Here is a 48,828-nt window from a genome sequence, read left to right as displayed (position 1 = left end):
GCGGGAATAGCTCAGTTGGTAGAGCACGACCTTGCCAAGGTCGGGGTCGCGAGTTCGAGTCTCGTTTCCCGCTCCAATCTCTCTTCGAAGTCTTCATAATCCCTCTGAATTGCCCCTCACATCGCGCTGCGATGCTTTGTCGTATCTGGCGTTTACTCAGCGTGTCTCTACCACCTCCTGTCAACAGGAAGGGGATGTGGGCTCATGGTGCGGATTATACGAGGCAAGCGGTTGTGACAGGTGGTGGGGGGCGAGAATTGCGGGCAAAAAAGAGGAGGGGCCTTGGCTCCTCCTGCATGATTCACTGGCGCGGGCTTAGACCAGAGTAACGTTTTCAGCCTGAGGGCCTTTTTTGCCCTGGGTCACAGTGAACTGGACTTTTTGACCTTCAGCCAGGGTTTTGAAACCGGTGCTCTGGATGGAGGAGAAGTGAACGAATACGTCCGGACCCTGGGATTGTTCAATAAAGCCAAAACCCTTGGTTTCGTTGAACCATTTTACCTGGCCGGTGCGAATGTCAGACATGTGCTAAATCCTATCAATAACAAAATGAAACTAAGCCCGTGCTGGGCTGCATTTGCCTTGCAAGCAGGGGTTGGCTCATGACTGACCACGTCTCTTTGTCCCAGTAGCACGTAGAACAATCCCTGTCTAAAGCACAAACGATTGTACGTTAGCGCCGATCCTTGTCAATTTGACCCCTTTCGTTTTTTGAACAAGCTAAAAATATTGTGAAGTCAGTAGCTTATTTGAAGAGATTTGACTGAAAAAAACGGGAGGCCAGCGCCTCCCGTTTTTGTTATTCCTTGAGGGCGAACCCTTCGCCCTGCCGGTCGTAGCGGTAAACCGCCTGACCGTAGGAGCGGATCTCCACCCGCTGGATGCGGCGGGTGTCGTCCACCAGGATGAAGATAGAGCGGCCCGATTGCAGGCGGGTCAGGGGGCGATCCGGCCCCTCGATGGCGATCAGGCGGCTCAGCTCGGCACCCGGCAACTCGAATTTACGCCAGATGGAGTAGAGGGTCTCACCCGCCTGCACATCGTGTTGCAGCCAGGTGCCGTTAACCTTCTCTTCGACCGGCTTGGCTGCCGCGGGCGCACTGCCTGCCGCGCCATTACCGACAGTTAGAGCTTGAGCAGGTACGGCCAGCGGCACTTCCAGCGAGCCGGAAGGGGCTGCTTTGGGAGCGGATGGTGCCGGCTCCCAGGCCAGCACCAGCAACCAGAGCGGGATCAGGATCAGCAGACCTATGGTGTTTTTGCGGGGCAGCGGGCTGGACAGCTTGAATTTGCCTGCTTTGGCATCCTGGCGACGTTGGCCGAGGTTGCTCATCCCTTGGCCAAAACGTTGGCGCAGGGACAGGGTCGCGGCATTGATGCGATGGAGCAGGGATCCTTGTGATTCGTCTTGGCGACGCTGCTGGGCTCGTCTGTTATGGCCTCGTGGGCGACGGTCCGGGGTGGGCACGGCATTTACCTCTCACTACATTGCCTGCCATCAGGCAAATTCGTCGCCTATGGTAAACGGACTCGCCCCCGAGGGGGAGAGTCCTGATGCGGAAAATTATCAGCTGAGACGAAATTGACCCAATAATTGCTGCAATTTGTCGGCCGCCTGACGCAATGCCTGACTTGCTTTGGCCGTTTCGGTCGCATCCTGAGCAATGTCGTTGGCCAGTGCGTTGGTTTTTGACAGGTTGCCGGAGACGGTTTCTGAGACCGAGCTCTGCTCTTCGGCGGCGGAGGCGATCTGATAGGTCATGTCGTTGATGGTGGAGATGGCCTGGTAGATGCTGCCGAGCGCCTCTTCCGCCAGATCCGCTTCGCTCACCGCCTGATGGGTCAGCTGCTGGCTCTGGGTGATGGCGTTGACTGCATTGGTGGAGCTGAGGCGGATCTTCTCTATCAACTCCTGGGTGTTCTGTACCGCCTGCTGGGTATTGCCCGCCAGTTTGCGCACCTCATCGGCGACTACCGCAAAGCCGCGGCCCTGTTCGCCAGCCCGGGCAGCCTCGATGGCGGCGTTGAGAGCTAGCAGGTTGGTCTGGTCGGCAATCCCCTGAATGACGGTGAGGATGCTGGTGATCTGGGCGCTGTCGTGGGCCAGCCCTTCCACCACTTCGGCCCCTTTACCTGCTTCTGCTGCGACCTTGTGCATCGACTGGATCACCTGCTGGAAGCGCTCCTTGCCCTGATCGGCAGCGCTTTGTGCCTGTTTGGCCGAGTCGGCGGTGTTGTTGGCGTGGGTGGCGACCTCCTGACTGACGTAGGACATCTCCTGCACCGCGGTCAGCATCTGCTCCATCTCCGCTTGATGGTGCTGCAGGTTGTTGTCGGTCTGACCAGCGATGCGATCGGTATCACCGGCGTAGCGGTTCACCTCGCTGGCAGTCTTGAGCACATCCCCGAGCAGCCCTTGCAGCTTGTCGATAAAGCGGTTGATCCCCTTGGCGAGATCCCCCAGCTCATCCACCGAGCGGGTCGTGAGGCGTTTGGTGAGATCCCCTTCACCATCGGCGATGTCATCCACCAGGCTGACCATCTGACGGATGGGGCCAGTGATGCTGCGGGCAATCACCAGCATGGTGGCCAGCGCCAGCACCAGTACGATAACGGCGCCCACCAATTGCTGGGTCATGGCTGCCTGGTTCATGTCGCTCAGCTGGCTTTCCAGTTGATCGGCGCCCGCCAGTACCACCTTGTAGGGCAGGGTGACGATGATGGCCCAGTTGCGGCTCATTCCCGACACCATGATGGGGACGGAAATACGGAATGACTCGTCCAGCTCCTGACGCTGAATTTCCGGTTTCAGGTACTGCTGCCACTGGTCGCCCAGCACCTTACTTGCGCTGCTACCGAGCAGGCTGGCATCACCGCTGGTGCCGGTGATGACACCGGCGGCGCTGACGATCAGGGTTTCGCCCTTGCCGTCATAGATGTTGCTGTTGAGGGACTGTGCCTGACGGCTGATGGAGTCCACCGCCAGATCCAGCGCGGCGATCCCCTTGAACTGACCATTCACCATGATGGGGGTGGTGATGGTGCTCACCAGCACCTGCTGACCGTTGATATCCACCTTGAAGGGATCGATGAGGCAAGAGCGTCCTTCCCGCTTCGGGCAGGCGTAGTAGTCGTTGGCGGGATTGCCGAATTCGTCCGGGTCGGTTTTTTCGATGGAGAGCAGCAGATCGGTGCCGATTTGATCCTTGTCGCGATAGAAGTAGGGCACGAAGCGCCCCTTGTCATCACTGCCCAGCGCACTCTGGCCAGCAAAGCTGGCATCCTGACCGTCGAAACCGTTGGGCTCGAAGCCGGCAAAGGCGCCATAGAGCTGGGGCTCCAACGCCAATTGTGCCTTGAGCAGGTCGGTGGCCTGCTGGCGATCCAGCGGCAGTTTGCCTTGCTGTTGCAGGGCGAGGGTGCTGGCCATCTGCTGGGTGTAAGAGAGCCCTTTTTGCAGCAGCTGGGTGATGGTGGCCGCCTCGGCGCGGGCATTGGCGCTGACCTTCTGCCATGCCTCCTGCTGCAGCGCTTCACGGCTGGAGCTGATGGTGAGTTGTTGGGTCTGTTGGCCGGAGTATTGGTTGAGCAGGATCAGGATGACCAGGGCTGCGGTCATGGCGATCCCGGCCATCACTAGAATGCGATTCTGGATAGAACGGAACTGCATCGTCTCTTCCTTGTTCGTGAGAAGTGTGGTGAGCGTTGTTTGGGTATCGACCGGAGGAGGCAGCTCTCCAGCATTGTGCATAGCAAATCGGAAACGGGGCTTCGGTTTTGCGATCCTCTTCAAATATCGGGCTACAGATGCAAATGGCGACAGATTTAATCCCCTACTTTAGCCCGCAATGGCGTCATGGTTTTCCCATCCGTGATTGTCGGTGCTAAAATGCGACGGTGTTTTCTAACGAATTGGCCCAAGGCCCTCTACACAAGGCTTAAAGATGAAAGTCAAAACCCGTTTTGCTCCCAGCCCGACCGGCTTTTTGCATGTCGGCGGTGCCCGTACCGCACTCTATTCCTGGTTGTTTGCAAAGAACCAGGGCGGTGAGTTCGTGCTGCGTATTGAGGATACCGACCTGGAACGTTCCACTCAGGAGGCGATCGACGCCATCATTGAGGGCATGGAATGGCTGGAGCTGAACTGGGATGAGGGCCCCTACTACCAGACCAAGCGCTTCGATCGCTACAACGGTCTGATCGACGAGATGCTGGCTGATGGCCGCGCCTACAAGTGCTACTGCTCCAAAGAACGTCTGGAAGCGCTGCGCGAAGGCCAGATGGCCAACGGCGAGAAGCCCCGTTATGACGGCAAGTGCCGCGACCACGCCCACGATCACCCGGCCGATGCGCCGCACGTGATTCGCTTCCGCAACCCGACCGAAGGTTCCGTGGTGTTCGATGACCACGTCCGTGGCCGCATCGAGTTTGCCAACACCGAGCTGGATGACCTGATCATCCGCCGTACCGACGGCGCGCCGACCTACAACTTCTGCGTAGTGGTCGATGACTGGGATATGGAGATCACCCACGTAGTGCGTGGTGAAGATCACATCAACAACACCCCGCGCCAGATCAACATCTACAAGGCGCTGAACGCGCCGGTGCCGGAGTTTGCCCACGTATCCATGATCCTGGGTGACGACGGCGCCAAGCTCTCCAAGCGCCACGGTGCTGTCTCCGTGATGCAGTACCGCGATGACGGCTACCTGCCGGAAGCGCTGCTGAACTATCTGGTGCGTCTGGGCTGGTCCCACGGCGATCAGGAGATCTTCACCCTCGACGAGATGATCAAGCTGTTCAGTCTGGATGCTATCTCCAAGTCCGCCTCAGCTTTTAACACCGACAAGCTGCTGTGGCTGAACAACCACTACATGCGCAGCCTGGATCCGGCTTATGTTGCCAAGCATCTGGCATGGCACATGGAAAACCAGAAGATCGACACCAGCAATGGCCCGGCTCTGGCCGACGTGGTGACCCTGCTGGCCGAGCGCTGCAACACCCTGGTCGAGATGGCCGTCCAGAGCCGCTATCTGTTCGAAGATTTTGAGGCGATCGACGAAGCGGCAGCCAAGAAGCACCTGCGTGGCGTCGCTGCCGAGCCGCTGGCTCTGGCCAAGACCAAGCTGGCTGCACTGGATAGCTGGACCACCGAAGCGCTGCACGAGCTGATAGAAGCGACCGCCGCCGAACTGGGTCAGGGTATGGGCAAGGTTGGTATGCCGCTGCGCGTAGCCGTCACCGGTCTGGGTCAGTCTCCTGCTATCGACGCGGTAATGGCGTTGGTAGGTAAAGAGCGTGTTCTCGCTCGTATCGACCGCGCACTGGCTTACATCGAAGCCCGCATGGCTGCCGAGTAAGTGCTGCCGATGTGGCAGGCGAGGGGATAACCCCGCTCTGCCACAGCTGAATAGCAAAAATCCGAAGCCACAGGTTTCGGATTTTTTTATGGCCAGCGCACAGGTTGATAGCTACGCCGGAATAAAAAAATGCCAGTCAGCTGACTGGCATTTTTGTTGGCAGAAGCCGGAGTTAGTGGCTGTCGACCCAAACGAACTTGAGGACGAACAGCAGGGCCACCACCAGCACGCAGGGGTTGATCTCGCGCCAGCGGCCGGTGCCTGCCTTCATCACGCAGTAGGAGATAAAGCCCACGGCGATCCCCTCGGTGATGGAGAAGCTGAACGGCATCATGACGGCGGTCATAAAGGCCGGTACCGCTTCGGTCAGATCTTCCCACTTCACCCGGGTCAGCTCGGAGCACATCAGCACGCCCACATAAATGAGGGCGCCAGCGGCGGCGTAGGCCGGCACCATGGCGGCGACCGGAGAGAAGAAGATCGCCAGCAGGAACAGCAGGCCGACCACGATGGCGGTCAGACCGGTGCGGCCGCCGACGGCGACGCCGGAGCTGCTCTCGATAAAGGCGGTAACCGAGGAGGTGCCCATGAAGGCGCCGCCGACGGAGCTCACGCTATCGACCATCAGCGCCTGTTTCATGCGCGGGAAGTGGCCCTTGTCATCGGCCAGCTTGGCGCGGTTGGTGACGCCGATCAGGGTACCGGAGGAGTCGAACAGGTTGACCAGCATAAAGGAGAAGATAATCCCGGCGAGGCTGATATCGAGCGATCCCATCAGATCCAGCTGGCCGAACACCGGTTCGATGCTGGGGGGCATGGAGACAAAGCCCTTGAAGGTGACATCGCCAAACAGCCAGCCCAGACCCGTGGTGACCACGATGGCGATCAGCACGGCGGAGTGGACGCCGCGAGCGGAGAAGATGCAGATCAGGAAGAAACCGAGTAGACCCAGCAGGCAGGGCAGGGAGGTGAGGTTGCCTACGGTCACCATAGTCGCAGGGCTGGCCACGACGATCCCTGCGTTGTGCAGGCCGAGCAGGGCGATCAGCAGACCGATACCAGCTGTGATGCCAACCCGCAGGGTGAGCGGGATGTTGCCGATCAGCCAGTAGCGCACCCGCAGCAGGGTGAGGATCAACAGACCCATGGCACCCCAGAAGATGGTGCCCATGCCCACTTGCCAGGAGTAACCCATGCCGGCTACCACCACGAAGGCGAAGAAGGCGTTGAGGCCCATGGCGGGGGCCAGCGCGATCGGCAGGTTGGCCAACAGGCCCATCAGGATGCTGCCGATACCGGCGATGAGGCAGGTGGTGACGAACACGGCCTGGGTGTCCATGCCCGCTGCAGAGAGGATCTGCGGGTTGACGAACACGATGTAGACCATGGTCAGGAAGGTGGTGATACCGGCGATCACTTCGGTGCGGGCGGTAGTGCCATGGCCTTGCAGGGCAAACAGGCGCTCAAGCAATCCTTGCCCGGCGGCCTGATTGGCAGCTTGGTGTTGTTGATTCATGTTGGATTCCAATAGGTGACGTGAAATAAGCAGCAGGGGAACGGGCTATCCCATCCATGCGGGGTAAATTGCCCTGTTTCTGGCGGTTAAGTAACCAGACTCGTCCTGATACCGTGACAGCGCGCACATTTTTACACAGGCGGCGCCGTTTACAAACACCGGATCTGCGAAGCGGATCAATGAATAGAGTAAAAATTCAAACGTTTGCTTTTTGAGCATGAAAAAAGGTTCTCAGCAGAGAACCTTTTATCGAAGATTGGGTGCTTAAAGGGTCTTGAAGTAGCGTTCGACCAATTGGGCCAGCACCGAGTCGAGCCGGTCTTGAACCTCACCCAGCTCGCGGCCGAAGCGGCGCAGAAAGAGGCTTGCCTGCTCTTCGGTCAGCTTGCGCCCCTCGATAAAGAACTCCTGCTCCGGCAGTTGCTTGTCGTAGCGGGGGATCAGCACCCAGCTCACCAGCTCGGGCTCCACGGCGGCAAAAATCTTGGCGGCAGCAGCACAGAAGGTCTCTATGTGCTCCTTGCCATCCGGCCCGAGGCAACCCGGTTCAACCCGGATCTGGATGGTGAGTTTTTTCTCTATCGGGGTCGTCATCGTGCTACATCCATGCAAAGGCATCCGTCTAGGATTGTAAGTCAAAAGGCAACAGAAAGGGGAGCCGAAGCTCCCCTCAACACGCAGTCAGCCTTATTTGGCGATGCGCTTGTACTTGGCGCGATGGGGCTGGATCGCCTCGGCGCCATAGGTCTTCTTCTTCCACTCTTCGTATTCGGTAAAGTTACCTTCGAAGAACTCGATCTTGCCCTCATCCTGATAGTCCAGGATGTGAGTGGCGATACGGTCGAGGAACCAGCGGTCGTGGGAGATGACCATGGCACAACCCGGGAACTCCAGCAGGGCGTTCTCGAGGGCACGCAGGGTTTCGATATCCAGATCGTTGGTCGGTTCATCCAGCAGCAGCACGTTGCCGCCGGTCTGCAGCAGCTTGGCCAGATGCAGACGACCACGTTCACCACCGGAGAGTTCGCCAACCCGCTTCTGCTGGTCGGAACCTTTGAAGTTGAAGCGGCCGATATAGGCGCGGCTCGGGAACTCGTAGTTGCCGATGCGCAGGATATCCTGACCGTCAGCGACCTCTTCGAATACCGTCTTCTTGTCATCCATGCTGTCGCGGAACTGATCGACAGAGGCCAGTACCACGGTTTCACCCAGGGTGATGGCACCGGAATCCGGCTGCTCCTGACCCGACATCATGCGGAACAGGGTCGACTTACCGGCACCGTTCGGGCCGATGATGCCGACGATGGCCCCCTTCGGAATGGCAAACGACAGATCGTCGATCAGCACCCGATCACCATAGGATTTGCGCAGGTTGGCCACTTCCACCACCTTGTCGCCGAGGCGCGGTCCGGGCGGAATGAACAGCTCGTTGGTCTCGTTGCGCTTCTGGTAGTCGTTGGTGTTGAGCTCTTCGAAGCGAGCCATACGGGCCTTGGACTTGGCCTGACGCCCTTTCGGGTTTTGACGAACCCACTCCAGCTCTTTCTCGATGGACTTGCGACGGGCCGCTTCGGAACTTGCTTCCTGCGCCAGACGGGCGTCCTTTTGCTCCAGCCAGGAGGAGTAGTTGCCTTCCCACGGGATACCTTCGCCGCGGTCCAGCTCCAGGATCCAGCCCGCCACGTTGTCGAGGAAGTAACGGTCGTGGGTGATGGCCACTACAGTGCCTTCGTAGTCGTGCAGGAAGCGCTCGAGCCAGGCCACGGATTCCGCATCCAGGTGGTTGGTCGGTTCGTCCAGCAGCAGCATGTCCGGCTTTTCCAGCAGCAGACGGCAGAGCGCTACACGGCGGCGCTCACCACCGGAGAGGTGCTTGATTTTGGCATCCCAGGCCGGCAGGCGCAGGGCATCGGCCGCGCGCTCCAGCTGGTTTTCCATGTTGTGGCCACCCTGGGCCTGGATGATGGCTTCCAGCTCGCCTTGTTCGCGGGCCAGCTTGTCAAAGTCGGCATCCGGGTCGGCGTAGGCCGCATAGACCTCGTCCAGACGAGCCATGGCGCGCTTCACCTCGCCAACGGCCTCTTCGACCGCTTCGCGTACGGTCTGCTCCGGCTCCAGCTTCGGCTCCTGCGGCAGGTAGCCGATCTTGATGCCGGGCTGTGGACGGGCTTCCCCTTCGATCTCGGTATCGATGCCCGCCATGATGCGCAGCAGGGTCGATTTACCGGCGCCGTTCAGACCCAGCACGCCGATCTTGGCGCCCGGGAAGAAGCTCAAGGAGATGTTCTTGAGAATATGACGCTTGGGCGGCACTACCTTGCCGACCCGGTTCATGGTGTAAATAAATTGAGCCATTGGCTAATTCTCTTCCTTTTCAGCAGGTTAATGTCTTGGCATTAACAGACTGATGTCGTGGTGGGGCCAGGTCGACACAGGTCAACCGGGTTCCAAAAAACCCGTCGATTGTAAACCAACGGACGAGGGGGGGCAAAGGTGGCACCCGGCTATGTCCCCCCTTTGCCGCAGCGGTCACGCCTTGCTGCATCAGCCGTGCAATTTGGGCATGATGTGGGCTGTCGTTTTGTCCCGGAGCCGTCATGAACCCATCCTCTGAAGCCCCCTCGCTGGCCGCCTTTCTCTGCACTATGGGATTGGACGCCGCGCTGAGCGAAGCCATCAGCCTGCGCTTGCCACGGCAGACGCTGCGCGCCGGTCAGGCGCTGCTGGCGCAAGGGGCAGAGCAGGAGGCGGCCTTCTATATCGAAGCGGGCATCGCTCGCGCCTGCCACTACACCCGGGACGGACAGGAGCGCTGTAAGGAGTTCTACTTCGAAGGGGAGCTCTGCCAGCTCTATGACAGCTGGCTCACTGGGTCGCCCGCCCGCTATCAGCTGGAGGCGCTGACGGAGTTGCAGGTGGTGCGGGTGCCGCTCGCCCTGCTGGATGAGCCCGCTTGGCAGCCGGTCTGCATGGCCTTGTTGCGCCAGCAGCTCGGTTACAAGGAGCGCAAGGAGGCGTTTTTGCTGCTCCACTCCCCCGAGGAACGTTATCGGGAGCTCTGTCACACCTTCCCCCACTGGCCTGCGCGGCTCACTCAGGTGCAGCTCGCCAACTACATCGGTATCAGTCCGGTCACCCTGTCACGGATCCGCAGGCGCATTAACACGGGTTAATGCCACCTGCCGGTTGCCACTTCATGCTGCGTCATCCAAATGACGGACGAGGGGTGGATGATGTCGCTGTTTCTGTGGTCGCAGCTGGTGGTGAGCCTGGCCTTGTTGCTCGATCTGTTGTCGTTTCAGTTGCGGGATCGCCGCAGGCTCCTGGCCTGTCTGGCCCTCTCCTGTACCCTCAATGCCGGTCACTTTGCCCTGCTCGGGCAGTGGTCGGCCGCCAGCCTGTTGCTGCTGGCCAGCATGCGCTTTCTGGTCAGCATCTGGCTGGTTCGCCGCATCTTGATGTGGTTTTTCATGGGATTGGCCTGTGCGGCGGCGCTGGCGACCTATCAGGGCCTGCTCTCATGGATCGGGCTGCTGGCCACCCTGCTGCAAACCCGGGCCGCGTTTTGCCCCGACGATCGCCAACTGCGGCGCAGTATGCTGCTCGGCACCCTCTGCTGGCTGGGTAACAACTTGCTGGTGGGCTCACCGGTCGCCGCGCTGATGGAGGGGCTGTTTCTGGTCAGCAATCTGGTGGGTTACTACCGTCACTATGGCTTCGATTATTGGGGGCGTGGCCGCCACAGTGGCCGCAGAAAGAGGCGTGTGCCGCCTTCCGATCGGGCGAGCTCCTGACCTCCCGCTCAGGGCTGCTTGTGGCCAGCGAAGTAGAGCACCCGTTTCACGTACTCCTGCGTCTCGTCATAGGGTGGGATCCCGCCATAGCGTTCCACCGCTTTTTCCCCGGCATTGTAGGCTGCCGAGATCAGTACCCAGTCGCCATCGAAGCGGCGATCCAGCCATTTGAGATAACTGACGCCGCCCTTGATGTTCTGGGCCGGATCGAATGGTCGGGTTACCCCGAACCGTTGCTGGGTTTCGGGGATCAGCTGCATCAGCCCCTGAGCATTCTTGGGTGAAACGGCGCGGCTGTTGAGATTGGATTCGGCGATGGCAATCGCCAGTACCAGCCGGGCATCCACCTTATGGTGTTTGGCGGCGTGACGCAGCATGCTGACCAGTTTTTGCTTGGCGGGGGGCTGGTGGGCAACCCAGGAGTCGACATTGAAGGGGGGGGGAAGGGAGCCCGGCCAGATAGCTACCCTGCCCGCCACGGATCCCGATGCCGCACTGATCACCCATGGGGGCATTGCCGATGCGGGCGTTGTAGTAACGGGCGGCCTGTTGGTTACCAAGGCGCATTGCCATGGCGAGATAACTGTTGGCCAGCTTGACGCTGCGAACCGAGGCGGGGCCGGTGGCGAGCAGGCGACCGATCCGGAAATATCCTTCCGGGTTGCCGGTACTGGCGGCCACGCAATAGAGGGCGATGGCTTTTTGCAGATGACCGTGTTGCTGGGCAACTTGACCCTGCTTGATCGCCGTCAGCGCCTTGGGGGCCTGTCTGAAATCCCTGCCTTGTGCCATCGCCCGCGGCGTACCTGCCAGTAACAACGACAAAAAAAGCAGCAAAAACAGTCCGTTTTCGCTGATGTGCCTCATGGGTTATCTCCTGCTTGAGTACAGAAGATATAGAGGAACATGGCAGCTATCGCCACGAACACAGTGGATCCTGTTGTTATAGCCGGTTGATATCAGAGAGCAAAACGGTATGGAACTAACGGTCTGTCGACAGTTTCACACCATTTTTCATCGGGTTAGAAGTCGTGGTGATACTCCTGCTCATCCAGCATGGCGGGAGGAAGCGTGCGATAGAAGCTGCCAATTTCGCTGACAACCCAGAGCGAAAGCAGGGCCAGCAGGCTGAGCAGAGGAAGCAGAGAGTGGCTCTGGGTCAGGGCATAGGCCGCAATGGCGGCACCGGTCAAAAGCAGGGTTCGGATCATGAGGTGGCTCCTTGTCGTCATGGGGGGGGTGCGTGGCCACGGACAGAGCGCCTGGGGTCGGGAGTTGTTCCCGGATGGCACGAAGCGCGCTGAGTATATCGCGTCATGCCGCTGCCGATCCGTGGTGTCATCACACTTTCCATAGTCATGGGTTTCGTATCGAGTTGGGCCCCGCCAGATGCGGGGCCAGTAATGGTTTGACGGTCAGAAGAAACCGCCGTTGTTATCGTCACTGTCGGCCCAGCCGCTACTCTGGCTATCGTCGTCGAGAAAATTGCTGCCAACATCGGGAGGTGAATCCCAGCCGTCCCAGCGCACTGGTTCCGCATCGACCGGATTGGCGATGGGCGCTGGCTCTATGATGTCGATGATCTCCTCGGGCCGATTGTTGTGAAACAGTCCGCCGATCATATCGGCCAACATGACGCCACCGGCCACACCCGCGGCGGTTTGCAGGGCGCCCCCTAAAAAGGAGCTGGCACGGGACGCGGGCTGGGCAGGAGCGGTTGCCGGTGGCGGCGTAAAGCGCGGGGGCGGGCTGCTTTCGCTACCAAACAAGCCGGAGAGAAAACTGCCACCACTTGGGGCGCTCTGGCTGGCTTCCAGCTCCTTGACCCGCTCGTTGAGGCGAGTAAGGGCTGCCTGCTGAATTAGCAGCGCCTGGGCCATGTAGTAGGGGGCATCGGGCTGCTGGGCCAGATGCTGGTGTATCAGCTGATCAGCTTGTTGGTCTCGCTTGCTATCCCTGGCTTGCGCTTGCTTGAGGCGGTCGAACAGTCCATCGATCAGACCCTGTTCCTGTGATTGCATCTCAAATCCTCGCTATGGTGCGCAGACAGTGCGTTCAGCCATCCTAAAACCCGCGGGGCATCAGTGGTATCTGATTAACTCATCAATGACCGAGGGGTTACCCGCGCTCGTCAGCGGGTGGGCCGGTAGTAGTCGAGATACCAGCGGACAAACTCGGCAACACCTTGCTTTAGAGGCGTAGCGGGGCGCAGGCCGGTGAGGGTGTGCAGCGGCTCGCTGTCAGCCCAGGTGGCGTGCATGTCGCCTGCCTGCATCGGCAGCATCCGCTTGATGGCGGGTTTGCCGATGGCCTCTTCCAGCGCCTCGATAAAATCGAGCAGCCGCACCGGCTGGCCGTTGCCGATATTGAGGATGCGGTAGGGGGCGGCGCTCTCGGCCGCGCTCTGCTCGCTGGCGTGCCAATCGGAATTGGGGCGGGGAGGCTGATCGGCCACGGCGAGGATCCCCTCGACGATGTCGTCTATGTAGGTGAAGTCGCGGCTGAGATCGCCGTGGTTGTACACATCGATAGGCTCGTTCGCGAGGATGGCGCGGGTGAACTTGATGATGGCCATGTCGGGGCGACCCCAGGGGCCGTAGACGGTAAAGAAGCGCAGCCCTGTGGTGGGCAGGCCATAGAGCGCCGAGTAGGCGTGGGCCATCAGCTCGCCACTCTTCTTGGTGGCGGCGTAGAGGGAGACCGGGTGATCCACCTGCTGCGCGGTGGAGTAGGGCATCTGATCCCCCATGCCATAGACCGAGCTGGAGGAGGCGTAGATGAGGTGCTGAATCCCGTGGTGACGACACCCCTCCAGCACCGTCAGCATACCGGTGAGGTTGTTGTCGGCATAGGCGAACGGATTGTCGATGGAGTAGCGCACCCCCGCTTGCGCCCCCAGATGGATCACCCGCTCGAAGCGATGGCGGGCAAACAGGGCTGCCATGGCTTCACGATCCGCCAGATCCAGCCGCTCGAAGAGAAAATTGGGGAAACTGGCCAGTTGGGCCAGCCGCGCCTCTTTCAGACTCACCTCGTAGTAGTCGTTGAGGTTGTCGATCCCCACCACCTGATGACCTGCGGCGCACAGCTGGCTGGCCACGTGAAAGCCGATAAAACCGGCGACGCCGGTGACCAGATAGATCATGGTTGAGTCTCCGGGTTGCAACTTGTGTTGGCAGGCGGCTTTTTGGCGGGAAGATGTGGTCGCCCGATGGCGTGATAGTCAAACCCGAGTTCGCTGAGCTGGCGCGGGTCATAGAGGTTACGGCCATCGATGATGACAGGCTGGTTGAGCAGCGCTTTCAGCTGCTGGAAATCGGGGGCGCGAAACGCCTGCCACTCGGTACAGATGAGCAGGGCATCGGCCCCTTCCAGTGCCGCTTCCTGAGTGGGGCAGAGCAGCAGATCCGGCCGCTGGCCGTAGATCTGGCGGGCACGCCCCATTGCCTTGGGATCAAAGGCCTGCACCCTGCCACCGGCAGCCCAGATGGCGGCCAGCAGCGGGCGGCTCGGCGCATCGCGCATGTCGTCGGTGCCGGGTTTGAACGCCAGCCCCCACAGGGCGAAGGTGCGGCCGCGCAGATCCGGCCCGAAGCAGGTCCGCAGGGTTTGCGCCATCTTCTGTTGCTGGCGCTGGTTGACCTGCTCGACCGCCGCTAAAAGCGGGGCGTCGCAGCCGACACTCGCCGCGGTATGGCGCAACGACTTGATATCCTTGGGGAAGCAGGAGCCGCCGTAGCCGCAGCCCGGGTAGATAAAGTGGTAACCGATGCGGGGATCTGCTCCCATCCCCTGGCGCACCGCCTCGATATCGGCACCCAGCTGCTCGGCGAGGGCAGCCATCTCGTTCATAAAGGAGATCTTGGTGGCCAGCATGGCGTTGGCGGCGTATTTGGTGAGCTCGGCGCTGCGCAGATCCATTACCACGATCCGGTCGTGATTGCGGTTGAAGGGGGCGTAGAGGGCGCGCAACTGCTCAAGCGCCCGCTCGCTGTCACAGCCGATGATGATGCGATCCGGCCGCATGCAGTCGTTGACCGCCGCCCCCTCCTTGAGAAACTCGGGATTGGCCGCCACCTCGCAGGCGAGGGTCAGCCCCCGTTCGGCCAACTGCAGCTCAATGTGTTCTCTTACTTGTTGCGTTGTGCCGACCGGTACTGTGCTCTTGGTCACCACCAGCTTGGGGTGGCTCATCAGTCGGCCTATGGTGTCGGCCACCGCCAGCACATGTTGCAGATCGGCCGAGCCATCCTCGTCAGCCGGGGTGCCCACGGCGATCAGCAGCAGGTCGGCGTGTGCCACGCCAATGGCGGGATCGACCGTGAAGCTCAAGCGGCCGCTGGCCAGATGGCTCTCGACCAACGGGGCCAGCCCCGGCTCATAGAAGGGGATCTGCCCCAGCCTGAGGGCGGCAATCCGCTCATCATCCACATCTACGCAGCAGACCTGATGGCCCACCTCGGCCAGAACGGCGGCCTGTACCAGCCCGACATAGCCTGTGCCAAAAATGGTGACCTTCATGAAAAGTGCCTCGTGCTGTGAATGGGGGATGGCGCGCTTAAACCGCGGCATGCTGCATCTTGGTGCAGCGGGTGTCAATGCCAGATGACAGGCACCAGAATGGGGCGTTCAGCCTGACTGTTGTGATCCTTTTCACAAAAAATAGACTGGACCCCATAACGAAGCCCTGTGGACAGGGCTCGCAGCCCGCCCGCAACGGCAGGCGACAGACACTCTCTCTTTACTTCGCTTGGATACAGGTTATGGACAACACCTCGATTCGCACTGCTCATCCTATTTATGAGGATGTGCTGGCCCTGCTGACGGCGGCCGGCTTTGTTTCCCTCGGCATCTTTCTGTTTCATCAGGTTGGCCTGCTCACCGGCGGGACTGCCGGGCTGGCGCTGCTGCTGCAAAAGGTGACCGGCATCAGCTTCGGCCTGCTGTTTTTCGGCATCAACCTGCCCTTCTATGCGCTGGCATGGCTGCGGATGGGGCCACGTTTTACCTTCAACACCTTTGTCTCGGTGGCGGCGGTCTCCTACATGACCGATCACCTCAACGGGGTGTTGCAGATCGGCAAGATAGAGCCTCTCTATGCGGCGCTGATCGGCGGAACCCTGATTGGCATGGGGCTGCTCATCATGTTTCGCCACAAGTCGAGTCTGGGGGGCTTCAACATTCTGGCGCTCTTTATTCAGGATCGCTTTGGCATCCGGGCGGGCAAGCTGCAGATGGGGCTCGATTGCGCCATTGTTGTTGCCTCGTTTTTCGTGGTGCAGCCCTGGATCCTGGCGCTCTCCATCGTGGCGGCGGTTATCTGTAATCTGGTGTTGACACTCAACCACAAGCCGGGCCGCTACCAGATTGCCTGATGAGCGGTAGCCGTGACCCGATAAGACAAGAGTGACCCGATAGCACGAGGCGGCCTGATAGCCGCCTCGTCTGTTTCTACCCTGGGGTTTGTTTGCTGCGCCTAGCTCGCCTGTTCCAGCCTGCTGTCGCTGCTCATGGCGTTGCCACTGATGGCGCTGCCGCTGATAGCGTGATCACCGACGGCGAGCGGGGTGTGACAGGCCACCTGATGATGGGACTCATCACACGCCTCAAGCCTTGGCGCCTTGCTTTTGCACAGCTCGGTCGCATGGGGGCAGCGCTGGTGGAAGTGGCAGCCGCTTGGCGGCGAGATGGGGGAGGGCACATCGCCGGTCAGCAGAATGCGCTGGCTGCGCCTGCGTGGATCCGGCACCGGAATGGCGGAGATCAGCGCCTGGGTATACGGGTGGCGCGGCGCCAGATAGAGCGACTGGGCATCCGCCAGCTCGACGATCCGTCCCAGATACATCACCGCAATCCGATCCGAGATGTGTTTGACCACCGACAGATCGTGGGCGATGAAGATGATGGAGAGGTTCATCTCCCGCTGCAGGCTGAGCAGCAGGTTGACGATCTGCGACTGCACCGAGACATCGAGGGCCGAGACTGCCTCGTCACACACCAGCAGCTTGGGCTTGAGGGCGATGGCGCGGGCGATGCCGATCCGCTGGCGCTGACCGCCGGAAAACTCGTGGGGGTAGCGATCCACCGCACTTCCCGGCAGGCCCACTTTTGCCAGCAGCTCTTGCACCCAGCCGCGCCGCTGCTCAGTGTTGCCTTTACCGTGGATGATAAAGGGCTCCTCCAGGATCTGGCCCACGGTGTGGCGGCTGTTGAGGGATTCTGCAGGATCCTGAAACACCATCTGCATCTCCTGACGCAGGGAGCGCATCTCCTTCGGGCTGAGGGCGGTGATGTCGCGCCCCTCGAAGGTGATGGTGCCTGCGGTCGGCTCGAACAGTTTGAGCAGGCTGCGTCCGAGGGTGGACTTGCCGCAGCCCGACTCACCCACCAGCCCCAGCGTCTCCCCCTGTTTCAGGTCGAAGCTGATGCCATCCACCGCGTGAACCGTATATTGCTTGCGCAGGAACCCGCCTCCCAGCCGGAAATGCTGTTTCAGATCCCTGACCGATAACAGAGTGCTCATACGGTCAACTCCTTCCAGTAGTGACAGGCGACATGGTGGCGCGGATTGAGTTGCTCCACCGCCGGAATGGCGCTGATGCAGAGATCGGTCGCATGGGGGCAGCGGTTGGAGAAGCGGCAGCCAGCGGGCATCTCGTGCAGGGCTGGCACCTGTCCCTTGATGGTCTTGAGCAGGCTCTTGGGCTCATCCTCAAGGCGCGGGATCGAGCTCATCAAGCCGTGGGTATAGGGGTGACGGGGATGGTCAAACAGCTCGAACACGTCGGCCTGCTCTACCGCCCGCCCGGCGTACATCACCACCACTTCGTCGCACAGCTCAGCCACTACCCCGAGATCGTGGGTGATAAAGATGATGGCCATCCCGGTCTGGGCCTGCAGCTCTTTCATCAGTTCGAGGATCTGGGCCTGAATGGTGACATCCAGCGCCGTGGTCGGCTCGTCGCAGATAAGCAGGTCTGGCTCGCAGGAGAGCGCCATGGCGATCATCACTCGCTGGCGCATGCCGCCGGAGAGGTTGTGGGGATAGACCGCAAAGCGCTGGGCCGGTTCCGGGATCCCCACCTTCTGCAGCATGGCGATGGCCGCGGCTTTACGCTGGGCCTTGTCATACTCGGGGCGATGGAGGCGAAACACCTCCATCAGCTGCTCCCCCACCGTCTGCACCGGGTTGAGGGCCGTCATCGGTTCCTGAAAGATCATCGAGATGCGGTTGCCGCGCACCTTGTACATCTGATCTGGCGCAAGCGACAGCAGCTCCTCCCCCTGAAAGCGGATGGAACCGGCGACCACCTGACCGTGGGGTTTGGGCAGCAGCCCCATGATGGCGAGTGAAGTGACACTCTTGCCACAGCCAGACTCGCCGACGATCCCCAGCGTCTGACCGGGGGCCACCTTGAAGCTGACCCCGTCGAGCACCTTGATCTTGCCGTCATCGACGGCGAACTCCACCTCAAGATCGCGTACTTCGAGGATTGGGGCTGGGTGCTGGCCGTTATCAACGGCGAACTCCCCCCCGTTATCCGGTACGTCAAGAATGGGGGCCTGAGTGTTGGGCATAACGGCTGCTCCCTTCGCAATGGCCTGAATATCAATGACGTGCATAGGTCTTGTCGAGCAGGTTGATGGGCGCCAGCGCCTCCCCTGCCTCCTTGGCGTTGCGGGTCTCTTCCTTCACCTTGGGATCGAGCCAGAGCAGACCGCCGCTACTGTGAGGATAACCGTCCATCGGCCAGTAGAGCAGATCCGGCGTGTTCTTGGTGGCAGGAACTTCCGGCAGCATCACATAACGCCAGCTGCTGGCCCGCACATAGTTGAGCTGCACCCCGGGCACGAAGATGGCGAGGTCATAGATGCGCTGCTGGATCTGCTGGGAGAGCTTGGCCCGCTTGGCCATGTCGAATTCGACGTTGTAGGCATCGATCAGCGCGTCCAGTTCCTTGTCAGCCACGTTGAACAGGTTGTTGGTCTGCGGTTTGTTGGCGTTGGCGGAGTGGAAAAACTCCCAATATTGCGGATAGAGACCGCCGCCGCCCCAACCGAGCCAGGCCGCCTCGTGTTTCTTCTCCAGCATCACCTTGAAGCCGGTGGCGCCATCCACCAGGTTAAGCTCCAGATCCAGACCCGCCTTCTTGGCCTCCTCTTTCAGCACGGTCAGTCGCTTGGAGTGCTCCTGACTGGTGTAGGTGAGCGCCAGCGTCAGCCGCTCTCCCTTCTCATTTTGCAGGATGCCGTCCGGCCCCGGCTTGTTATAGCCGCCCTTGGCAAAGTACTCCCGCGCCTTGCCGATGTCATAAGCCCGCTCAGGCAACGTGATGTCAGTGAACTCGCCAAAACCCGAGTCAAAGGTGGTGGCTCTGTCGTAGTCGCCGCGCAGCACGGTCTCGATCATCTTGTCGATGTTGAAGGCGTGCTGGATGCCGAGGCGCACGTTCACGTCCGCCAGCTTGGGGTTGGCCACATTGAGGTGCACCCCCTGACCGCCCTGTTTGGTATCGGTCATGGCCATTACCTTCTGCACGTAGCCTTTTTTGTACTCCGGGGTGACCGCTTTTTCATGCCACCAGTTGGGCAGGATCATCTCGAAGGTATCGATCTCCCCTTTCAGGAAGTGGCGGAAGGCGATGTTGTGGTCGCGGATCACCTGCACCTTGATGGTGTCGATGTTGAATCTGTGCTGGTTATAGCGATCGTCTTTTGCCCACCAATCCTTCTGCTTGCTGAAGGTTACCGACTTGCCCTTCTTGACGTCGCTGATCACGTAGGGACCTGTGGTGGGCACCACGGCCCAGTTGTACTGCTTCACCCAGCTGGGGGTCAGCTTGTAGTAGTGCTTGGGCTGGGGCCACAGCTCGGTGGTGTTGAGCAGGTCCATCTTGGCCTTGCGGTTGCCCGCTTTGACCATAATAGTGTGGTCATCGATCTTCTCTACCGCGACCACTTCAGTGGTGTAGTAGTTGTTGAACCAGGGCCCCTTGATGTGTTTGGAGCGCATCATCTCGTAGCCGAAGGTGTAGTCGTCAGCATTGACCGGCTTGCCATCCGACCATTTGGCTCGCGGATCCAGCTTGAAGTAGACGGTCTGGCTGTCTGGCGCGATGGCCCAGTGGGTCGCCAGCGAGGGAATGGGGTTGCCGGTATTGGGATGGAAGCTGATGAGTCGCAACTGGTTATCGAGAATAAAGGAGCGGAACGATCCATTGGAGTCAGGCCCCACGGTGCGAAACGTCAGCGGAAAGCTCTCCACAAACATATTGAGGCTGCCGCCCGACAGCGCCTTGGGGGAGGCGAACACAGGATCCGTGTCGTTGGTCTCCCATTTGAGATCCGCGGGCAGGCTGGCCGCCCAGACCCAGGATCCGTTTACCAGCACAAAGAGAGCACCTATCCATTTGATTTTATTTTTCATGTTTGACTTCCAGGTCTGGCCCCTGCACTGGGGGTCTTGATTGATAACGGGATTATCCCTTGCTCCCGGGACCGCCTATGGCGGCGGCCCGTCCTTCATTAATCACTGTTCGTTACCCGGCACCTGCCGATGCGCTGGCATCGGCTGGCTTATTGGTAACGGGTAAATTTGCGCGGATCGAACGCCTCGCGGATCGCCTCACCGATAAAGGAGACCATGATCAGCACCAGACTCACCGCGGCCACCACCGAGCTGACGATCCAGATGGCATCCAGATTGTTGATGCCCTGGGAGAGCAGCTCTCCCCAGCTCGGGGTCGGCGGTGCCAGCCCGAAGCCCAGATAGTCGAGGGCCGTCAGGGTCGAGATATTGCCCACCACGGCAAACGGCGCCAGGGTGACGATCATCATCAGGGTGTTGGGCAGGATGTGGTTGAAGATGATCCGCCCGGTGGTCGCCCCTTGTGCCCGCGCCGCCATCACATAGTCCCGTGCCCGCTCCTTGTAGGTGAGGGTGCGCATATACCAGGTGATCCCCATCCAGCCGAACAGCACGTTGATGGCGACAAACAGGCCGAAGTTGGGCTTGGCCAGCGACACCAGGATCATGATGACGTAGAGAAACGGCACCTGGGACCAGATCTCGATAAAGCGTTGCAGGATGAGGTCAAAGCGGCCGCCGAGAAAGCCCATGAGACAGCCGATGGTGACCCCGATGGCGTAACTGGCCGCCAGCGCGATAAAGGCAAAGCCGATGGCGATGCGAAAGCCGTAAACCAGTCGCGCCAGCACGTCGCGGCCGCTGGTGTCGGTGCCGAGGAAGTGGCGCTCTGCCGCGCTGGGGGCGTAAGGCGGGTAGGCATCCTCCTTGAAATCCTGCTCGTAGGGGTTCCAGGGTACCGGCGGCAGCAGTACCCAGTCTCCCTGACCCTCTGCGGCAAACTTGGCCTTGAGCTGGCGGTAGTTGGTTTCGTACTCGTAATCGAGCCCGAACTGCTGACCGGGGATCACATCGCCATAGGTGGGGAAATGCAGCTGGCCCTGATAGCTCACCATCAGTGCCCGGCTGTTGACCAGCAGCTCCGCCAGCAGGGAGAGCAGCACCAGGGTGGTGAAGATGATGAAGGAGTAGTAACCGCGCTTGATCGACTTGAAGCGCTTGAGTTTTTTCAAGGTAACCGGATTGAGCTTCATGGTCAGTCTCCAAACCGCACGCGCGGATCAACGAGGGCAACGCAGATATCGGAGACGATATGGCGTGATATCAGCATCTGCATGGCAATAGAGGTCTGGTTCATGGTCAATCTCCAAATCGCACGCGGGGATCAACGAGGGCAACACAGATATCGGAGACGATATTGCCAATTAGCATCAGCATGGAGGTGATGGCCAGAATGCCCATGACGGTGGGGTAATCCCGCTCGACGATCGCCTCGTAACCGAGCAGGCCGATGCCGTCGATGTTGAAGATGGTCTCGATGAGGAAGGAGCCGCCAAAGAAAACGGTGAGCACAGACCCCAGGTGACTGGCGATGGGGATCAGGCTGTTGCGCATGGCGTGATCAGTCACCGCCTTGCGAAACGGCAACCCCTTGGCCACGGCGGTACGCACATAATCGGCCGACAGGTTCTCCATCAGGCTGTTTTTCATAGTCATGGTGAGGATGGCGAAATCGCCGATGGCGTAGGCGATAAGCGGCAGCAGGGCGTGGGCAAAGACAGTGCGGATCTGATCCCAGCTGCTCTCCATGTACTCAAAGTCGTCTCCCGGAAAACCGCCCATCGGCAGCCACTCCAGATGAAAAGCGAAGACGGTGATGAGGAAGATCCCCACCACGTAGGCGGGCAGGGCATAGGCCATGTAGATAAGCATGGAGCTTAACGAGTCGAAGCGGCTGTTGTGCCTGAGCGCCTTCGCCACCCCGAGCGGAATGGAGACCGCATAGCTCAGCAGAAAGGTCGCCAGCCCGAAGAAGGCGGTAACGGGGAGCCGCTCCTTGATGAGATCCCACACCGGCTCGTAGTAGCGGGTCGATTCGCCCAGATCCAGCACCGCCAGCTTCTGCAGCCACTCCCAGTAGGCGACCAGCATGGGCTTGTCGAGCCCATAGAAGGCCTTGAGCTCCTCGATCTGTTCATCGGAGAGGGCCTGCGCCCCCTTGCTGCCACTGGAGCGGCCGGATTCATTCTGGGAAACCTGGGCTTGCAGCAGCATGCGTTCGACCGGACCGCCCGGCACGAAACGGGTGATGGTGAAGACGAGCAGGGTGATACCGAGAAACGTCGGGATGATCAAAAACATCCGGCGTAGGAAATACGACAGCATGGTGGAACCTCGTCCTTGTTGTTCTTTTTTGCGGCCAGTCAAATCCGGTGACGGGCCTGTCCTTCCTGGCATTACGCGCTGGATTGGTTGCCAAACAGCAGACAATCCGCTTGGCCACTGTAAAAGCTCTGCAACAAAAATCAAGTACAAGGAAATGGAAAACTGGGACAAATGACCCGCTGAGACCAAAAGCACCGAAAAATGACGTTTTTTATCTGAAAAGTGAAAATCAAAACAAAACGCTACTGCTCAACATTATTTTAAAAAATATAAACAGCTGTTTGTTTGAGTTTTTGGTGTTTTTAAGTTGTTGATTAATAGTGTTTTTGTTTGATGGGTGAAATTGAAGGAAAACGATATCATCTCGACGATTTTAACAGTTATCCCCATGGGAGCGGTCAGGTTCAACCCTCATGAAGTTAGTGTTTTATTCTCATTAAGGCCTATAAATCAAAATAAGATATAAACGGACAGCACGTTAACTAATAAGTTCATCAAATTTTAATTCAGCGCCATTTACGCCATTTAACAATGTCTCTACATTGCGCAAGTTGTTTTTGGCAGAATTATTCACTAATTATGCCGGTCAAAATTAATACACTCCGCTTATTCTACGCTTGACCTCGCCACACCCCTGCTCCATTGACGTCGCTAGTCAAAGATTGATAAGCCTTACACATCGCTCCAAAGAGGGCGGTATCAGGAAGCAAACAATAAACAACTAGGAAGGATATAAGCGATGCTTAGGAAGAGCAGAATCTCTGCTGCGATTGCGTTCGCCTTGGCGAGCCTTGCGGCGGCCCCATCCGTATCTGCCGAAGAAGGGCAGAACGTCGAAAAACTGCAGAAAATCAAAGTCACTGGCTCTCGTATCTCCCGTGTTGATGTTGAGGGGGCGACTCCGGTTGTCTCTGTCAGCAAAGCCCAAATTGAACAGTCTGGTCAGCAGACTGTGGCCGATTATCTGAAACAGGCCTCCTATAACTCCTTTGGTGGTTTCTCCCCATCCTCCGGTAGTTCCGCCCAATCACAAGCCACAGTAGGGCTGCGTGGTCTTGGTGAAGATCGCACGCTGGTGCTGCTTAATGGCAAGCGTATCGCCGGTTCTCCCTCCATGGGCGGCACTGCCATCAACCTCAACACCATCCCCATGGCGGCGGTTGAGCGGGTGGAAGTGAACCTGGACGGTGGCTCCGCCCTGTATGGCTCTGATGCCATCGGCGGCGTTATCAACGTGATCCTCAAAGAGGGTTTCGAAGGGCTGACTTTCCAGGGACGTATTGGTTCACCGACCGAAGAGGGTGGTGACGAGCAGAGTGGTTCCATCGTTAGCGGCATCTCGGGTGAGAAAGGCTCCCTGATGATGGTCTACGAGCACGATGTGAAAGACGAGATCTATTACAAGGATCGCGACTATCTGGCGAAAGAGGGGGCTACTGCTCCGAGTCTCTATGGCCGCAATATCAAGGGAGTGGACGCCACTACCGGCAAGACGGTTACCCGTACCCTGAATGGGGTTGACTGTGAAGGTACCGGCACCGGTTTCGTCACCAAGGGTACGGCTTGCCGCTTCGACTTTGCCAAGGTTGCCGCCAAGACCGCTTCTCGTACTCGCGATACCGTCTATGTGAATGGTCGCTACCACATCAACGACAATGTGGATTTCGTGCCACAGATGATAGGTTCTCGCGTCACCAGTTTTGGTCGTTTCGCGCCAGCTGCCGGTGCCTTCACCGTGGATGGTTCCACCCCTGAAAGCGCAGCAGTTCTGTCTGCCAACAACTTCAGCACCGCCAAGGCCGCGACCGTTTACTACCGCTTCAACAACGTGGGTCCCCGTGATAACAATGTGACCGACCTGACCGGTACCCTGAACCTGGGTTTTGAAGGGGTGGTGCCGACCGAAGCAGTAGGCGATCTGGAATGGAATGCTGGTTACATGTATTCCAAAACAGATAACCAGAGCACCGGTAATGGTTATGTCTTGGCACCTGCCGTGGAAACTCAGGTCAACAACGGCAAGTTCGTCAATGGCAGCTTCTCTGACGCGGCCACCAAAGATCTCTCCTATACCACCAGCCGCAATTCCAAGATGGACTTCTTCCAGTGGTACGGCGGTCTGGGATGGGAGATGGGCGAACTGCCCGCTGGCCCGGTCAGCTGGTATCTTGGGGCCGAGTATAACGATTGGGTTTACTCCGATACCTATGACAGCCAGTCCGAAGCGGGTAACGTACTGGGTTCATCCGGTAACTCCGGTGGTGGTGTGCGCGATGTGTTTGCCACCTACATCGAGAGTCTGATCCCCATCACCGAGCAGATCGAGCTGAACCTGGCGGGTCGTTATGACAAGTACAGCGATTTTGGCAGCGCCTTCTCGCCCAAAGCGAGTCTGCGTTATCAACCGCTCGACCAGCTGATGTTCCGTACCTCCTGGTCCCAGTCTTTCCGCGCGCCGGGTCTGAACGATCTCTATGCGGCGGATGCCCAGTCAGCGGACTTTGCCAAGGACTATGTCTACTGCCAGGCCAATGGCATTGCCAACTGTTCCGAAGCGCAGTACGAGACAACACGTCAATCCAACAAGAACCTGAAGGAAGAGACGGCTGACACCTTTACCATCGGTGCTGCTTACAACCCGCTGGACAACCTGAACCTGTCGCTCGATTACTACTACATCAAGATTGATGACGTGATCCAGCTGGCTACCACCCAGACCCAGTTCTATCAGGAGCTCAATACCGGCAGCAACCCGAACGTCATCCGTGATGCCAACGGCGATGTCGAGAAGGTCTATGCCGGCATGGTCAACCTGGGGCAGCTCAAGACCAGTGGTATCGACTTCAAGGCGGACTACAAGTACGACTTCAACTCCTTCACCCTGCGTTATGACTTTGGCAGCACTTACATCCTGAAGTATGAAGAGGGTCTGTTTGCTGGCGGCCCGATGATCGACAAGAAGGGCTGGAATGGCAGACCTGACTTCCGCTTCAACTCCGGGATCGGTGCCAACTTCCCGCAGCTGTGGAATCTGGATACCTACCTGAGCACCAACTATATCGACTCCCAGAGCCAGGACTATGTGGATGACAAGGAAGAGGGTCATATCGCTTCCAACACCATCTGGAACCTGAACGTCGCGGTTGATACCAGCTGGAATGCCAAGATCCAGACCGGTGTGAAGAACATGTTCAACCGCGGGCCTTCCCTGTCCAACGATGGTTTCACTTACGATGAATACCTCTACGGCATCGACGGTCGCGTCTACTACATCGACTACACCCAGAAGTTCTAATCAACCCTGTTGATATACAACCTCAGCCGGCCCGGTCGGGTCGGCTGTGCCCAACGTCCAAGGAAGTTACGGAGATAGGGTAATCCTATGAAGACAAGGACCATTACAATGAAGAAAGCGCTCCTTGGCAGCCTGGTTTCGGCCGCCTTGTTGACCAGCTTCAATCTGAGTGCCGCCACTGCCGGTCAGGCCGTGGACGCTCAAGCCGCCACCGACAACGCATCCAAAGTTTCCCAGCAGAAGATCGACAGCTATGCCGAATCTGCCGAATCCGCACTGGCCCAGTACAAGGCAGCCCTGCGTCAGGTCGACAGTCTGCGCACCTACAACGAGCAGGTGAGCAAGATGGTCGAGTCCCAGAGTGCCGAGCTGGCGTCGATGCAAAAGCAGATCGCCCAGATTGATCAGACCAGCACCGAAGTTGTCCCCCTGATGCTCAAGATGATCGACTCCCTCGAGCAGTTTGTGGCGCTGGATCTGCCGTTCCAGAAGGTCGAGCGCGAGGACCGCGTAGCAGCCCTGACCGACCTGATGAACCGGGCCGATGTCACCATCTCCGAGAAGTACCGCAAGATCCTGGAGGCCTACCAGATCGAGGAGGGCTTCAGCCGCACCATCGAATCCTACAAGGCGAGCCTGGACAAGGATGGTAGCGAGAAGACCTACGAGTTCCTGCGGGTTGGCCGCATCGCGCTGCTTTATCAATCCCCGGATGGCAATGAGACCGGGATGTGGAACAAGCAGACCCGCCAGTGGGAAGAGTTGCCCCAGGAGTATCGCAGTGCGGTTGAACAGGGCCTTCGCATCGCCAAGAAGCAGGCGCCTCCCGCCCTCATAAAGCTGCCGGTTCAAACTGCGGAGAAAGCATCATGAAAGGAATCAAACTTGCTATTGCCTCCCTGATCGCGGGAGCAACCCTGGTCACTCTGCCGGTGACCGCCGCCGAGAAACCGGTGGATCTCAATGCGCTGCTGAACCAGGTCAAGGCCTCCAGCTTAAGTGAATCCCAACTCAACAAGGAGCGGGAAGCCCGCTTCCTGGCCGACAAGAACGAGCAAGGGGCGCTGTTGGCCAAGGCCAAGGCCGAGCTGGCTGCCGAAACGGCCAAGGGGGAACGGCTCAAGGCGACCTTCGATGCCAACGACAAGCAGCTGACCGAGCTGACTGAAACCCTGCGCCAGCGTTCCGGCAACATGGGTGAGATGTTTGGTGTGCTGCGTCAGTTTGCCGGTGAGTTCAAGGGGATTTTCAACGCCTCTGCCCGTCGGGTCGAACATCCGGAGCAATCTGCCTTGCTGACCCGTCTGGCCGAGAGTAAAGAGCTCCCCTCCAGCGACGATCTGGAAGCGTTCTGGACGACCACCCTCAGCCGCATGGTTGATGGTGGCAAGGTAAGCCAGATCCCGGCGACTGTGGTCTACGGCGAGGGCAACCAGGCCGAGAAGACCGTCACCCAGATCGGTGAGTTCAACACCGTCTCCGAAGGCAAGTACCTCACCTTCGTGCCGGAGACCGGCAAGTTCGAGCAACTCCCCCGTCAACCGGACAAGGGGGTGCTGGAGCCTATCGCCGAGTTTGAACAGGGTGGTGACGGGGTCAAACCCATCTTCATCGACCCGTCTCGCGGCGTGATCCTCTCTCTGCTGGTGCAGTCTCCGACCTTCAAGGAGCGGGTCGATCAGGGTGGTGAAGTCGGTTACGTCATCATGGTGCTCGGTGTGCTCGGCACCCTGCTTGCCATCTTCTGCGGTGTCCGCCTGTCGCTGATCGGCACCTCCATGCGCAAGCAGCTGAAATCCGATCAGATCATCAAGGGCAACCCGCTTGGTGACATGCTGGGTGCCTACCAGAGTCATCGTGGTGACAACATCGAGGATCTGGAGTCCAAGCTCGACGAGATCATCCTGCGCAACGTACCCAAGTTCGAGAAGGGCATCAGCATCATCAAGCTGATCGCCTCCGTCGCCCCGCTGCTGGGCCTGCTGGGTACCGTGGTGGGGATGATTGCCACCTTCCAGGCCATCACATTGTTCGGTACTGGCGATCCCAAGCTGATGGCAGGCGGTATCTCCGAGGCGCTGGTGACCACCATGCAGGGTCTGGTCGTCGCGGTGCCCATGCTGTTCCTTTACACCATTGTGCAGACCCAGAGCCGTCGTCTGATCCAGGTGCTGGAAGAGCAGAGCGCCGGGTTCGTCGCCCGTTATCAGGAACGTCTGCACGCCTCCAAAGCTGCAGCGTAAGGAGTCACCCATGTGGTTCTGGTTGATTGAAGAAGTCGAGTCGGTCCGCCGGTTTCTGGGATTGGGGGGCGATGTACTGGTCGCCCTGTTCTTCCTGACCCTGATGATGTGGGCCTTGCTGCTGGAGCGCTGGTTCTACTTTATGGCGGTCTACCCCAAGCAGGTGAAACAGACCAAGGCCACCTGGCTGGCCCGCACCGATCATCTCTCCTGGTCTGCCAAGCAGATCCGGCGCGAGCTGGTCTCACGGGTCGCCATGGCGGTGGACAAGGGGATGCCGGTCATCAAGGTGCTGATCGCCCTCTGTCCGCTGATGGGGTTGCTCGGTACCGTGGTGGGGATGGTGCAGGTGTTTGACACCCTGGCCATCACCGGCACAGGTTCGCCGCGGGCCATGGCATCGGGGATCTCCAAGGCAACGGTACCGACCATGGCGGGCATGATTGCCGCCCTTTCCGGCCTGTTTTTTGTCAACCAGCTCGATCACAAGGCCAAACTGGCGGTGCAAAAGTTGGAAGACAACCTGAAACACGGTTGATGCAGGATGCATACCCCCGGCGAGGCATGGCCTGCCGGGGGCACAGAACAAGCAAGGAGTTTCTGCTATGAGAAAACGTTACAGCGACAGCGGTGCTGACGAGGCGGCTATCGATTTGACCCCCATGCTGGACATAGTGTTCATCATGCTGATCTTCTTCATCGTCACCACCTCCTTCGTCAAGGAGTCCGGTGTCGAGATCAACCGTCCCAGTGCCAGCACGGCCGAGACGGTGAAGAAGGGCAATATCATGGTCGCGGTACGCGAAAACGGTCAGGTCTGGGTCGACAAGCGCATCGTGGAAGTGGGGGCGGTACGTGCCAACATCGAGCGGCTGCGTGCCGAGAACCCGGAGAGCGCCGTGGTGATCCAGGCCGATACCGAATCCCGTTCCGGTCTGGTGGTGCAGGTCATGGATCAGATCCGCATGGCCGGTGTCCAGAACATCTCCATCGCTGCCAGCAAGAGCAGCTGATGCTGGAGAGAGACCTATGAGATACCTGATATCGTTGGCGGTCTCCTGTGTGGTGGTGTTCTTTCTGTTTCTGGGAATGAACAAGCTGATCACACCGGATCACCGGGAGCTGGTGGAGAAGGATGACGTCGCCATGACCGATTTCATTCGCATCAAGCCCCAGGAGACCCTGCAAGAGAAGCAACGGGAGCTGCCCAAACCGCCGCCGCCGAACCGTCCGCCGCCCCCTCCCGAGATGGAGGTGGCCAGCACGGATCGGCCGCAGATGGAGAGCTCTCCCATGGATATGCCCAAGCTCGACATTCCGGTCAACATCGGTGGCGGCAACGCCCTCGGTGCCTACAGCACCGGTGGCGGCGGTGGCGGGATAGGTGGCAACAACGGCGCCATTCCGCTGGCCACCTTCGAGCCCATGATGCCCCGCAAGGCGGCGCTGGCGGGTCTGGCCTCCGGCAAGGTGCTGGTGGAGTTCACCGTCACCGAGCGCGGCACCGTCAGCAACGTGCGGATCGTCAAGGAAGAGCCGCGCAGTTATGACCTCGGCAAAGAGGCGCGCAAAACCATCGCCAAGTGGACGTTCAAACCGGCCATGGTGGATGGCAAGCCGCAGGCGAGCCGTATGCAGCAAGAGATCGAGTTTGCGGTCAACTAAGGAAGGTGGCGATGAACAAGTTACACAAGATGATCCTCGCCCCGGTCGCCATGGCGGTGCTGCTCAGCACCGCCAGTTGGGCCGCCGAGCAGCCGGCCCTGTCGGATCGGGCCTATCGGGCGGTCAACAAGGCGCAGGAGCTGATCACCGAGAAGAAATACGGTGAGGCCAATGCCAAGCTGCAAGACGCGCTCTCCGGCGCGGGCGAGCGGGTCTACGACAAGGGGGTCATATTGCAGACTCTCGGTTTCGTGGCCGCCCAGCAGGAGAAATACGGTCAGGCGACCAAGTACTTTGCCGATGCCATCGCGACAGGCGGCCTGCCGCCACCGGTGGCCCAGCAGGTGCGCTACAACCTGGCCCAGCTCTATATGGCTGAGGGTAATTATCAGGGCTCGATCAAGACCATGAAGGAGTGGTTTGCCAACCAGGGCAAGGATGACAAGCCCAACTCCCATGCCTATATCACGCTGGCCAACGCACACGTGCAGCTCAAGCAGTACCGTGACGCGATCCCGGCAGTGGATCAGGCGATCAAGCTGTCGGCAGGTAAAGCGCCGGAGTCCTGGTATCTGCTGAAGATGGGCGCTCACTACGAGCTGAAACAGTACAAACCGGCGACCGAGGTGCTGACCTCTCTGGTCAACATGTTCCCGGAGAAGAAGAAGTACTGGACCCAGCTGTCGGCCATGCATATGCAGGCAGGCAACGATGCCAAGGCGCTGGCGGCGCTGGAGTCTGCCTATAACCTCGGCATGTTGACCGAGGCCGCCGAGCTGCAGCGCCTCGCCAACTACCTCGCCTTCACCGGTATTCCCCATCGCGCCGCCCGGGTGATGGAGAAGGGGATGAAGGACGGGGTGATTGAGCCGAGCGCCAGCAACTACAAGACCCTTGCCAACTACTGGCATCAGGCCAAGGAGCTGGATCCGGCCATCGACACCCTGGCCAAATCCTATCAGCTGGCCCCGAGCGCCGATCTGCAGCTGAAAATGGCGCGCATGATGATCCAGAGCAAACGCTATCAGGATCTGGTGGCTCTGGCGGCCAAGCCGGCTCCGGGCGCCAGCGGTGAACAGCGTGCGGATCTCAAGTTCCTGACCGGGGTCGCCTATTTTGAGCAACAAAAGCCGAAGGAGGCCCTCAACGCCTTCACTCAGGCGGCTCAGAATGGCAACGTCAGCGGTCGGGCATCCCCCTGGATCAGCTTCCTCAAGGAGCAGAGTGGTGCGGGGGAGGCGGCCGTCCAGTAATTCCAATGACAACTACCTGTAGTCCCTTTTATGGTTGCCTGGTGGCTCCATTAACCGCTCTTCGGAGCGGTTTTTTTATGGTGGCTGCCGGCACCGGCGGGTGGCCGACGCACGGTTTTATCCCTCTTCATGCCAATAAAGAGCCTCCGTCGACATTGGCTTATCTCCCCGGATGCGACAAACGTTTTAGCTAGGGCTGCAACCGTGACACCAGGTGACACAGCGCTGTGGTTGATGGGGGCTTGGGTGGCTCGCTGACTGGCGGGCAGTGCCATTCATCTTTCACTCAGCTGCGACTTGCCAGTGTGGCTTTTGCCCTGTTGATAAGCGTCACATCGAAAACGGCTACTTTTAACAAGAAAAGCAACATATGGAAGTTGAAATTTTGGCCGACTCAGGAAAGAATGCGCGCTCGGTTATTGGCGTCGTGGGGCAGGTTGACCCGCCACCGGCAGACCGAGGATGAGACGGCCCCCGGCCCATTTGGTACAGGAAACCACACAGGAATTTTATGAATCCCCTTCGCACTGCCGCTTCGGCCCTTTTATGCACATTTGCGCTGGTCAGCCAGCAGGCTGCCGCCGTCGAGTACCGTCTGCCTGCGGCCAACAGCCGCCTGATCGGTGAAAATCAGGAATACGTGGTGCCTGCGGACAACCGTCCGCTGGAGCAGATCGCTGCTGACTTCCAGCTGGGTCTGACCAACATCATGGAAGCCAACCCGGGCGTTGATCCCTATCTGCCGAAAGCGGGTAGCACCCTGATCATCCCCCACCAGCTGATCCTGCCCAACGCGCCCCGCGAAGGGATCGTCATCAACGTTGCCGAGATGCGTCTCTACTACTACCCGAAAGGGAAGAACGTGGTGGAAGTACTGCCCATCGGCATCGGTCAGCTGGGGGTAAACACCCCGGAGAACTGGATCACCAAGGTAGAGCGCAAGCGCGCTAACCCGACCTGGACCCCGACCGAGAACATCCGTCGTCGCTATGCCGCCCAGGGCAAGACTCTGCCGGCAGTATGGCCAGCCGGTCCGGATAACCCCATGGGTCTGCACGCCCTCTATATCGGCAACCTCTATGCCATTCACGGCACCAATGCTACCTTCGGTATCGGTCTGCGGGTGAGCAGCGGTTGCGTCCGTCTGCGCGCTGACGACATCAAGTATCTGTTCGACAACGTGCCGGTCGGCACCCGCGTCCAGTTCGTCAACCAGCCGGTCAAGACCACGGTCGAGCCGGATGGCGGTCGCTACATGGAAGTACACGAGCCGCTGTCGCGCACCGAGGAGGAGTTCAACTCCACCGCCTCCGTGCCGCTCCCGATGACACCGGCTATCACCCGCTTCATCGCTCACGCCGAGTCTGACTCCAACGTGGTCAAGCAGGTGCTGGAACAGCGTACCGGTATGCCGACCCGCCTCAATCCCTGATTGAGCAAGTTGGCGGTGCCGCGCGCACTGGCTGAATAAAGAAAACGGCGACCAGATGGTCGCCGTTTTTTATGGGGGAGTCACCGCTTGCTTACTGCACGCAGACCGGGCAGAAGGCGTAGGTGCCTTGCGGATCGTTGAAGCGGGTAAGCGGGTCGAGACTGCGGTTCACTTCCACCAAGGCCTTGCCAAATCCTGCCGGCAGCCAGCTTTGCAACTGGGGGGCCAGCACTTGGGCACTGCTGTCAAACAGCTGGCGCAGGAACTTGTCCTTGGTGGACTCCTCCTGCTCGATGGGGGTCACCTGCCACTCCTTGAGGTTGGCCAGTTCGGCTGCTGCCTTGATGGCGTCATCCAGATTGCCGAACTCGTCCACCAGACCCAGGGCCTTGGCATCCTCACCAGTCCAGACCCGACCTTCGGCCGCTTTTTCGGCCTCTTCCGGGCTCAGACCACGGCCCTTGCTGACCAGACCGATGAAACGCTGGTAGGTATCTTCCACGCTCAGCTGGATAGCCTGACCGACGTGATCCGGCAGGGCGCGGGTCGGGCCTACGCCGACGTAATCTGTGGTGCCGACCCCGTCGGTATGCACACCGAACTGGGCCAACGCCTTGTCGATGGTGGCGAACATGCCGAACACCCCGATGGAGCCGGTGAGGGTGGTGGGGGAGGCGAAGATCTTGTCCGCATCGGCGGAGATCCAGTAGCCACCGGAGGCGGCATAGCTGCCCATGGAGACCACTACCGGTTTGCCTGCCTGTTTCAGAGCCAGCAGCTCGGCGCGGATCTGCTCGGCGGCGAAGGCGCTGCCGCCCGGGCTGTCGACCCGCAGGACCACGGCTTTGACCTGGTCATCGCGGCGGGCATCGGCCAGCAGGTCGGAGAGGCTGTCGCCGCCGATGGTGCCGGCAGGCTGGACGCCATCCATGATGGCGCCGCTGGCGACCACCAGACCCACCTCATCCTTGCCGCTCTGGGGATATTGTTCCGGAATGGCAGCCAGATACTCTTTCAGGCCGACCCCTTTCCAGCCGTGGTCGTCCGCTTCACCTACCTCTTTAATGACCGCCTGGGTCATCTCGTTGCGGGTGGCCAGCTGATCCACCAGACCGTTGTCGAGGGCGTAGTTGGCGGCATTGCCACCGGCTTTGCGCAGCAGCTCGAGGAAGCGATCCTTGCCTGGCGCGACCGCCTCGGGTTCGATCTCCCGCTGCTCGGCTACGTCAGCCACATAGGATTGCCACAGCTGATCCAGCCAGCGCTGGTTTGCTTCTTTGCTCTCGGGGGACATCTCGTCGCGGGTATAGGGTTCGACGAAGGATTTGTAGGTGCCGACCTTGAATACATGCGGGGTGATGTTGAGCTTCTCCAGCGCCGACTTGAAGTAGGTCTGGTAGACACCAAGCCCCTCAATCACCACGGCGCCGCTCTGGTTGAGCAGCACGTGATCGGCGTGGGCCGCCAGCAGGTACTGGCCTTGAGTGTAGAAGTCGGCCATGGCGATCACCGGTTTGCCGCTCTCCCGGAAGGAGTCGATGGCGCTCGCCACCTCCTGCAGTTTGGTGAAGTTGGCTCCCTGCAGCCCTTGTGGCTTGATCACCAGCGCCTTGATGCGCTCGTCATCCTTGGCACTCTTGATGGCCCACAGCAGGTCGGAGAGGACGATCTCGCTCGGCTGCTCGTCGCTGCTGTCCATCTGGCGCAGCAGTTGTACGGTGGGATCTGTCTGGGAGCGTTGCTCCACCAGCACGCCGTTGAGATTGAGGGTCAGCGCCCCTTCGATGGGTGCCTTGGGGGCCTCTTTCTGGCTGACGCTGAAGACGATGACCAGCACTACGATGAGAAACAGCAGATTGACCAGCATCAGCCGGGTGAAATTGAGCAGGCGCCACAGGCTGCGGAACAACCAACCCAGACCTTTGAAAATAGACATAGTCGCGTTATCGCCCTGTTAATGGGTAGAGAAGAGCCATTATTAACCAGTTGCGGGCGAAATTGCCATTTCCGACTGGCGGATCCCGTCTATCTTCGTTCAGGGCACGGCTGTTCGCTGAAAAATTGTCCAAACATTTGTTTGAAAAAGAATTTTCGATTCTTTACTCTAGCCTCAGTTTGATAACAAAAAATTAACTGGAGGCATCGTGAGCCGCTATCCGACCCTGCTGACCCCGCTCGACCTTGGTTTTACCCAGCTGCGCAACCGTGTGTTGATGGGCTCCATGCATACCGGCCTCGAAGAGGAGAAGGGCGGTTTTGACAAGCTGGCCGCCTTTTACGCCGAGCGCGCCCGTGGTGGCGTTGGCCTTATCGTTACCGGCGGTATCGCCCCCAATCTGCGCGGTCGGCTGGTGCCTCACGGCTCTCAGTTGAGCTTCCCCTGGCAGGTGAGCAAGCACAAGAAGGTGACCAGCGCCGTGCATCAGGAGGGGGGCAAGATAGCGCTGCAGATCCTCCATGCGGGCCGCTACGCCTACCATCCGTTCAGTCTGGCGCCGAGTGCCCTCAAGGCCCCCATCTCCCCGTTCAAGCCGCGCGCCATGAGCGAGCGGCAGATCCGCGGCACCATCCGCGACTTCGCGGCTACAGCTGCGCTGGCCAAGGCGGCCGGTTATGACGGCGTCGAGGTGATGGGCTCGGAAGGCTATCTCATCAACCAGTTCATCTGCGAGCGCACCAACAAACGCACGGACGGCTGGGGTGGCAGCAGCGAAAACCGGATGCGCTTCCCGGTGGAGATTGTCCGCGCCATCCGCGAGCGGGTCGGCACCGACTTCATCATTATCTTCCGCCTCTCCATGCTGGATCTGGTGGAGCAGGGCTCGACCCTGGAAGAGGTGATTGCGCTCGGCAAAGCGCTGGAAGCGGTGGGGGTGACCCTGATCAACACCGGCATCGGTTGGCACGAAGCGCGTATTCCCACCATCGCCACCAGCGTGCCGCGCGGCGCCTTCAGCTGGGTGACCGCCGAGCTGAAAAAGCATCTCAAGGTGCCGCTTATCACCACCAACCGGATTAACACCCCCGAGGTCGCCGAGCGGATTCTGGCGGGGGGTGAGGCGGATATGGTCTCCATGGCGCGCCCCTTCCTGGCGGATCCCGAATTTGTCATCAAGGCGGCCGAGAACCGGGCGGACGAGATCAACACCTGTATCGCCTGCAACCAGGCCTGCCTTGACCATGTGTTCAAGCAGAAGCGGGCCTCCTGTCTGGTCAATCCTCGAGCCTGTTTCGAGACCGAATTGACGTTTGGCCGCGTGCCCCAGCCCAAGAAGCTGGCGGTGGTGGGGGCGGGCCCGGCCGGGCTGGCGTTTGCCTGCTACGCTGCCGAGCGCGGTCATCAGGTGAGCCTGTTCGATCAAGCCAGCGAAATCGGCGGCCAGTTCAACTTCGCCAAGCAGATCCCGGGCAAGGAGGAGTTTCACGAAACCCTGCGCTATTTCGCCAAACGGCTGGAGAAGTGCGGTGTCGAGCTCTATCTGGGCCAGCGCCAGAGTGCCGAGAGCCTGCTCGGCGGTGGTTTTGACGAGGTGATCCTCGCCACCGGTATCCGTCCGCGCACCCCCAATATCCCGGGGATCGAGCATCCCAAGGTATTGAACTACCTCGATGTATTGCGGGATCACAAGCCGGTCGGCCAGAAGGTGGCGGTGATCGGTGCCGGCGGCATCGGTTTCGATGTGGCTGAGTATCTGGTAGAGAAGAAGGTGGAGATGGATGCCGATGGGCACCGTGATCACTGGCTCAAGGAGTGGGGCATCGACAAACAGCTTGGCGAGCGCGGTGGCCTCACGGCTCCTGAAATCGATGCCCCCGAGCGCCAGATCTGGCTGCTCCAGCGCAAGGAGAGCAAGGTGGGTGACGGACTTGGCAAGACAACCGGCTGGATCCACCGTACTGTGCTCAAGAACCGTAAGGTGCAGATGCTCTCCGGGGTGCAATATCTGGGGATCGATGACGAGGGTTTGCACATTCAGGTGGGCGAGAGCAAGCAGTGTCTGCCGGTGGATCAGGTGATCGTCTGCGCCGGGCAGGAGCCCCTTAAAGAACTGCAGGCCGGGTTGCAGGCGGCAGGCAAGCCGGTGCACATCATCGGCGGAGCCGACGTGGCTGCCGAGCTGGATGCCAAGCGCGCCATCCGGCAAGGGGCCGAGCTGGCTGCGATCATCTAGCCAACAGTGCCCTCTTGTCCTTTATAGTGCAATAAACCCCTGAGCCTCAGGGGTTTTCTTCATTCGGTGCTGTGCTAAGGTAGCGCCATCATTGCCCCAGAGAAGGAATTGCCCATGGATGCCCTCACCCTGTTGCTCAATCGCCACTCCTGTGGCCGTCTCGCCGATCCCGCCCCGAGCGGTGAGGTGCTCGACAATATCCTCAAGGCGGGCCTGCGTGCGCCGGATCACGGCACCCTGACCCCCTGGCAGTTCATTCTGTTTGAAGGAGAGGGGCGCGAGCGGCTGGGTAAGCTGTTGGCCGAGGCGGCCCGTGCCCGTGGCGAAGATGAAGAGAGCATCAAGAAGTGCAGCGAAGCGCCGCTGCGGGCGCCCTTGGTCGTCGCCGTGGCAACCCGTTATCAGGATCACCCCAAGGTGCCGAAACTGGAGCAGGAGCTCTCTGCCGGTTGTGCCCTGATGGCGATGCAGATGGCGGCGCAGGCGCAGGGCTTCAACGGTATCTGGCGCTCCGGCTGGTTTATCTTCGATGAGCAGATCAACAAGGGATTGGGACTGGCGGCAGAGGATCAGTTGGTGGGTTTCCTCTATCTCGGTACCCCTATGCTGGAAGCACGCAAACTGCGCGAACTGCCGCTCGATGAGTTTGTTCGCCGTTTCTGACTTCTCGGCCACGTTGCGGTTGAGAGAAGCAAAGCCTCGAGAAATCGGGGCTTTTCTGTTTAACCGTGAATAGTAACCAGAGAAATTGGGGAAAATAAATGGGTCAAAGAGGCTTCGCGCGCCATAGCAGGTAATTATTTAAATAGTGCGATGTACCTCGCAATCCTGTTGTATTTCACTATGTAAAACGTTTGCGCATTCGCTAATATCTCCCTGCCAGTTTAGAAGGGCACTCCTTCTAATTTTTCTGCGATGAGAGTCGCAATTCCGTAGCACCTTTTAACAGCCCAACGTCTTCGTGACATTGGGCTTTATTTTTATGGGGTGTCGGGGTTGCTGTGAGCTGATGGCGGCATCAAGATGCAGCCCGGTTGGCAGCCTTATGCCCTGTTTTTGGCTGGCAGGATCCGGGCCGGGTTGCCGACTACCCGAGCTCCGGCCGGTACATCTTTGGTGACTACGGCGCCCGCGCCGACGATCGCCTCCCGCCCTATGGTGACGCCGGGCAGCAAGATGGCGCCGCCCCCAATCCAGACCTTGTCTTCAATGGTGACCGGCAGCGCGGTCTCTGTTCCCTGAATTCGTTCGTCGGCCTCCAGTGCATGGGCTGCGGTATAGATCTGCACGTTTGGCCCAATCATCACGTTGGCTCCGATGCGGATGGGGGCATTGTCCAGCAGGGTCGCTCCCATATTGATGTAGGAGTCCTTGCCCAGGTGGATGTGGCGGCCATATGTACAGTAGAGGGGCGGGCAGATAAAGGCATTCTCTGCCAGTTCGTCAATCAGCTCCGCCAGTAGTGCCCGCTGCTCTGTCTCCTCTTCCGCCTGATTGAAACGGCGATAGCGCCGTGCTGCCTCCCGGCGCAACTGGGCCAGCTCGGGTGCCATGCAGTTGTACGGTTGGCTGCTAATCATCTTCTGGTATTCGCTCATGAAGGTTGCTTTCCTTTATCTGCCAAGGATTTGGATATTGGCGCCAATACGGCAGAAGTAACGTGATCACCCACCCGATATGGGCAGAACCAGGTTGGCAGGTTTGCCTTCGGCAAAGGCCAGCACATTCTCGAACGCCACGCGAAAGTAGAGTTCGTAGCTGTTTTGCTCCACATAGCCGAGATGAGGCGTCGCCAATACGTTGGGCAGGCGCAGCAGGGGCTCGCTTTCCTGTGTCGCCGGCTCGATGTCAAATACATCGAGCGCGGCCCGTTTCCCAGGATGGTTACTGAGCTCTGCATAGAGGGCGCCCGGCTCGATAAGTTCGGCACGGCTGGTATTGACCAGCAGAGAGTCAACTTTCATGCGGGCCAGATCTGCGCGGGTAACAGCGCCGCGGGTTGTCTCGCTCAGGCGCAGATGCAGCGTGAGGATATCGGCTTGACTGAAGAGCACCTCCTTGCTGGAGGCGCAGGCATAGCCATCCAGCTCGGCCTGCCTGCGCGAAGCCTCACTGCCCCATATCAGTACCGACATGCCAAATGCCTTGCCATAGCGGGCGATCCGCTGGCCTATCTTGCCGTAGCCCCAGATGCCGAGCGTCAGCCCATGCAGCGTGCGTCCCAAACCGAGGTCACCAGATTGCTGCCATTGGCCTTGGCTTAACGCCTGGCTGTAAGCCGGTATATGGCGGGAGGCAGCCATGATGAGCGCCCAGCAGAGCTCGGTGGGAGCAATAGGGCTGCCGATCCCTTCCGCCACGGCAACGCCGTACTGCTGGCACAGTGCCGGGTCGATATGCTGGCTGACTTTGCCGGTCTGGCTGATGAATTTAAGGGTGGGAAGCTGTATCAGCAGCTGTTCGTCGATGCGGGTGCGCTCGCGGGTCAGCACCAGTGCTTCCATTCCTTCCAGCAGGGCGGCAAGGCGCGTTGTATCGGGTTCGCTCTGGTTGAGGATGGTGACGTCATGACCCGCCAGCAGGGCAAAGCAGGGGAGGTGGCGCACCTGATCCTGATAGTCATCCAGAATGGCAATCCGCATAAGAAATCCTTCTCGGTTGCGTTGGCTCGGACCGCTATCTTACCGGAATAAAAGGTGTCTGTTGTTTTCAAACGAGCACAATCAGAAGGGAGGGCGATCAAGCCCATGTCCACGGACCGGGAAGAGCCTGACAGGCCAAAACAATCAGGGCCCCCGAATGGGAGCCCTGATGGCATGAGGTTGGCGTCAAAGCTGACCGCGCTTAGCCGTGCTTGCGGCCGGAGAGGCGGCACCACTCCTCCTTGACGGCTGTCGGGTCCATCTCGAACCACTGGCCGTAGATAGTTTCCAGTTCCGGGGCCTGACTTTCCAGCACGCCGGAGAGGGCCATCAGGCTGCCCGGCTTGCCGTGTCCAGCGATAAGTGGAGCCAGTTCGCGCAGCGGGCCGGCCAGGATGTTGGCGACCACCACGTCCGCTTCGACATCTTGCGGCTGGTCGGCCGGCAGATAGAGCTCAATCTGGTCGGCAACGCCGTTGCGCGCGGCGTTATCGCGGCTGGCCTGAATGGCTTGTGGGTCGATGTCGATGCCGATGACGCGGGCGGCACCCAGTTTCAGGGCGGCGATGCCGAGAATGCCGGAGCCGCAACCAAAGTCGACCACGGTTTTACCGGTCAGGTCCAGCCCGTCCAGCCACTGCAGGCAGAGAGCTGTGGTGGGGTGGGTACCGGTACCGAAGGCCAGACCCGGATCCAGCATGACGTTGACCGCATCGGGGTTCGGCACATCGCGCCAGCTCGGGCAGATCCAGAGGCGCTCGCCAAACTGCATGGGGTGGAAGTGATCCATCCACTCGCGCACCCAGTCCTTGTCCTCCAGCTGCTCGACCTTGTAGCCGACATTTTCGCCGAAGATCTGCTGGAAGAAGGCGATGGTGGGGGCCGGATCGGTTTCGGCATCGAACAGCCCCATCACTTCGGTCTCGCCCCAGAGCGGGGTTTCACCGGGCATGGGTTCGTAGACGGGCACATCCTTGGCATCCATAAAGGTCACCGCCTGGGCTCCACGCCCCAGCAGCATGTTGCTCACCTTGTCTGCGGTCTTGGCAGTGGCGTTGATTCGAATTTGTATCCAGGGCATGGCGTCGACTCTTCATAAATGTGAAACCGCGAGATTCTACCATCATGGGGCAGTGCTGTCGTGGTTTGCCCATGACCTGGAGGGATTCGGGGGCTTTTGCCGGATTGGCACGGTTCCTGTATTGCTCTATGCAGGCGAAGACGACCGGTTTTCGCTGAACGCTTTGCTCAAGTTCCGTCATCTTTCACTGCCACCCTCGGGTGGCATTTTTTTATCTGCACTTGTTTGCCTGGTAAACAGTCTGCCAGACAAAAAAAGAGCAAGGTCGGCACCTTGCTCAAGGACGGGCTGACGCCGTTTGGGCGCATTCATGCTGCTGTTGGCACGCCAGATGCAAAGACTAGATTGTCCTGCATAAGGATATGTGTGTGATTGTTACCCCAATGTTCAGGTATTCAGGCCATTTCTCGCGAAATGGCCTCTTTTTTGGCTGATTGTCGGACGTTGGCCTACCACAGGCAGTCATGAGTGCCGCTGGTTGTGCCCGTTTGGGGCATCTCCTTGGTGAACTTATCCCATCATGGTGCGTTTGAGGGCTTAGTTGGCAAAGTCGCTCATGTCGATCACCAGCTTGCCAACCATACGGCCCGCTTCCACCTCGGCATGGGCCTGAGCCAGCGTGATCGGGGTCAGCGACGGGATGGTTCTGGTCAGGGTGGTCTGCAGTACTCCTTCATCGACCAGTGCCGCCACCCGGCCGAGCAGGCGGTGCTGCTCGATCATGTCCGGCGTCTGGAACAGGGAGCGGGTGAACATGAACTCCTGGCTGAAGGTGACGCTCTTGCTCTTGAGCAGAGAGAGATCCCACGGCTCGCTCGATTCGGCGATGGTGCAGATATGGCCAAACGGGCGGATCAGCCCTGCCATGGTGGCCCAGTGCTCGGCGGTGGCGTTGGTGCAGAAGATGGCATCGACCTGAGTGATGCCAAGGGCGGTCAGCTCCTCCTGCAACTTGTGGTGGTTCACAACCTGATGGGCGCCCATCTCGAGGCACCACTCGCGGCTCTCGGGGCGGGAGGCGGTAGCAATCACCTCCATGTCGGTGAGCTGGCGAGCCAGCTGGATGGCGATGGAGCCCACGCCACCGGCGCCGCCGATGATCAGCAGTTTGCCACGGCTTTCGCGGGTAAGAGCGAAGCGTTCGAACAGGGTCTCCCAGGCGGTGATGGCGGTGAGCGGCAGGGCTGCGGCCTCCACATCGCTCAAGCTGGTGGGGGCGATGGCGGCGATGCGCTCATTCACCAGTTGCAGGGCGCTGTTGCTGCCCGGACGGCTGATATCGCCGGCATACCAGACCCGGTCGCCCGCCTTGAACAGGGTGACTTCGCTGCCAGTGGCGACCACTTCCCCCACCGCATCCCAGCCCAGTACCCGGGGCGAGCTTTCAATTTTGGCCTTGGGGGAGCGCACCTTGGTATCCACCGGATTGACGGAGGTGGCGGTGACCCGCACCAGCAGATCCCGCGGACCCGGAACCGGATCGGGCAGGTTGGCTGCGATGAAGCAGTCGGGGTGGTCGCTTGGCAGATAGTGAGTCAGGGCAATGGCTTTCATGGTTTTTCCTTTCAAATCGCTGTGTTCGGGATTGCCACTCACTCTAGTCTGGTTGATTATCAAGATTAAGATGGGTAATCGGTAAAGACTGTTTGAATATATGAACAATGTCGATCTGGAGTTGATGGGACTGTTTGCCACCGTGGTGGAGCAGGGGAGCTTTACCCGGGCCGCCGAGCTGCTTGGGATGCCCAAGTCATCGGTGAGCCAGAAGATCTCGCGGCTCGAATCCCAGCTCGGGGTGCGGCTGTTGCAGCGCACCACCCGCAGGTTGAGCCTGACGCCACAGGGTGAACTCTATGTGGAGCACTGTCAGGGGCTGCTGGCACTGGCCCGCAGTGCCAATCTGGCGATGGCACGGCTGCGCTCTGCCCCGGCGGGGCGGGTGCGGATCACTGCCCCCGAGGCGACCGGCACCCTGCTGCTTGGCCGGATCCTGGCCGAGTTTCGTGCGCTTTACCCCGAGGTGGTACTGGAGCTGACCCTGAGCGATGAGCAGCTTGATCTGGTGGGCGAGGGTTACGATCTGGCGCTGCGGGCGGCGCCGCTGAAAGACTCCAGCCTGATCTGCCGGCGTATCGGTCAGGTGCCGCGCCATCTGGTGGCGGCCCCCGCCTATCTGGCGGCCCACGGCATGCCGCAGCAATTGAGCGATCTGGGACGATACGCCTGTCTGGTGCACTCGGCGCTGCCGCTCTGGCCGCTGCAGGAGGGAGGCTGGCGGCCGCAGGGCGCCTGCATCAGCAACAGCCTGTTGGCGCTGCGGGAGTTGGCGATCAACGAAGGGGGGATTGCCTTGCTGCCCCATCATGTCTGCGAGGGGGATCTGGCGAGTGGCCGATTGCAGAAGGTGCTGCCGGAGCTCGCCGTGCCGCCCAACCCCTTCTATCTCATCTATCCGAGCCGGGAGCATCTCGCTCCCGCCTTGCGAACCCTGATGGACTTTGTGGCCGAACGGCTGCCGTTTGCCTGAACTACCAGCTGCTCTGGCTGGCCGACTCCTGATTGGGCTTGAGGCCGAGCGGCACCGACTGGCGCTCTGCCAGCATGCGGATCTGCCCCTCGATAAGCCCTGCGCTGGGGCCCAGCACCAGTACCAGCTGGTGGTCGTTGAGCACGATCCAGGAGAGGCAGCCCAGCTCCAGCAGACGGGATTGATCGACCCGGCTGATGTCGCGCACTCGCAGGCTGAGACGGGTCAGGCAGACGCTCATCGCCTGCAGGTTGTCCATCCCGCCAAGCACCTTGAGGTACTGGATCGCCAGCATCTGCGGGTCGGTGGGCACCACGCTCGCAAGGCGCGGGTGCTCCTTGGCGATGGGCTTGCTCGGCATGCTGAGGGGGGCGCGCTCAAGCAGCTGATAAAAGAGCAGGGTGTAGGCGACGAAGAACAGGATACCGACCGGAATGATCCAGAAGCTGTGCTCTCCCGCCTGATAGCTCAATACCAGATCCAGCAGGCCGGCGGAGAAGTAGCTGCCCACCTTGATACCGAGCGCGCTGCAAACGGCGAGCGAGAGCCCCGTCATCAGGGCGTGAGCCAGAAACAGCCAGGGGGCGGTGAAGGCGAACAGAAATTCGATGGGCTCGGTGATCCCCACCAGCGCCGAGGTGAGCGCCAGGGTGAGCAGCAGCCCGCCCTGTGGCAGCCGCTGCATCCGCTGGCGGTGCAGCCAGATCGCAAAACAGGCGCCCGGCAGGCCGAACATGATGATGGGGTAGAGACCGGCCACATACCCTTCATGAAGGGGCTGGGCGGTGGCCAGCGCCTGCAGGTTGCTCTCGCCAAGGCCGATGACGCTGCCCAATACCTGATGGAGCCCGAGCGGGATCAGCAGTCGGTTGAGAGTACCGTAGCAGAAGGCGCCAAACGGCGTGGTGAGCAGCTCGGAGGTGAGCAGGGTCAGCCCGCGCTCCAGCGGTGGCCACAGCAGCGAGAGGGGGATGGCGATCAGCAGGCAGGCCAAGGCCGACACCAGCAGGCTGGGAAACTCCCCCCTGGCGATCTGCAGCCAGCGGGGTAGCGTTTGCTGGTGAACCCAGGGATAGATAATGGCGGTGGTGAGTCCCGCCAGCAGGCCGCAGATCATGTCGGCGTGCAGGTTGGGGGCCAGCGTATTGAAGGCGGTGCTGAGCAGCAGGAAGTTGACCGCACCCGCCAGCGTCTGTCCGCCCAGCTCCTGCTGACTCAGGCCAAAGGCGATCGCCACCGCATAGATAAGCGGCATCTGGCTGAAGATCGCCTGACCGGTGAGGGAGAGCACCGCCAAATCGAGCACGTCGGGTTGCCCAAGCCGGTATATCAGCGCCGCCATCGGCAGGATGGAGACGGGCAGCAGCAGGGCATAACCGAGCCGCTGCAGGGCTTGAGTAACGACTTGTCGAGTGGCTTTAACGGGCATACAGCGGCTACGTTCTGTGACTTGGCGCACAGTTTAACCGGAAAACACCTATTTGGGGATAGTTTTGGAACCCCTAATTTATATTTTTATTATTTCTGCCCGAAAAGCTCGCGCACTTCCCGCGAGGGCGGTGCCGTCAGCAGGCTGACCGTGATAAAGACCACCAGCGCCAGCGTGAGGCTTGGCACGATGGCGTGCAGGCCAGCCAGCTTGATCCCCCACTGACTCAGTACCCCATAACTGACGATGCCGCTGACCATGCTGGCCAGTGCGCCCGGGCCGTTGGCCCGCGACCAGTAGAGGCCGAGCACCAGTGGCCAGAGGAACACCGCCTGCAGACCGCCAAAGGCGAGCAGGTTGAGCCAGATGATCATCTCGGGGGGCTGCAACGCCGCCAGCAGCACCAGGGTGCCCAAGATCAGGGTGCAGAGCAGGGAGAGGCGGGGGATGCGCACCTCCAGCTTCTCCTGCTTTGGACTCAGATAGTTGAGGTAGAGATCCTTCACCAGAGTGGCGGAAGCCTGGATCAGCTGGGAGTCGATAGTGGACATGATGGCCGCCATCGGCGCAGCCAGAAAGACCCCGGCCAGCCAGGGGGGCAGCACTTCCATCATCAGGGAGGGCATGATCTTGTCCGGGCTGTCCATGCCTGGCAGGATGGCGCGGCCAAGTGCGCCCGCCAGATGCATGCCGAACATCAGCAGGGCGCTGACCACGGTGCCGATCAGAATGCCGCGATGGAGCGCCTTGCTGTCGCGATAGCCAAAGCAGCGCAACGCCGAGTGGGGCAGCCCCACCACCCCGACACAGACCAGGATCCAGAAGCTCAGCATAAAGGGCTGGGTCAGCATGTCGCCAGCCCCTTGCGGGCTTACCAGCTTGGGATCGATCTCCCTGAGCTGGTGGATAAGGTTCGGCAGCCCGTCACCGGCAATCAGAATTCCTGCCAGCAGGGCGCCGGTGCCGATCAGCATGATGATCCCCTGCAGGGCATCGGTCATCACCACGGCGCGGAAGCCGCCGATGATGGTGTAGAGCAGTACGCAGCTGGCAAACAGCATCAACCCCTGCTGGTAGGAGAGGCCGGTGGCGGTCTCCAGCAGGCGGGCGCCGCCGATAAACTGCACCACCATGGTCGCGATAAAGGCGAGGATGATAGTAACGGAGCCGAGGATCACCACCGCCTTGCTCTGATAGCGGGCCCACAGCATGTCGTTGATGGTCACCGCATTGACCCGGCGGGCGATGATGGCGAACTTCTTGCCAAGCACCCCCAGGGTGAGCCAGACGGTGGGCAGCTGGATCATCGCCAGCAACACCCAGCCCAGACCGATCTTGTAGGCCGCGCCCGGCCCACCGATAAAGGAGGAGGCCGAGGTGTAGGTGGCAACCAGCGTCATCGCCAGCACCAGCCCGCCCATGCTGCGGTTGCCGATGAAGTACTCCTGCACGAAGTTGCCTTCTGCGCGATGGCGGCTGGCCCAGAAACCCACCCCCAGCACCAGCACCAGATAGATGACGAGCGGCAGCATCAACTCAAGATTCATGGGATGACTCCTTGCCGGAAGGGGAGTGGGTATCGAGGGGGATCTCCACAAACAGCCGGTTCACCATCAGGGCGCAGAGCAGAATGAACAGCAGCGGCATCACCATGCAGCTGAGCAGGAACCACAACGGCAGACCCCACAACTCCAGCTGGAGCGGGATAAAATAGGCGGTGCCATACCAGGCAAAGAAGTAGAACAGGGTCAGCAGCAGGCAGAAAGCTGCTTCCCGGCGGGCGAGAGCAAAACGGTTCACCTTGGCCTCCGACAAATTTGAGGGGCGCAAGGATAACAAAAAAGGGCCATGTCGCCATGGCCCTTTTTCAGCAGAGGCTCCTTGCGGAGCAGACTTCCATCGGAAGTCCGGTCTCTATCAGCGATCCTTACAGACCCAACTTCTTGTGCAGATAGTGGATATTGGTGCCACCGTGCTGGAAGTTTTCGTCTTTCATGATCTCTTTTTGCAACGGTACGTTGGTCTTGATCCCTTCCACCACCAGCTCGTCCAGCGCATGGCGCATGCGGGCGATGGCAATGTCACGATTCTCGCCGTAGCAGATCAGCTTGCCGATCATCGAATCGTAGTGGGGCGGTACCTTGTAACCGGCATAGATGTGGGAGTCCCAACGCACGCCCAGACCACCCGGCGCATGGAAGCGCTGAACCAGACCCGGCGAGGGCATGAAGGTGGCCGGATCTTCGGCGTTGATCCGGCACTCGATGGCATGGCCACGGATGCGGATATCCTGCTGGGTGATCGACAGGGGCTGGCCGGCGGCGATGCGCAGCTGCTCCTTGATCAGATCGATACCAGTAACCATCTCGGTGACCGGATGCTCAACCTGGATACGGGTGTTCATTTCGATGAAATAGAACTCGCCGTTTTCGTACAGGAACTCGAAAGTACCCGCACCGCGGTAGCCGATCTCGATACAGGCACGCACACAGCGCTCACCGATGAACTTGCGCATTTCGGCGGTGATGCCGGGTGCCGGCGCCTCTTCCACCACTTTCTGGTGGCGACGCTGCATGGAGCAGTCACGCTCGCCCAGATAGAGGGCGTTGCCCTGGCCGTCTGCCAACACCTGAATTTCGATGTGGCGCGGGTTTTCCAGGTACTTCTCCATGTAGACCATGTCGTTCTTGAAGAACTGGCCTGCTTCGGATTTGGTCAGGGCAATGGCGCCCGCCAGTTCCGCTTCATTGCGCACCACGCGCATACCGCGACCACCACCGCCACCGGCGGCCTTGATGATCACCGGATAGCCGATGCGCTTGGCAATGGCGGCGTTGTGCTTGGCGTCGTTGTCGACGGGGCCGTCAGAGCCCGGTACACACGGTACGCCCGCTTTCTTCATCGCTTCGATGGCAGAGACCTTGTCACCCATCAGGCGAATGGTCTCGGCGCGCGGGCCGATGAAGATGAAGCCGGATTTTTCGACCACTTCGGCGAAATCGGCGTTCTCGGAGAGAAAGCCGTAACCCGGGTGGATGGCCACTGCACCGGTTACCTCGGCGGCGGCGATGATGGCCGGGACGTTGAGGTAGGATTCAGTACTGGCCGGTCTGCCGATACAGATGGATTCGTCGGCCAGCAGCACATGCTTGAGCTCCCGGTCGGCGGTGGAGTGAACGGCCACTGTCTTGATCCCGAGCTCTTTACAGGCGCGCAGGATCCGCAGGGCAATTTCACCGCGGTTGGCGATGACTACTTTGTCCAACATGGGTGGCGATTTCCCTTATTCGATGATGAACAGCGGCTCGTCAAATTCGACGGCCTGACCATTTTCAACCAGGATCGCTTTGATCACACCGGCCTTGTCAGACTCGATTTGGTTCATCATTTTCATGGCTTCGACGATGCACAGGGTGTCGCCGACATTGACTTGCTGACCCACTTCCGCGAACGGCTTGGCATCCGGGCTGGAGGAGCGGTAGAAGGAGCCAACCATCGGGGAGCGCATCAGGTGACCGCTCGGGGCGGCATCTGCGGCCGGTGCGGCGGCAACCGGGGCGGCAGCGGCAGGTGCGGCAACCGGAGCAGCTTGCTGCATCATCATCTGCGGCATGGCGGTGGTCACCTGACCGGAGAAGTTGCGGCTGATGCGAACGGACTCTTCACCTTCGGAGATCTCCAGTTCGGCGATGCCGGACTCTTCAACCAGTTCAATCAGCTTCTTGATTTTGCGGATATCCATTAGCATTCTCTTTCTTCTTTATCTGATCAGTGATTATCAAGCCGCGCGCAGATGGTGCACGGCCGCGGTTAAAGCGAATTGGTAGCCATCGGCCCCCAGACCACAAATGACCCCTTTTGCGACATCAGACAGATAGGAGTGATGACGGAACGGCTCCCTGGCATGGACGTTTGACAGGTGAACCTCGATAAAAGGGATGGCGACACCCAGCAGCGCATCGCGAATGGCGACGCTGGTGTGGGTGAAGGCGGCCGGATTGATGATGATAAAATCCACCTGGCCCATGGCCTGATGGATGCGGCCGACCAACTCATGTTCGGCATTGGATTGCAGATGTTCCAGAGTGACACCGAGTTCGCTGGCGTTAAGCTTCAGATCGGCGACGATCTCATCAAGCGTCTTGCTGCCGTAGATACCCGGTTCCCGTTTGCCCAGCAGATTCAGGTTTGGTCCGTTGAGCAGGAGAATGCGGTGATTTTGCGACATATTGAGTACATCCTCGATGATAATGCTGCTATCTATCAGCTATCTTGTGGACTACCAGAAATCTAGCCATTTTCTGCGCAAATCGGTGTGCCCTGGCACACAGATTTCGCAATTATATTGATTTCGTGAAAATTAGCAGCATTTTACTGGTCTAATCTCTACATCTGGCTATTTATTACACGTTTTGGTCGGCAAGGCTCCGTAGCTACCGCCTTGCTGTTTGCTGGCAGATGAGAAACGACAAAGCCGGCACAGGGCCGGCTTTATTGAGCAACAAACGAAGCGGGATCAGGCAGCTTCCGACTTCTCGCGAATGAGTTTGTCTACCACCCCCGGATCCGCCAGGGTGGAGATATCTCCCAGGCTGTCGGTCTCGCCGGTGGCGATCTTGCGCAAGATGCGGCGCATGATCTTGCCGGAACGGGTCTTCGGCAGCCCC

At 59.7% G+C, this 48,828-nt stretch carries 42 protein-coding genes, 1 tRNA gene and 1 pseudogene (1 of these 44 only partly in view); 16 read left to right on the top strand and 28 right to left on the bottom strand.

Features of this window, described 5'->3' with window-relative positions; all coding sequences use genetic code 11:
* A tRNA-Gly gene (locus tag OKC42_RS15975) sits at positions 1-76 on the top strand.
* A 239-nt stretch (positions 77-315) separates the two neighbouring features.
* On the opposite strand, the gene OKC42_RS15970 is transcribed toward OKC42_RS15975, so the two are convergent.
* The 3 genes from OKC42_RS15970 to OKC42_RS15960 all read right to left on the bottom strand — a co-directional run bounded on the left by OKC42_RS15970 (position 316) and on the right by OKC42_RS15960 (position 3,670).
* Positions 316-525, bottom strand: a complete 210-nt coding sequence (locus OKC42_RS15970) for a cold-shock protein (protein ID WP_005338972.1) — start codon at positions 523-525, stop codon at positions 316-318.
* A gap of 274 nt (positions 526-799) precedes the next feature.
* Positions 800-1,468: a LysM-like peptidoglycan-binding domain-containing protein gene (locus OKC42_RS15965; protein WP_103250429.1), complete on the bottom strand. Its 669-nt coding sequence runs from the start codon at positions 1,466-1,468 to the stop codon at positions 800-802.
* A 99-nt stretch (positions 1,469-1,567) separates the two neighbouring features.
* Positions 1,568-3,670: a methyl-accepting chemotaxis protein gene (locus OKC42_RS15960; RefSeq protein ID WP_270820238.1), complete on the bottom strand. Its 2,103-nt coding sequence runs from the start codon at positions 3,668-3,670 to the stop codon at positions 1,568-1,570.
* Between the two features lie 274 nt (positions 3,671-3,944).
* Between OKC42_RS15960 and gltX the strand changes: the two genes are divergently transcribed.
* Positions 3,945-5,360, top strand: coding sequence for a glutamate--tRNA ligase (gene gltX, locus OKC42_RS15955; RefSeq protein WP_270820237.1), 1,416 nt, complete (start codon positions 3,945-3,947; stop codon positions 5,358-5,360).
* 172 nt (positions 5,361-5,532) lie between these two features.
* Here the strand turns inward: gltX and OKC42_RS15950 are convergent, their stop codons facing one another.
* From OKC42_RS15950 to ettA, 3 genes are all read right to left on the bottom strand, one after another.
* Complete coding sequence (locus tag OKC42_RS15950; RefSeq protein WP_005343409.1) at positions 5,533-6,876, bottom strand: NCS2 family permease; 1,344 nt, start codon at positions 6,874-6,876, stop codon at positions 5,533-5,535.
* A 264-nt stretch (positions 6,877-7,140) separates the two neighbouring features.
* Entirely contained in the window at positions 7,141-7,470 is a 330-nt protein-coding gene (locus OKC42_RS15945) for a hypothetical protein (RefSeq protein ID WP_005343410.1), read from the bottom strand.
* Between the two features lie 93 nt (positions 7,471-7,563).
* On the bottom strand, positions 7,564-9,231 hold the full coding sequence (gene ettA / locus OKC42_RS15940) for an energy-dependent translational throttle protein EttA (RefSeq protein ID WP_005338959.1): 1,668 nt from the start codon (positions 9,229-9,231) through the stop codon (positions 7,564-7,566).
* Between the two features lie 242 nt (positions 9,232-9,473).
* Between ettA and OKC42_RS15935 the strand changes: the two genes are divergently transcribed.
* The gene (locus tag OKC42_RS15935; RefSeq protein WP_270820236.1) at positions 9,474-10,049 is read left to right on the top strand and encodes a Crp/Fnr family transcriptional regulator; all 576 of its coding nucleotides are present in this window, start codon (positions 9,474-9,476) and stop codon (positions 10,047-10,049) included.
* A 57-nt stretch (positions 10,050-10,106) separates the two neighbouring features.
* Positions 10,107-10,670 carry a YgjV family protein gene (locus OKC42_RS15930; protein WP_270820235.1) on the top strand — a complete coding sequence of 188 codons (564 nt, stop codon included), beginning with the start codon at positions 10,107-10,109 and terminating at the stop codon, positions 10,668-10,670.
* 8 nt (positions 10,671-10,678) lie between these two features.
* Here the strand turns inward: OKC42_RS15930 and OKC42_RS22705 are convergent.
* The 5 genes and pseudogenes from OKC42_RS22705 to OKC42_RS15900 all read right to left on the bottom strand — a co-directional run bounded on the left by OKC42_RS22705 (position 10,679) and on the right by OKC42_RS15900 (position 15,191).
* Positions 10,679-11,537 (bottom strand): annotated as a pseudogene (locus OKC42_RS22705) (lytic transglycosylase domain-containing protein).
* A 155-nt stretch (positions 11,538-11,692) separates the two neighbouring features.
* Complete coding sequence (locus OKC42_RS15915; RefSeq protein ID WP_005338952.1) at positions 11,693-11,881, bottom strand: hypothetical protein; 189 nt, start codon at positions 11,879-11,881, stop codon at positions 11,693-11,695.
* A 204-nt stretch (positions 11,882-12,085) separates the two neighbouring features.
* The gene (locus tag OKC42_RS15910) at positions 12,086-12,691 is read right to left on the bottom strand and encodes a DUF2076 domain-containing protein (protein WP_270820230.1); all 606 of its coding nucleotides are present in this window, start codon (positions 12,689-12,691) and stop codon (positions 12,086-12,088) included.
* 110 nt (positions 12,692-12,801) lie between these two features.
* A complete protein-coding gene (locus tag OKC42_RS15905; protein ID WP_270820229.1) occupies positions 12,802-13,815 on the bottom strand; it encodes an NAD-dependent epimerase in 1,014 nt (337 codons plus the stop codon).
* Positions 13,812-15,191, bottom strand: a complete 1,380-nt coding sequence (locus OKC42_RS15900) for a UDP-glucose dehydrogenase family protein (RefSeq protein ID WP_270820227.1) — start codon at positions 15,189-15,191, stop codon at positions 13,812-13,814. The genes OKC42_RS15905 and OKC42_RS15900 overlap by 4 nt, the downstream gene beginning before the upstream one ends.
* A gap of 242 nt (positions 15,192-15,433) precedes the next feature.
* Between OKC42_RS15900 and OKC42_RS15895 the strand changes: the two genes are divergently transcribed.
* Positions 15,434-16,045 carry a YitT family protein gene (locus OKC42_RS15895; protein WP_005349421.1) on the top strand — a complete coding sequence of 204 codons (612 nt, stop codon included), beginning with the start codon at positions 15,434-15,436 and terminating at the stop codon, positions 16,043-16,045.
* 101 nt (positions 16,046-16,146) lie between these two features.
* Here OKC42_RS15895 and OKC42_RS15890 read toward each other — a convergent pair whose 3' ends face one another.
* The 5 genes from OKC42_RS15890 to OKC42_RS15870 form a co-directional block, all read right to left on the bottom strand.
* The gene (locus tag OKC42_RS15890; protein WP_199427570.1) at positions 16,147-17,193 is read right to left on the bottom strand and encodes an ABC transporter ATP-binding protein; all 1,047 of its coding nucleotides are present in this window, start codon (positions 17,191-17,193) and stop codon (positions 16,147-16,149) included.
* A complete protein-coding gene (locus OKC42_RS15885; RefSeq protein ID WP_139410821.1) occupies positions 17,190-18,248 on the bottom strand; it encodes an ABC transporter ATP-binding protein in 1,059 nt (352 codons plus the stop codon). The genes OKC42_RS15890 and OKC42_RS15885 overlap by 4 nt, the downstream gene beginning before the upstream one ends.
* Before the next feature lie 31 nt (positions 18,249-18,279).
* Positions 18,280-20,097, bottom strand: a complete 1,818-nt coding sequence (locus OKC42_RS15880) for an extracellular solute-binding protein (protein ID WP_270820225.1) — start codon at positions 20,095-20,097, stop codon at positions 18,280-18,282.
* Between the two features lie 149 nt (positions 20,098-20,246).
* Positions 20,247-21,290: an ABC transporter permease gene (locus tag OKC42_RS15875; protein ID WP_013724081.1), complete on the bottom strand. Its 1,044-nt coding sequence runs from the start codon at positions 21,288-21,290 to the stop codon at positions 20,247-20,249.
* Between the two features lie 106 nt (positions 21,291-21,396).
* Positions 21,397-22,422, bottom strand: a complete 1,026-nt coding sequence (locus OKC42_RS15870) for an ABC transporter permease subunit (RefSeq protein WP_151286951.1) — start codon at positions 22,420-22,422, stop codon at positions 21,397-21,399.
* 739 nt (positions 22,423-23,161) lie between these two features.
* On the opposite strand from OKC42_RS15870, the gene OKC42_RS15865 reads away from it, so the two are divergent.
* The 8 genes from OKC42_RS15865 (at position 23,162) to OKC42_RS15830 (ending at position 32,310) form a co-directional block, all read left to right on the top strand.
* Positions 23,162-25,717: a TonB-dependent receptor gene (locus OKC42_RS15865; RefSeq protein WP_270820223.1), complete on the top strand. Its 2,556-nt coding sequence runs from the start codon at positions 23,162-23,164 to the stop codon at positions 25,715-25,717.
* Between the two features lie 108 nt (positions 25,718-25,825).
* Positions 25,826-26,590 carry a DUF3450 domain-containing protein gene (locus OKC42_RS15860; RefSeq protein ID WP_160881524.1) on the top strand — a complete coding sequence of 255 codons (765 nt, stop codon included), beginning with the start codon at positions 25,826-25,828 and terminating at the stop codon, positions 26,588-26,590.
* Positions 26,587-27,960, top strand: a complete 1,374-nt coding sequence (locus OKC42_RS15855; RefSeq protein ID WP_270820222.1) for a MotA/TolQ/ExbB proton channel family protein — start codon at positions 26,587-26,589, stop codon at positions 27,958-27,960. The genes OKC42_RS15860 and OKC42_RS15855 overlap by 4 nt, the downstream gene beginning before the upstream one ends.
* A 10-nt stretch (positions 27,961-27,970) precedes the next feature.
* On the top strand, positions 27,971-28,498 hold the full coding sequence (locus OKC42_RS15850) for a MotA/TolQ/ExbB proton channel family protein (protein WP_005338936.1): 528 nt from the start codon (positions 27,971-27,973) through the stop codon (positions 28,496-28,498).
* A 67-nt stretch (positions 28,499-28,565) separates the two neighbouring features.
* On the top strand, positions 28,566-28,973 hold the full coding sequence (locus OKC42_RS15845) for an ExbD/TolR family protein (RefSeq protein ID WP_033137735.1): 408 nt from the start codon (positions 28,566-28,568) through the stop codon (positions 28,971-28,973).
* 16 nt (positions 28,974-28,989) lie between these two features.
* Positions 28,990-29,625, top strand: coding sequence for an energy transducer TonB (locus OKC42_RS15840; RefSeq protein WP_231719498.1), 636 nt, complete (start codon positions 28,990-28,992; stop codon positions 29,623-29,625).
* A gap of 11 nt (positions 29,626-29,636) precedes the next feature.
* Positions 29,637-30,878 (top strand): tetratricopeptide repeat protein, encoded by a 1,242-nt coding sequence (locus OKC42_RS15835; protein ID WP_270820221.1) that lies wholly within the window; start codon positions 29,637-29,639, stop codon positions 30,876-30,878.
* 511 nt (positions 30,879-31,389) lie between these two features.
* Entirely contained in the window at positions 31,390-32,310 is a 921-nt protein-coding gene (locus OKC42_RS15830; RefSeq protein WP_005338927.1) for a L,D-transpeptidase family protein, read from the top strand.
* Positions 32,311-32,401: 91 nt separating this feature from the next.
* Here OKC42_RS15830 and sppA read toward each other — a convergent pair whose 3' ends face one another.
* Positions 32,402-34,246: a signal peptide peptidase SppA gene (gene sppA, locus OKC42_RS15825; RefSeq protein WP_270820220.1), complete on the bottom strand. Its 1,845-nt coding sequence runs from the start codon at positions 34,244-34,246 to the stop codon at positions 32,402-32,404.
* 208 nt (positions 34,247-34,454) lie between these two features.
* Here sppA and OKC42_RS15820 point away from each other — a divergent pair, with 208 nt between their 5' ends.
* Together OKC42_RS15820 and OKC42_RS15815 are read left to right on the top strand one after the other, a co-directional pair.
* The gene (locus OKC42_RS15820) at positions 34,455-36,482 is read left to right on the top strand and encodes an NADPH-dependent 2,4-dienoyl-CoA reductase (RefSeq protein WP_236301528.1); all 2,028 of its coding nucleotides are present in this window, start codon (positions 34,455-34,457) and stop codon (positions 36,480-36,482) included.
* A 114-nt stretch (positions 36,483-36,596) separates the two neighbouring features.
* A complete protein-coding gene (locus OKC42_RS15815; RefSeq protein WP_005338924.1) occupies positions 36,597-37,145 on the top strand; it encodes an NAD(P)H nitroreductase in 549 nt (182 codons plus the stop codon).
* Positions 37,146-37,525: 380 nt separating this feature from the next.
* Here the strand turns inward: OKC42_RS15815 and OKC42_RS15810 are convergent, their stop codons facing one another.
* The 4 genes from OKC42_RS15810 to OKC42_RS15795 form a co-directional block, all read right to left on the bottom strand.
* The gene (locus OKC42_RS15810) at positions 37,526-38,080 is read right to left on the bottom strand and encodes a sugar O-acetyltransferase (RefSeq protein ID WP_151286958.1); all 555 of its coding nucleotides are present in this window, start codon (positions 38,078-38,080) and stop codon (positions 37,526-37,528) included.
* Positions 38,081-38,146: 66 nt separating this feature from the next.
* The gene (locus tag OKC42_RS15805; protein ID WP_151286959.1) at positions 38,147-39,124 is read right to left on the bottom strand and encodes a D-2-hydroxyacid dehydrogenase family protein; all 978 of its coding nucleotides are present in this window, start codon (positions 39,122-39,124) and stop codon (positions 38,147-38,149) included.
* A gap of 202 nt (positions 39,125-39,326) precedes the next feature.
* A complete protein-coding gene (prmA, locus tag OKC42_RS15800) occupies positions 39,327-40,205 on the bottom strand; it encodes a 50S ribosomal protein L11 methyltransferase (protein ID WP_005358410.1) in 879 nt (292 codons plus the stop codon).
* A 537-nt stretch (positions 40,206-40,742) separates the two neighbouring features.
* Positions 40,743-41,759, bottom strand: a complete 1,017-nt coding sequence (locus tag OKC42_RS15795; RefSeq protein ID WP_270820218.1) for a zinc-binding alcohol dehydrogenase family protein — start codon at positions 41,757-41,759, stop codon at positions 40,743-40,745.
* 100 nt (positions 41,760-41,859) lie between these two features.
* On the opposite strand from OKC42_RS15795, the gene OKC42_RS15790 reads away from it, so the two are divergent.
* Positions 41,860-42,732, top strand: coding sequence for a LysR family transcriptional regulator (locus tag OKC42_RS15790; protein WP_270820217.1), 873 nt, complete (start codon positions 41,860-41,862; stop codon positions 42,730-42,732).
* Between the two features lies 1 nt (position 42,733).
* On the opposite strand, the gene OKC42_RS15785 is transcribed toward OKC42_RS15790, so the two are convergent.
* From OKC42_RS15785 to acs, 7 genes are all read right to left on the bottom strand, one after another.
* On the bottom strand, positions 42,734-44,161 hold the full coding sequence (locus OKC42_RS15785) for a PTS transporter subunit EIIC (protein ID WP_270820215.1): 1,428 nt from the start codon (positions 44,159-44,161) through the stop codon (positions 42,734-42,736).
* An 89-nt stretch (positions 44,162-44,250) separates the two neighbouring features.
* The gene (gene panF, locus OKC42_RS15780; RefSeq protein WP_058059446.1) at positions 44,251-45,708 is read right to left on the bottom strand and encodes a sodium/pantothenate symporter; all 1,458 of its coding nucleotides are present in this window, start codon (positions 45,706-45,708) and stop codon (positions 44,251-44,253) included.
* On the bottom strand, positions 45,698-45,961 hold the full coding sequence (locus OKC42_RS15775; protein ID WP_005349483.1) for a YhdT family protein: 264 nt from the start codon (positions 45,959-45,961) through the stop codon (positions 45,698-45,700). Before OKC42_RS15775 ends, panF begins: the two co-directional genes overlap by 11 nt.
* Before the next feature lie 127 nt (positions 45,962-46,088).
* On the bottom strand, positions 46,089-47,429 hold the full coding sequence (accC, locus tag OKC42_RS15770; RefSeq protein WP_005338910.1) for an acetyl-CoA carboxylase biotin carboxylase subunit: 1,341 nt from the start codon (positions 47,427-47,429) through the stop codon (positions 46,089-46,091).
* Between the two features lie 15 nt (positions 47,430-47,444).
* Positions 47,445-47,903: an acetyl-CoA carboxylase biotin carboxyl carrier protein gene (gene accB, locus OKC42_RS15765; protein WP_005338908.1), complete on the bottom strand. Its 459-nt coding sequence runs from the start codon at positions 47,901-47,903 to the stop codon at positions 47,445-47,447.
* Between the two features lie 36 nt (positions 47,904-47,939).
* Positions 47,940-48,389, bottom strand: a complete 450-nt coding sequence (gene aroQ, locus OKC42_RS15760; protein ID WP_005338907.1) for a type II 3-dehydroquinate dehydratase — start codon at positions 48,387-48,389, stop codon at positions 47,940-47,942.
* Between the two features lie 288 nt (positions 48,390-48,677).
* Positions 48,678-48,828, bottom strand: the 3' end of a protein-coding gene (gene acs / locus OKC42_RS15755) for an acetate--CoA ligase (protein ID WP_005358416.1). The gene runs 1,796 nt beyond the window's last position; only the last 151 of its 1,947 coding nucleotides appear in the window; its start codon lies off the right edge, out of view; it ends in the stop codon at positions 48,678-48,680.

The organism is Aeromonas sp. Y311-2 (assembly GCF_027706025.1).
GTDB lineage: Bacteria > Pseudomonadota > Gammaproteobacteria > Enterobacterales > Aeromonadaceae > Aeromonas > Aeromonas veronii.
The sequence above is the reverse complement of the archived record's forward strand: the minus strand, read 5'-3'. Positions and strand labels throughout refer to the sequence as shown.

What these genes read in the sequence shown, in the direction of transcription:
- OKC42_RS15970 (WP_005338972.1), bottom strand. Translation starts at nt 525, where the DNA reads ATGTCTGACATTCGCACCGGCCAGGTAAAATGGTTCAACGAAACCAAG.
- OKC42_RS15960 (WP_270820238.1), bottom strand. Translation starts at nt 3,670, where the DNA reads ATGCAGTTCCGTTCTATCCAGAATCGCATTCTAGTGATGGCCGGGATC.
- gltX (WP_270820237.1), top strand. Translation starts at nt 3,945, where the DNA reads ATGAAAGTCAAAACCCGTTTTGCTCCCAGCCCGACCGGCTTTTTGCAT.
- OKC42_RS15950 (WP_005343409.1), bottom strand. Translation starts at nt 6,876, where the DNA reads ATGAATCAACAACACCAAGCTGCCAATCAGGCCGCCGGGCAAGGATTG.
- OKC42_RS15945 (WP_005343410.1), bottom strand. Translation starts at nt 7,470, where the DNA reads ATGACGACCCCGATAGAGAAAAAACTCACCATCCAGATCCGGGTTGAA.
- ettA (WP_005338959.1), bottom strand. Translation starts at nt 9,231, where the DNA reads ATGGCTCAATTTATTTACACCATGAACCGGGTCGGCAAGGTAGTGCCG.
- OKC42_RS15935 (WP_270820236.1), top strand. Translation starts at nt 9,474, where the DNA reads ATGAACCCATCCTCTGAAGCCCCCTCGCTGGCCGCCTTTCTCTGCACT.
- OKC42_RS15930 (WP_270820235.1), top strand. Translation starts at nt 10,107, where the DNA reads ATGATGTCGCTGTTTCTGTGGTCGCAGCTGGTGGTGAGCCTGGCCTTG.
- OKC42_RS15915 (WP_005338952.1), bottom strand. Translation starts at nt 11,881, where the DNA reads ATGATCCGAACCCTGCTTTTGACCGGTGCCGCCATTGCGGCCTATGCC.
- OKC42_RS15910 (WP_270820230.1), bottom strand. Translation starts at nt 12,691, where the DNA reads ATGCAATCACAGGAACAGGGTCTGATCGATGGACTGTTCGACCGCCTC.
- OKC42_RS15905 (WP_270820229.1), bottom strand. Translation starts at nt 13,815, where the DNA reads ATGATCTATCTGGTCACCGGCGTCGCCGGTTTTATCGGCTTTCACGTG.
- OKC42_RS15900 (WP_270820227.1), bottom strand. Translation starts at nt 15,191, where the DNA reads ATGAAGGTCACCATTTTTGGCACAGGCTATGTCGGGCTGGTACAGGCC.
- OKC42_RS15895 (WP_005349421.1), top strand. Translation starts at nt 15,434, where the DNA reads ATGGACAACACCTCGATTCGCACTGCTCATCCTATTTATGAGGATGTG.
- OKC42_RS15890 (WP_199427570.1), bottom strand. Translation starts at nt 17,193, where the DNA reads ATGAGCACTCTGTTATCGGTCAGGGATCTGAAACAGCATTTCCGGCTG.
- OKC42_RS15885 (WP_139410821.1), bottom strand. Translation starts at nt 18,248, where the DNA reads ATGCCCAACACTCAGGCCCCCATTCTTGACGTACCGGATAACGGGGGG.
- OKC42_RS15880 (WP_270820225.1), bottom strand. Translation starts at nt 20,097, where the DNA reads ATGAAAAATAAAATCAAATGGATAGGTGCTCTCTTTGTGCTGGTAAAC.
- OKC42_RS15875 (WP_013724081.1), bottom strand. Translation starts at nt 21,290, where the DNA reads ATGAAGCTCAATCCGGTTACCTTGAAAAAACTCAAGCGCTTCAAGTCG.
- OKC42_RS15870 (WP_151286951.1), bottom strand. Translation starts at nt 22,422, where the DNA reads ATGCTGTCGTATTTCCTACGCCGGATGTTTTTGATCATCCCGACGTTT.
- OKC42_RS15865 (WP_270820223.1), top strand. Translation starts at nt 23,162, where the DNA reads ATGCTTAGGAAGAGCAGAATCTCTGCTGCGATTGCGTTCGCCTTGGCG.
- OKC42_RS15860 (WP_160881524.1), top strand. Translation starts at nt 25,826, where the DNA reads ATGAAGAAAGCGCTCCTTGGCAGCCTGGTTTCGGCCGCCTTGTTGACC.
- OKC42_RS15855 (WP_270820222.1), top strand. Translation starts at nt 26,587, where the DNA reads ATGAAAGGAATCAAACTTGCTATTGCCTCCCTGATCGCGGGAGCAACC.
- OKC42_RS15850 (WP_005338936.1), top strand. Translation starts at nt 27,971, where the DNA reads ATGTGGTTCTGGTTGATTGAAGAAGTCGAGTCGGTCCGCCGGTTTCTG.
- OKC42_RS15845 (WP_033137735.1), top strand. Translation starts at nt 28,566, where the DNA reads ATGAGAAAACGTTACAGCGACAGCGGTGCTGACGAGGCGGCTATCGAT.
- OKC42_RS15840 (WP_231719498.1), top strand. Translation starts at nt 28,990, where the DNA reads ATGAGATACCTGATATCGTTGGCGGTCTCCTGTGTGGTGGTGTTCTTT.
- OKC42_RS15835 (WP_270820221.1), top strand. Translation starts at nt 29,637, where the DNA reads ATGAACAAGTTACACAAGATGATCCTCGCCCCGGTCGCCATGGCGGTG.
- OKC42_RS15830 (WP_005338927.1), top strand. Translation starts at nt 31,390, where the DNA reads ATGAATCCCCTTCGCACTGCCGCTTCGGCCCTTTTATGCACATTTGCG.
- sppA (WP_270820220.1), bottom strand. Translation starts at nt 34,246, where the DNA reads ATGTCTATTTTCAAAGGTCTGGGTTGGTTGTTCCGCAGCCTGTGGCGC.
- OKC42_RS15815 (WP_005338924.1), top strand. Translation starts at nt 36,597, where the DNA reads ATGGATGCCCTCACCCTGTTGCTCAATCGCCACTCCTGTGGCCGTCTC.
- OKC42_RS15810 (WP_151286958.1), bottom strand. Translation starts at nt 38,080, where the DNA reads ATGAGCGAATACCAGAAGATGATTAGCAGCCAACCGTACAACTGCATG.
- OKC42_RS15805 (WP_151286959.1), bottom strand. Translation starts at nt 39,124, where the DNA reads ATGCGGATTGCCATTCTGGATGACTATCAGGATCAGGTGCGCCACCTC.
- prmA (WP_005358410.1), bottom strand. Translation starts at nt 40,205, where the DNA reads ATGCCCTGGATACAAATTCGAATCAACGCCACTGCCAAGACCGCAGAC.
- OKC42_RS15795 (WP_270820218.1), bottom strand. Translation starts at nt 41,759, where the DNA reads ATGAAAGCCATTGCCCTGACTCACTATCTGCCAAGCGACCACCCCGAC.
- OKC42_RS15790 (WP_270820217.1), top strand. Translation starts at nt 41,860, where the DNA reads ATGAACAATGTCGATCTGGAGTTGATGGGACTGTTTGCCACCGTGGTG.
- OKC42_RS15785 (WP_270820215.1), bottom strand. Translation starts at nt 44,161, where the DNA reads ATGCCCGTTAAAGCCACTCGACAAGTCGTTACTCAAGCCCTGCAGCGG.
- panF (WP_058059446.1), bottom strand. Translation starts at nt 45,708, where the DNA reads ATGAATCTTGAGTTGATGCTGCCGCTCGTCATCTATCTGGTGCTGGTG.
- accC (WP_005338910.1), bottom strand. Translation starts at nt 47,429, where the DNA reads ATGTTGGACAAAGTAGTCATCGCCAACCGCGGTGAAATTGCCCTGCGG.
- accB (WP_005338908.1), bottom strand. Translation starts at nt 47,903, where the DNA reads ATGGATATCCGCAAAATCAAGAAGCTGATTGAACTGGTTGAAGAGTCC.
- aroQ (WP_005338907.1), bottom strand. Translation starts at nt 48,389, where the DNA reads ATGTCGCAAAATCACCGCATTCTCCTGCTCAACGGACCAAACCTGAAT.